Source organism: Nonomuraea sp. JJY05, from assembly GCF_043496855.1.
Taxonomy (GTDB): domain Bacteria; phylum Actinomycetota; class Actinomycetes; order Streptosporangiales; family Streptosporangiaceae; genus Nonomuraea.
The window spans coordinates 55690-100431 of record NZ_JBIEIS010000033.1 but is presented as its reverse complement, the minus strand read 5'-3'; the positions used below and the strand labels follow the sequence as shown (position 1 = coordinate 100431).

Genomic DNA, 44742 nt, shown 5'->3' with positions numbered 1-44742 from the left:
CGCCGAGCGCGTGAAACTCGTCGGGCTCAGCCTCGGCGGCTACTACGTCGCGGAAAGCGCCGCCCGCGAACCTCGCGTCGCGGCGGCCGCCACCGTCAGCGGCCCCTTCCGGCTGCGATGGGACGGCCTCCCGCCCCCCGTACGGGATCTGCTCGTCCAGCGCGCCGGCGGCGAGGAAGCGGCCCGCCGCTTCGCCGGCCTGGTGGACCTGTCGGCCCTCGCCCCGCGGATCGCCTGCCCGCTGCTGGTGGTGGACGGCGGCCAGGACGTCATCCCCGGCGTGACCGACGGCGAGCCGCTGACCCGCCTGGCACGGCAGGGGCAGTACCTGCGTATCCCACACGGCGATCACCTGCTCGGCAACGCCCGCCCCGACTGGCTGGCGGCGGTCGCCGACTGGATCTCCGCCACGTGATCAGCGGCAGGGCCGCCGAGCAGCGCTATGACGCTCCCGGGGATGGCGTGTGGGGCTCGGGCCGGGGGTGTGCCCGCTGCTGCGGCGCCGTCCAGCTGGTGAGGAGCTGGAGGGCCTGGGCGGTCGGGGAGCCCGGTTCGACGTTGTAGACGCACAGGGTCTGGTCGGCGTCGCCGGGCGCCTGGAAGGACTCGTAGGCGAAGTGGAGCTCGCCGACGAGGGGGTGGTGGTAGGTCTTGGCGCCGTGGGTGCGGCGCAGCACGCGGTGGTCGTTCCACCAGGTGGAGAACTCGGGTGACTTCAAGGTCAGCTCGCCGACGAGCTCGGCGAGCTGGCGGTCGTCGGGGTGGCGGCCGGCCTCCAGACGGAGGACGGCGACGGTCTCGGCGGCGATCCGCTCCCAGTCTCCGACGCGTTCGCGGGCCTGCGGGTCCAGCAGGTAGTAGCGGGCCAGGTTGCGGCGGGGCGCGGGCAGGGCGTCGAAGTCGGTCAGCACCTCGCGGGCCAGGCGGTTGGAGGCCAGGACGTCGGCGCGGCGGCCGAGGACGAAGGCGGGCACGTGGTCGAGGGTGTGCAGCATCAGGTGCAGACCGGGCCTGACCCGCTGCGGGCTGACCGGGGCCCGGCGCGCGACGGCGGGGCGGATCAGCAGGTTGGTGAGGTGCTCGCGTTCGGAGGGGTTGAGCTGCAGGGCCCGGGCGAGGGCCTCGACGACCTCGGGCGACGGGGAGCCGCCGCGCCCCTGCTCGAGCCGCGTGTAGTACTCGGTGCTGACCCCGGCCAGACGGGCCACCTCGTCGCGGCGCAGCCCGGGCACCCGGCGGGTGCGCCCGTCGGCGGGCAGCCCGGCCCCCTCAGGGGTGATCCCGGCGCGCCGCGAGCGCAGGAAGTCGGCGATGTCGCTGCTTCGGTCCATGTCTCCAGTGTGGCCAAGCCTGGCACGACCGGCCGTCGCCAGGGTGGCCCTGACAGTACCAGTTACGCGGAGACCAGCCTGGTGAGGGTCCGTTTTGGCGGCCTACGAGGCCCTGGCGGGTGATGTCCTGATGGAGGAGCTCGCGGCGATGCGCGCCGCGGCCACCTGTCATCTCACCCACCTTTGGAAGGTACGCACCATGACCACGCAGATTTCTGCCCGTCCCCTCACCGGCCGCGTCGCGGTCGTCACCGGCGCCTCCAGCGGCATCGGCGAGGCGGCGGCCGAGCACCTGTCCGAGCTGGGCGCCCGCGTCGTCGTCCTGGCGCGGCGCGCTGAGCGGTTGGACGACCTGGTCGCCCGGATCGAGAAGAACGGAGGCCACGCGCTGGCCCTGGCCGTCGACGTCACCGACGCGGCGGCGGTGCAGGCGGCCGCCGACCGGGTGGCGGCCGAGCTGGGCGGCGCCGACCTGCTGTTCAACAACGCGGGCGTGATGCTCCCCGCCCCGATCGAGGAGCTGGCCACCGCGCAGTGGCAGCGCCAGATCGACCTCAACATCACCGGTCTGATGAACGCCATCGCCGCGTTCACTCCCCAGCTGGTGAAGGCCGCCGCCGAGCGCGGAGTGGCCGATCTGATCAACACCTCGTCGATCGCGGCCCAGAACATCTTCCCGAACTTCGCCGTCTACTCCGGGACCAAGGCATACGTCACCCATCTCTCCCGCCACCTGCGGGTCGAGCTGGGCGCGAAGAAAGTACGGGTCTCGGCGATCGAGCCGGGCATCGTCGAGACCGAGCTGCAGAGCCACGTCACCGACGAGGGGGCCCGGGCGTGGCTGGAGGGCGCCAAGGGGACGATGGAGTGGCTCACGCCGCAGGACGTCGCCCAGACCGTCGGGTTCCTCGCGAGCCTCCCGCCGCGGGTGAACCTTCAGCAGGTCACCATCATGCCCACCGGCCAGCCCAGCTGACCGGCCGCTCCTCAGCGGTCGTGAGCCGCGTTCGACCGCTGAACGGGCCGGCGGTCGAGCGGGGACCTCTCGGTGATCTGCTCGCGGGGCAGCTGGTAGAGGGTCTGCAGGGCGCGGAGGAAGCCGTGACGGTCGGCCGCGGGCAGGCGGGCCAGCACGCGCTCCTCGTTGGCCTGGATCTCGGCCCGCACCGACCTGCGCACCTCGCGGCCCTCGGCGGTGATCGTGAGGATCCTCGCGCGGCGGTCGTGCGGGTCGGGGTCGCGGGTGATCAGCCCGGCCGCCTGCAGCTTGTCGAGGGTGCCGATGATGCGGGTCTTGTCGGCGCCGATCGCCTCGGCCAGAGCGGCCTGGGTACGTACGGAGCCGTCGTCCAGGGCGCCGAGCACGGTGTAGCCCCACATGGAGACCCCGTGCGCCGCCAGCACCGGCAGCTCCGCCGCGATGAGCGACTGCAGGAGAGGATGCAGCATCTCGGCGAGATCGCGGCGGGCCGTCACAGGTCCACGATATTCGGTTGACAGATAATAAGCACATGCACATCATATGCGAATGCATATGAAAGAGCATATTGTGGCACTCGACGCGCAGGCCGTTCGCGCCAGCGTCGAGCTGGCGGATCGGGTGCGGTCCGCGGACCTGTCCCGCCCGACGCCCTGTCTCGGATGGACCGTGTACGGCCTGCTCGCGCACATGGCCACGCAGCACTACGGCTTCGCCGCGGCGTCCAGGGGGGACGGCGATCTCGCCCGGTGGAAGCCGCGTTCCCTCGGCGACGATCCCGTGGCGAGCTACCGCGCCTCCGCCGAGCACGTCATGGCGGCCTTCGCCGCCGACGGCGTGCTGGAGCGCATGTTCCCGCTGCCCGAGTTCGCGAGCGGGAGTCCCTTCCCCGGGGCGCAGGCGATCAGCTTCCACTTCATCGACTACGTGGTGCATTCCTGGGATCTCGCCAAGGCGCTGGATGCCGAAATCGACTTCCCGCCGGACCTGCTGGACGTCGCCCTCGCCGTTGCGCGAGCCGTACCCGGCGGGGAGGCACGTCTCGCGCCCGGGGCGGCCTTCGCGCCGGCGCTCCCGTGGTCAGGCGGGTCGCCTCTGGATGAGATCGTGGCAATCCTGGGCCGCTCGCCGAGCTGGCCCAGCTGAAATCTTCGGAATGGAGTACGGAATGAGCAGCAGCGTCAGATTGATCCGCAACCACCAGCTCGCGCAGCAGGTGGACTACGCCTATGCCGCGGTCACCGACGCGCCGGTGCGCTCCATCTGGGTGGCCGGCGCGTGTCCCCTTGATCTCAACGGTGAGATCGTCGCGGTCGGCGACTACGCCGGCCAGGCGCACCAGGTGATGCGCAACCTCGTGACCGCGCTGGAAGGGGCGGGCGCGTCGCTGACCGATGTCGTCAAGACCACCGTCTACGTGGCCTCCTCCCAGCAGAGCGATCTGGGCGCGACGTGGGAGGTGTACCGGGAGTACATGGGCGAGCACGACGTGCCCAGCACCTTGCTCGGCGTGACCGTGCTCGGCTACACGGACCAGCTCGTCGAGGTCGAAGCCGTCGCCGTGCTCCCGTCAGCGAACGACTGAGCCGGCCGGAGCTCCCGCGCTGATCGTGACGTCGCCTCCTTGCAGGAAGATCGGCCGGGTGCTCCTGAGCCGAGCTTGTGGGCTCGGGGAGCGGGCGCACTTCCGATCAGCCCTGCGCCTGCAAGGCCACGGCTCGTCCTCTCGCGAAGCAGCGGGGAGGTTGCTCAATTTCCGGTTTCGCACCGTCTATACCCTTGCCGACGTGGGATTCCAGAGAGGGTTGGCCTTACTGGTCGCCGGCACGTTCTTCATGGAGATACTCGACGGCACGGTGATCACCCCCGCCGCGCCGCATATCGCCGCGGAGCTCGGGATCGCGCCGATCGACGTCAACATCGCGATCACCGCGTACGTGCTCACCATCGGGGTGCTGATCCCGATCAGCGGCTGGCTGGCCGACCGGTTCGGCCCGCGCCGGGTGTTCACGACGGCGATCGTGCTGTTCGTGGTGGCCTCGCTCGGCTGCGCGCTGGCCCCGACGCTGCCCGCGCTCACCGTCGCGCGGGTGGTGCAGGGTGCGGGCGGGGCGCTGATGGTGCCGGTCGGGCGGCTGGTGGTGCTGCGGACGACGGCGAAGGCCGATCTGGTCCGGGCGATCGCGTACCTGACCTGGCCGGGCCTGCTCGCGCCGGTGCTGGCCCCGGTCGTCGGCGGGTTGCTGGCCGACTACGCGTCCTGGCGGTGGATCTTCGTGATCAACGTGCCGCTCGGGCTCGCGGCGCTCGTCGTGGCGCTGCGGATCCTGCCCGACCTGCGCGCCGACGCCCCCGACCCGCTGGACCGCCCGGGGTTCGTCTTCATGGCGGTGGGCGTCGCCGGGCTGATCGTGGCGCTGGAGGGGCTCGGCTCGGGCTTCGGCCCTGCGACGGCGGTGGCGCTGCTGGTCGCCGGCGCAGGTCTGGGGCTGGCGGTACGGCACCTGCTGCGCACCCCGCGCCCGATCGTCGACCTGCGGATCCTGCGCGTAACGACGTACCGGATCACGGCGGCGAGCGGGTCGGTCTATCGCGGCGTGATCATCGCGATCCCCTTCGTGCTGCCGCTGCTGTTCCAGGTGGGTTTCGGCTGGCCGGCCGCGCAGGCGGGGCTGGTGGTGATCGCACTGTTCGTGGGGAACGTCGGGATCAAGCCCGCCACCACGCCGCTGATGCGCCGGCTCGGGATCCGCACCGTCCTGCTCTGGTCGATCGTGATCGGCGCCGCGTGCCTGGCCGGGATGGCGTTCCTCGAGCCCACGACACCGCTGCCCGCGGTCCTCGCGCTGCTGCTGGTGAGCGGGATCGTGCGATCGACGGGGTTCACCGCGTACAACAGCGTGGCCTTCGCCGACGTGGACCAGGGCCGCATGAACCACGCCAACACGCTGCTGTCGACGCTGCAGGAGCTGGGCGCGGGCCTCGGCGTGGCGATCGGCGCGCTGCTCGTACGGCTGGGCGAGGCGATCCCCGGGGTGACAGGCGCCGCCGGGCCGTACCGCGTGGCCTTCGTCCTCCTCTCGATCATCTTGGCGCTCCTGGCGATCCCCACGCTCCTTCTCCCCCGAACCGCCGGCGACGAGGTGACCGGCCGCGCCTAGGGATGTCGACCATCCAGACCCAAGCCTCGATTCCGCAGCCGGCACGAATGGCAACAGCGAGTCGTCTGCGGTCGATGTGCGGGTGCGGCTCGGCCAGCGGCGCCAGGGCGTCCTCGATCCATGTGATGGCCCTGCCTTGTCGCAGGACTGGGCGGGCGTCGCGCGGAGTCTGTGGTTCTTGATCCAGGGACAGCCGCAGCGCGGCTCGCAACTGCGGCTCCCATCTACGCAAGATCTCCGTCTGCTCGGCCATGACCAGGTCGAGGCGGGCGTGGACGTCATCGGGTGCGTCCTGGTCGAGCAGATCGGGCCGGTCGATGGCCGGTATCGCGGCCAGGAGCAGCTCTTTTTGGTTGGGGAAGTAGCGGTATGCCGTGGTGCGCAGCGACCAGCGGGCGAAAGGCCGGCCAAGCTTCACCGGGCGGGTGGTAGCCGTCGTGACGAGGCGATACCCGCACCCGGTCCCCGCCGGCCGAGGCCAACAGCATCATCGCGCGCCGATAGCGCACCGAGTTGGTGCCGGCGCGCACGGCCAGATGAGCGGACCGTGGCCGGCCTTCCTGCTCGGTGTGGGCGCCGAGGCGAGCGTGCGCGGCATTCTGGCGGGAGTCGAGGTGTCCGTGCGCAAGCCGGAGGAACCGCAACCCGGTATCTCGGGCACGGTGACAGGGCATGCGGCCGCGCCGGTCGAGGCGACCGGAGGTGATGAGCGTGCCGACGCCTCCTGACGGCCTGCTCGGCCGCCTGGCGCGGGCAGCCCGGCCGCGCCGCCCCTGGCTGCGGGTGACCGTCTCGCCCTGGTGGGCCCGGGTCCTCCTCGCCGCCGGCGCGCGCCCGGGCGCCCGTCTACACGCTGACCGCCGGTTTCCCTCCCTTGCGCAGGACTGGGCTTTGGAACTGCCGCAGGGGTCATCGCATTGCCGTGGCGATGCCATGCACTACGGCGTTCCCGTGGGCGAGGCTGGTTCAGTGATGCCCGCGTGCGGGCGGGCTGGAAAACTTCGATCTCGATGGCCAACACGCCGAGCGATTCCTTCCCTGGGCCGTTGATGCGGCGGATGTTGGCCAGTTGCTGCTCGCGGGGGCTGTCAGGTTGAGGTTGGCGGCGCCTTCGGCGTCGAGCATCTGCTCGACGCCGGTGTGGCGGGCCACCCGATTGACGCAGGTAAGGGCGCCATCATCCTGACAGCCCGATCACGCTCGCTGGGGCAGATCACCGACGCCCCTGTTCGAGGCAGGAGGTCAATACCGCCGCAACGTCTAGCAGTAGCTGGCGCCGTTGAACTTGCGCGGCGCCTTGGGCACGGTGCTGGAGATGGTCTGGCCGGGGTCGACGGTGAAGCAGCGGCTGTCGGCCCCGTACGACCAGTCGATGCGGTAACGCATCCGGACGCCGCAGTCGTTGCGGGCGTAGCCGGTCTTCTTGGCCCAGCCGCTCTTCTGCCAGATGACGACGCAGGCGGGGGTGTTGCCCTGCGCCTTGGCGGTGTCGGCGACGGCGCCGGTCGAGGTGGCCGTCAGCATCGCGATGGAGGCCGCACCGCCGATGGCCAGGGCGGTGAGCGACTTACGAAGCTTGATGCTCATCGTCGTCTTCCTCTCGTGTGTTGTGGCTGATGAGAGGAAGGTAGGTGCGGCCGTGTTGACTCCATGTTGAGGATTCGTCAATGCCTCTGGGAGGCCCTCGCGCCAGTGCTGCGAGCGGGCCCTCCGCTCCCGACCGAGGGCCCGCTCGCGGTGCCGTGGCCAGGAGTCGAGCCCGCCGGGGTTTCGGCGCTCTCCTGGTGCGGCCCCGCCACGCGCATGCGGAGACCGGTCCGGAAAGTCCCGAAACCCTTCCCCTTCCAGGGGAGCCCGGCAGGAAGAGAGCCCCCGGTTATCGGCGGTAGCCCAGTGACGCGGTCCTCAACGGATCTCCACCAGCACCAGGGCGCCTGCCAGCTGTGGCCCACCCAGCGATCGTGAATCCCTTGATCACGCATGAGTTCTGGCGCCACCTCGGGTTCAGCCGAGATAACAGGAATTCCGGCCATGAGCGAATCTTGAACTCGCTGAGCTGGGCAAATATCGGGATGCCGAGCTCTGCCGCAGGAACTCGCGCCGGCTGTAGTTCTGAGTCACCCGTGCCCGCCGGCGGCCGCGAGTGACCGGAGCTTTCCGCCGTTGGCGTCGAGCCAGCGGGTCGAGTCCTCCAGCTTGCGAATTCGGTCGACGACCTCGTCGAGCTGCGCCTTCCCGTCCAGCCAGAGACCCGCCCGCCACAGGACGCTGCCGACCGCCCGGGCCAGGAGCAACCTGGGCAGCGCGTCGGCCTCGGCGGCGTCCAACGGGCGGATCGAGGCGTACCCCCGCAGAAAGGCCGCCGTGCCGGGCTGCCAGTCGGGCATCTCCAGGGCCCCGCTGTAGAACAACGCCGCCATCACCTCCTGGACAAGAAAGCCGACCCCGGCGAACTCGAAGTCAAGCAGCCCGCTCACCTCCCCGCTGTCCTCGTCGACCAGCACGTTCCAGGCCGCCAGGTCGCCATGGATGACCTGGGTCGGCAGCACGCCACCGCCCGCGAGCCACTCCTGCCCGACACGGCGAGCCACGGCGTCGAGGCGGGCGGCCCGCTCCGCGCTGATCCCGGCGGCGCGTAGCTGACGGCAAAGGCCGCCGACGTGCGGTATGGCGGGGTGCGCCAGGAGAGGGTCTCCGCGCCAGTCCCCCAGCCCGTCTTCTGGCGGTACGCCCAGCATCGCCTTGCCGAGCAGCCCGGCCGCCCGGCCGAAGCGCTCGAGTGCCGACTGGCCCGTGAGGTCGGGCCGCACGCCGGGGATCCACCGGCAGACAGTGGCGGGTCCGGCCGCGGTCTCGATCACCGTGTCTCCGCTGCGCGCCGCGACTGGCTCAGGCACCTGGAAGGGAAGTCCGGCTTGCCGTAGCCGCTGCAGGATCCGGTGCTCGGCGCCGACCTGCGCGGCGGACAGGGTCTGGCTGACCCGGAGCACGAATCTGAGGCCCCCCTGGCGGAGCACAAACGTCTGGTTGTTGGTCCCCTGCTCGGCGCGGTTGATCGTCGTGCCCGGGGGGAAACCCCACGCTGCCAGCAGCCCGGCCATGAACTCCAAGTCGGCGGGCGCGGTCATGCGCCCATTCTGGCGGCATGCCCAGGCCGGCGGGCAACCGGTTATAGGCCCCTGTCAGAACAAGAGGCACCAAAGGGCTCCAGTTCTGGCCACCAGCCGGGGCCGCGCTTCCCAGGGGTCGGGAAGCCGCGGCACCGCTTCATCCACGGAGGCCACCGTCGAACTCCTCATCGCCGGCGTGGCTCGACAACGATAAGTTCTCGAAAGCTGCGTGGTAGACGATCAACGGTGACATGGCAGTCATCGACTGGGGGTAGGCCCGCCTTTGGTTCGACGCCGGCATGTCCCCCGTCCGATGCGGCAGGAAGTCCGCCAACGCCTGCGACAGCGGCTCAAGCATGCCGCCGATCGGCGCCCGGAGCACGGACGCGGCGGCCGCCAGCGCGGTGGGCGGGTCGGGCAGGTGCATGAGCCTGATGCTAGGTGATGCCCGGCAGGCGGGACGCTGCCCGTTCGGGCAGCAGATGCCGCCCGAACGGGCGGTGAACGGGAGGACGGGTGGCGAGCAGGCTTTCACCCGTCCGGTCTTCCACCTTTGCAGGAGTCACTGATCATGAAGGCCCTTGTCGCCTCCGCCTACGGCCCCGTGCAGCAGTTGCGCATCCGCGACGTGCCCGACCCGTCGCCCGGCCCCGGCCAGGTGCTGGTCCGTGTGGAGGCCGCCGCGCTCAATCCCATCGACGTGAAGCTGGTCACGGGTGAGCTGCGCACGATGTACCCGGTGACGCATCCGTTCGTGCCCGGTGTGGACGCCACCGGCGTGGTGGCGGCCGTGGGAGAGGGTGTGACGCGGTTCGCCGCCGGCGACGAGGTGATCGCCTACGCCGGCGCCGCTTCGGGGACGATCGCCGAGTACGTGCTGGTCGGCGCGGGACCCGGCCTCGTCCACCGGCCGCGCGCTCTGCCCACGGCGCAGGCCGCCGCGCTGCCCATGGCGGCGATGACCGCGCACTGCGTGCTGGCCGCCGCCGCGCTCCAGCCCGGCGACGACGTTCTGGTCATCGGCGCGACCGGCGGCGTGGGCGCGTTCGTGGTCCAGCAGGCCGCCGAGCTGGGCGTGCGCGTGCTGGCTACCGCCGCACCCGCCGACACCGCCTACATCCGCGCGCTCGGCGCGCACGAGACCATCGACCACACCGCCGTCGACACCCTGGCCACGGCCCGGCGGAGCCAACCCGGCGGGCTGGACGTGGTCATCGACCTGATCAACGCGGGTCCCGCGCTCGTGGCCACGGCAGGGTTGGTGCGGCCCGGCGGCCGGCTGATCTCCACCCTGTACGGGCCTGAGGAGGCGGGCGGACTCGTGCCCGTCTACGTCCGGATGGAGGCGTCGATCGGTGACCTGCCGCGGCAGGCCGAGCAGGCCGCGGCGGGCCGGATGAGCATCGAGGTGGCCGCGACCTACCCGTTCGACAAGTCCGCGCAGGCCATGTGCGATCTGGCCGAGAGCCGGCACACACGCGGCAAGATCATTATCACTTTCTGAGGAGTTCGTCATGCTGTCACAGGCACTTCCCGCTCGCGCCGGTGTCCGTCCGCGTACCGGCCCGTCCGTTCCGCACGTCCAGCTCAGCCAGAACAGTCCCGACGAGATCCGCGAGCAGCTCAAGCAGTGGATGAGCACCGAGCTTCCCGGCACCCGGATCAAGCCCAGCGAGATCTCCGAGCCGGGCTCGCTCGCCTTTTTCCTGGAGGAGGACGCGGCGCCGCCTCAGGGCGCGGTGCTCCTGCCGCCCCGCCTGGTCGCCGAGTTCGCCCACGTTCACGTCGACGGCAGCCTGCATCTGGCCCTGTCACAGCAGGACCAGCGGGAGCTCATCGACAAGGGCTGGGGCGAGCGCCACCCCCTGTACTCGCCCACCGTCAACGTGGTGATGCTCTACGGTCCCCGCACCGACGAGGAACTGCGGATCGCCAAGGCTGTGATCAATGCGTCGTACCGCTACGCCACCGGTCACGACATCCCCGGCTACACCCGCTGACACTGACCCCCGAAGAACTTACGGGGAGGACCTTTAGGGAGAAGGCGGATTTGCGCGGCCGTGAGCGGACGACGACGCGGACGGGCTCCCCATCCGGCCCGACGGCTTCGATGTCCTGCTGGGTCGTGTCGAGGTGCTTACTGCCCCAGGAGAAAGCCCCAGCACGACGGGCAGGAGTTCGTCGCCGGCTTCGGTCAGCTCGTATTCGTGCCGCAACCGCGAGCCTTGTCCTCATCGGCGACCGTCAGCTCGCGAAAGCCGGGGAACCGGGAGAGCTACTTCGGGGCTGGTTGCGCCGACCCGAGTGAGGGCCTGCGAAAGCCCAGAGTTCACGCGAACTGAAGGTTCTTCGGGGGGAACTCGCGTGGGTTCGGCATCTCAAGGCCTGTTCGCCTCGTGGGTTTCAGCGCACTGAACGTCGCGAAGGGTGTCAGCGGAGAGCGGCTTCGAGCGCGTCCGGCAGGGCAGTGTCGGTGATGACCAGTTCGTCGCCCAGGTTGAGGATGCGCACCTCGCCGTGATCGAGTTCGAGCCGGAGGCCGATCTCCGTCTCGATCCGGTGGTCGATGATGCGGTGAACGGCTCGGATCGACTGGCCGATGAATCGGCTCATCAGACAATCGTCTGGGGCGGGACCGACGGTGACCTGGCCGTACTCGTCCATGTCATAGGAGTCGTGTGGTCGGTCGAGCGTGAGCTCGAGCGAGGCGTCGGGAGCGGTGTGGAAGCGGACAGGGCCTAGATCACTCATGTGCAACCACATGTGCACCAGTGAACTGTGGTCGGCGCTGGGGTGGGTGTGCCACGACACCGTCACCTGGAGCAGCCTTCGGCTGACAAGCTCATCAGCGAAGATCACGACGCCTATGGTGTCACGGAGGTTCGGACGTTTCCGCAGCGGCCTGCAGGAGGTGGCGGGCGGCGTCGGCGTAGCGGATGGCGGTCTTGTCGTCGATGCCGAACACGGCAGCCAGATGCAGTGGGTCGGGGCCTCTTCGAGTTGGCGGTCGATGCGAAGGCGCTCCAGGGTGGCGGTCAGGCCCGGACGTCGTTGGTGACCCGGAGCTTGCCGACCGGGGAGTTGTCCATCGCGGTGTGCTGGGTGAGCAGCAGGTGGGGGTTGGCGGTCCTCGGCCGTGTGCTGGCCGAGGCCTCGCTTGACCGGCACGGTGAGGCCGTCGGGCACCAACCCTTGTGTTCCGGCGGTTCCTGAGGGTGCTACATCGTGTGGTGGGTGGCGATCGTGCGGGGCACCTGGTTCTCGGTGCCGGGTTTCACGATCACGAACTGTCCCATCATGCCGGAGTCCTCGTGCCGGAGGATGTGGCAGTGGTACATGTACGGCGTGGCAGGATCGGTGAAGCGGCCGAACTGGACGGCGAGCCGTACCGTGCTCTTGGGGGGCACGTACACGGTGTCCTTGTGGCCCTGCGCGTAGGCGGGTGGCTTGTTCCCGTCCACGTCGAGCACCTGGAACGCCACCTCGTGGATGTGGAAGTTGTGGCCGTAGACGGTGTTCTCGATCTCCCAGATCTCGGTGGCTCCGGCGGGGACCACCTCGTCGATGCGTGACAGGTCCATTTCCTTACCGTTGATGGCGTCGTGGCCGTTGAGCCGGAATCGGCGGACCTTGGCGTCCGGGGGCACGTTGATCGGGGCGATGTCCGCCAGACGCGCCGGCAGAGGCCGGGAGGTGGCCAGTCGCGGTGCTGCGACGATCTTCAGGAGGTCGAAGTCGCCCTCGTCGATGTCGTCGGATCCGGAGACCGTGCGCAGGACGACCTGCTCGCCGGCGGCGAAGGCGACGACGACCTCCATGCGCTCGCCCGGTGTCAGGGAGATCCGGTCGACCGGTACGGGTGCGGCGAGCAGCCCCTGGTCATTGCCGACGACGTGGAAGGTGCGGCGGTCGGAGAAGGAGAGGTGGTACATGCGGGCGTTGGAGCCGTTGAGGAGCCGGAAGCGCACCCTTTCGGTGGTGACGTTGAGGAACGGGTCGTAGGTGCCGTTGACGAGCATGTGGTCGCCCAAGATGCCGAAGGTGCCCTTGAGCGGGTCGCCTGCTTGAGAGCCGTCCGGAGCGAACTTCTTGTCCTGCAGGATGAGCGGGACATCGTCGACGCCGTACGTCGCCGGCAATCCCGTCGTGGCGTCGTCGTCGACGATGAACATGCCCGCGAGCCCGCGATAGACATGCATGGCCGTCGTGCCGTGCGGGTGCGGGTGGTACCAGGAGGTGGTGGCGGGCTGGTCAAGAGTCCAGTGCGGCGTCCACGTGGTGCCCGGCTCGATCGGCTGGTGCGGTCCGCCGTCCATCTTCGCCGGCAGCCGCATGCCGTGCCAGTGTACGGTGCTGGTCTCCTCGAGCCGGTTGGTGATCGCGACCTGGATCTTGTCGCCTCGGGACGCCCGGAGGGTAGGCCCGAGGTAGGAACCGTTGAACCCCCAGGTTTCGGCCGGCGCGCCGGGCAGGATCGCGGTCCGGCCGTGCTGCATGGTCAGGTCGAACCGTCGCACTCCGTCCTTGCCCACCTTCGGCTTCAGCAGCGGTGGGACGAGCAGGGCGTTGCGGAAGGCCGGCTTGCCGGCCGGCCGGACGGCGCCGGGTTGCGAGTCCGCGCCGCAGGCCACGGTGACACCCCAGAGGGCGGCCAGCGTAAGGAATTGTCGGCGCTTCATCCCGTCCACGTGCATCAGTCCGATTCAGTCGATCTTTGTCGTCGCTGAGCAGTGTGGACGCCGGGCGGGCTGAACGGACAGTCGCCGGATTCACCTTACGGAATGAGGATTTCATGATCGGCCGGCACTTCCGCGCGGAGCTCGAATCGGCCCGGCGTGCGCGTGGTGACGAGCGCCCCGGCAGCGGCGTCAAGGCGGACGCGCAGATTGTGCAGGCCGCTGCCGCCTCCCTGCGGGCCGTCCCCTCGGGGGCCGGCCGCCTGTGGGTCGTCGGGCACTCCGTCGTTGACGACGCGCAGCCGTACCCTCCCGCCCTCGGCAGCCACCTCGATGAGGCATTCGGCGGGCGTGCTGTGCCTGAGCACGTTGGTGATCGCCTCGCGCAGCACCACCGCCAGCAGCGCGTCCACCTCGGCGGGGACGGGATCGGCCGCGACGCGGACGCGCGCACCCGCCGACTCCAGCGCCTCTCTCGCCGAGGCCAGCTCGCCCGCCAGCGACAGGTGTGCCTGCGGACCGCTCAACCGGGTCACTTCGGCGCCCGAGGCGCGTGCGGCCTCGGCCAGCAGGGCGAGCTGCTCGGTCGCCCGGGGCGGGTCGGTGCCGAGCAGCCGCAGCACCAGCTCCCCGTGCAGCGTGATCGCGGTCAGGCCGCGCCCGAGCAGGTCATGGACGTCCCTGCCGACCTTGAGCCGTTCCTGGAGCGCGGCCATCTCGACGAGCTGCGCGCGCGTCCGCCCGAGTTCGGCGACGAGCGCGGTGAGCCGGGTCAGCCCGTAGACCGCCAGAGCCATCGAGAGCGTGCTGCAACCGAAGTACACAGCGGTGACCGGGTCCCAGCCCAGCACACCGCTCACGACGCTGCCCCCGGTGATGGCCGCGCACAGTGCCCAGGAGACCGGTGCCGCCACGTAGAGCAGCACCAGCCCGCCGAGGAAGCCCGACACGATGAGGCCGGACTCGCCGCCGAGCGCCACGGGCAGGTAGGTCGCCACGGCCTGCAGCGCCAGCGTCCATGCCCAGCCTCGCGTGCGACCGCCGGAGCGTACCGCAACCAGATGCCACAGTTGCAGGCCGAAGGTCACGGGCAACAGGAAGAGGCCGGCCCTGTTGCCACCGAGCCCATCGACGGTGCCGGCGGTGGCGTTGAGCACCGCCTGCCCCATGAAGATGAGATGCACCACGACGAGCATCGGCGTGGCCAGCCGCACGATCGGCCAGTCGTGGGCGGGGAGCGGGGCGGGGGCCGGGGCATGGGTGGCGGGCAGGGAGCGCACCTGGTCGAGCGTCTGTCGTGCGATGGCGAGCGCCTGCGCAACCAGTCCCCTGGCAGCCTGCCCGTCGTCCGGTCCGTTGTGGCGCCGGGCCCGTTCGGCCAGCGTCTCGATCGCCGAAAGGGCGGTCAGCAGCAGGTCGCGGGTGTGGCGCCACAGCCGGAGTCGTTCGACCTCTTCGACCCGGGCGGCGAGCTCGCCGCGCTCCTGGCGCACCCTGCCGAGCAGGTCCGCGAGGTTGCTGAGCCCGTACAGCATCAGGCCCAGGGTGATCGGCGCGACGGTCATGTGGTAGATGTCGACGGGCTCGCGCCCCAGCAGGACTCCGACGACGCCCTCCAGGGCCGCGATCAGCGTGAAGAGGGGCCAGGCGAGAGGGCCCCTGACGACCAGGAGCACCGAGCCCGCGACGAAGGCGGAGGCGCCTGTCCACCAGGCTTGCGGCGTGATCAGCAACGGCAGGTAGTTGCACACCGCTTGAGTGGCCAGGAGCGCCCATCGGGGAAGCCGCCGTCTGCCCGGCAGGGAGATCGGGAGCTGGAGGAGGGCGACCAGCGTGACGCAGGCGATGACCAGAGTGGCGTCCGTGCCCCGGTCGAGGTGCGACGTCACCCGGATCGCCCAGGAGACGCACACGAACCAGACGAGCACGCCGGCAGGGTTCAGAGCCACCCGGCGTCCGTGGCGATCCGTACGGCGTGCAGCCGGTTGCGGGCGTTCAGCTTGGTGACGATCGTGGTCAGGTAGTTGCGTACGGTCCCCAGGGACAGATGCAGCTGCTGGGCGATCTCCGCCAGCTCGGTCCCTTCGGCGAAGCGGCGCAGCACGTCGAGCTCGCGTTCGGTGAGCGGGCTCTCCATCACCTCCAGCGCGGCCACGGCGAGCTGGGGATCGATCACCCGCTCCCCCGCCGCGACCCTCCTGATGGCGTCGGCCAGCCGGTCCGGCGGGGCGTCCTTGACCACGAACCCGGACGCCTGGGCGGCGAAGGCCCTGCGGACGTTTCCCGGGCGGCCGTAACTCGTCACGACCAGCACCCGGCATCGCGGCACCCGCCTGCGCAGCTCGGCCGTGGCGGTGAGCCCGTCGACGCCGGGCAGCTCGACGTCGATCACCGCCACGTCCGGCGCGTGCTCCAGCGCCCTGGGCACGATCTCGTCCCCTGTCGCCGCCTCCGCGACCACCGTGATGTCGGGTTCGAGGTCCAGCAGTGCGACCAGTGCCCCTCGGACCATGTGCATGTCCTCGGCGAGCAGAACCCGGATCATCCATCGCCCCCAAGCATCAGGACCCCCACTTTCGCCCCATTTCTACCATCTCGGGAGATCTTCACTTTCGATCATGAAGATTTCACCCGTGGCGATGGGGGCCGGGGCTCACCGTCCGATTCTCGTCACCCTTACGCCGGCCGCCGTCCGGGCAGCCGGCGGATGCTCTCCTGGAGCTCCGTACGGGCCAAGGCAGCACCCTGGCAGCAGTGCGGACCGTGGCCGGAGGCCAGATGAGGACGGGCGGTCGCGTTGACTTGGCGCCGCATGGTCCCGACGCCGGTGGGGGTGGCCGCTTGTCGGTGCTGACCCAGGCCAGTCCGATGAGCGCCATGTCCTCGGACGAGAGTGCGCAATCTTCCTCCGATCTCGGTGGCAGGGGGCGCTCGTCAATTGCCGAAGATCGCGGTCGGGTCGCCGGTGTACCAGGCGTTGTCGATGCGCACGCGGCGGATGACCCAGCGCTCGCCGTCGCGGACCAGGTCGACGTCATAGGGGTTCTTCAGCAGGGCGAAGACGGCGTGGTCGGCGGTGAGCAGATGCTGGGCCTCCACCAGCGCCGTCAGCCGCGCGGTGTCCCCGTCCACGGCGATGCGGGGATTGGTGACCTGGTGGGTGGTGTCCACCCGCCCGGTGAACATGGTCAGGACGGTGTCGACGATCGTGTCCCGCCCGGACATCACCGGTGGCCGGCCGCCCCACCTGGCGGCGGCGGGGCGGAAGTCGAGGTCCGCCTCGGCGGCGAAGGCGGAGGCGAACAGCGACCTGTCCTTGAGGTCCTGACCCAGGCCGAAACGGTACAGCGCGTCCAGGATCTCGGCGCGGTCCCGCAGTTCCCGTGCCAGTGCGTCCGGGTCGTCCGCCGGGGTGGAGACGGCGTGGTCGGCGGTGACGTACATGATGTGCTCCTGTGCAGGTCAGAGAGTGTCTGGCGGGCTCTACTCTCGTCCCGGGGCGAAGGTCTGATCAACGCGGCTCTATGGAAGGATCGTGAAGCGACAGTTAATGATCCGGAGGTGACATGCTCGAACGGCATGAGCTGGAGGCGTTCCTGACCCTGGCCGAGGAGCTGCACTTCGGCCGTACCGCCGAGCGGCTGCGCGTGTCCACCGCCCGGATCAGCCAGACGATCGCCAAGCTTGAGCGCCGGACCGGGGTGCCGTTGTTCACCCGTACCAGCCGCCGGGTCGAGCTGACCTCGGTGGGGCGGCGACTGTATGAGGAGGTCCGGCCCGCCTGGGACCAGATCGCCGCCGCGTTCACGCGCGCGATCGACACCGGTCGCGGCCTGACCGGCACCTTGCGGGTGGCCTTCGTCGGCGCGGCGGGCGGGCAGTTGCTCGCCGGGGCCGCCGAGCTGTTCCGCCGGCGTCTGCCGGACTGCGAGGTTCAGCTTCGCGAAGCGCAGATGGTCGATCTCATGCCCTGGCTGCGCGACGGGCGGGTTGATCTCGCGCTGGGCACGTTCCCCATCGACGAGCCGGACATCGTCACCGGCCCGGTGCTGGTGTCCGAGGCACGCATGCTCGCCGTGGCGTCCGGGCACGCGTTCGCCGGTCGTACGTCGGTCTCGCTCGAGGACCTGGCCAGGGTCAAGCTCCTCCAGCTTCCGGACACCCTGCCCGTCTCGCTGCGAGAGGACCGCACTCCCCGTGCCACGCCCTCCGGACGGCCGATCGAGCCGGGCCCCGCGGCCTCGACGTTCAACGAGATGCTCACCCTCATCGGCGCCGGCCACGGCGCCTTCCCCGTCGGAGCCCAGGCCAGGCGCTACTACGCACGCCCCGACGTCGCCTACGTCCATATCGTTGACGCCCCGCCCCTGCGATGGGGGCTGCTGTGGCGGGCCGACGGCGCCACCGCCCGGGTCCGCGCCTTCGCCGAGGCCGCTCACGACCTGGTCACCGTCGGCGAGCCGATGCGGCGCGGCGCTCCCCGCGATCAGCTTCCCGATGGCTAGGCGAACACCTATCATGATCATCCGCCCGGCGAGAGGCTGCTGATGCTCCGTGCCCTGGCCATCCTGGCCGCCACCGCGCCGCTGTTGTCCTCCATCCTGCGGCTCGAATCCTGCGGCTGGTTCTCCTACAAGGTGATGGAGCCGGGTCCGCTGGAGATCGCCGTCTGGTGGAGCGCCGGCTACGCCTCGACGCTGCTGCCCCTTGTGCTGGCGTTCCTCGCGCTCTGGGCGCCTCGGCAGTTCCCGAAGGTCGGTGCGATCTTCGCGGCGGCGACGCTGGCGCTCCACGCGCTGACCCTCGTCGTCCCCTCCACCACCCCCTGCGGCCAGAAGAGTGGCGAGTGGTACGTGATGGCCTGCTACGCGGTCGCCGCCATCGCCCTCCTGCGGACCCGCCCGGGACACCGGCTGCCGATTCCGCGGGCGGCCGCCTGGAGCGCCGTCGTGCTCCTCGTGCTCGGCCGCGCCTTGGACCGGAACTACTCCTCCGACGGCATCGTCGGCTGCTGGGCGCAGCTGCGGGGTACGTGGGCGCAGACCCAGATCCACCTCGACACTGCCGAGGCCCTCTACATCTGGGTCTGCCTGGCCGCCATCGGGGCCGTGCTGGCCGCGCATGCCAGCGCGTCGCTCGTCGGTCTGGTGCTGCTGGTACCCGGGCTGTTCCAGCCGGTCGCCTGGTTCCTGTCGTCCGCGGCGCACGAGTGCTCCAACACTCTCGACCTGTTCGCCTGGCCCCACCTGGTCGCGGGGGCGCTGGCCCTGCTCGCCGCTCGCCTGCCCGGCCGGGGCGGTCCCGGAACGACCCCGGAGCGGGAGCCTGCCCAGCCACACGCTTCTTAGATGACCCATTGTCAGCTTCGGCGCCAGCGTTGCGCATGGGTCGAGCTCTCGTTCCCGTCCGGCGCCCTCCCGGCAGCGACGATGAGCCGCGGCGGGTCAGGCGCGCTCGAAGGGCAGCACTTCCGTCAGGTGAAGGATCAAGGCCCCAGGGTTCCTGGTCTGCGTCATGATCCTGCCCGGCCCGGTGAACTCGAAGACCAGACCTTCGCCCGACTTGAGCGACTGGACCGTCTTGCCTTCGACCGCCCGGCGCAGATTGCTCTTGACCGTCTCGTCGTAGGCGACCAGGTGTCCGGAGTCCACCACGACCTGCTGCCCGACTGCCAGCTCCATCACGTCCATCGCGCCGTAGCAGCCGAGTACGACGACGCCATCCCCCTGCGCCTTGATGAGGAAGCCGCCCTCGCTGCCGATGAGGTTGGACATGCCACCCCACTTGGTGACGATCTCCACGCCGTCACTGGACGCGATCCACGATCCGCTGGTCATCAGCAGCGCGTTGTCGCCTCGTACCTCGACGGCCTGGACATCGCCCGGCAGGTGATGAGCCACATCCACCCAACCGCCACCTTCCGGAGCGGTGTAACGAGTGGTGAACAGCGACTCCCCGCCCAGCGCCGAACGCGCCAGCCCGCGCAGCAGGCCGCCCTCCATCTTGGCCCGGAGCTGGACCCCCGCACTCGTCGCGTACATCGCGCCCGACTCGACCCGCAGGGTCTCCCCGCCGTCCAGGTGACAGCGCGCGACCGCGAACGAACCAGGGTGACGGATCTCGGTCTTCATGTGCCCCTCCATCCCGATCATCTTGTCCGGAGCGACTCTGCTGGACGGCCGCACATGATTCGTTGACAACGCGTAGACGCTCCGGCCTCGCCGAACCCTGAGGCCTTGGGGCCTGGGCGCGGCCCAAGGGGGGCCCGGCTCGGATATACCTATCGGGGGTATATTGGGCGCGGAGGTCGCGCTTTCGTGACCGCTTGATCCGTGCGGGCGTGGGCAGCCGTGTCGATACCCCCTGGGGTGTTCGATGAGGAAAGGAGACATGGACATGACGATCCAGGTCGAGGTGATCGAGACCTCTTCCCTGGGGGATCGCAGTTACCTGGCCCACGACGGGCACGTGGCGGTGGTGATCGATCCTCAGCGCGACATCGACCGCGTCCTCACCCTGGCGGGTCGCCTGGGCGTGCGCGTCACCCATGTGGTGGAGACCCACCTGCACAACGACTACGTCTCCGGCGGTCTGGCGCTGGCCCGGGTGAGCGGGGCGGCGTACCTGGTGGGCGGGGACGAGGAGGTCGGCTTCGAGCGCGTGCCGGTCGCCGACGGGGATCGGATCGCCGTCTCCGAGCTGATGTGGCTGGACGCGGTGGGCACGCCGGGACACACCTTCCACCACCTCTCCTACGTACTGGCCGGTCCGGGCGGGCCGGAAGGGGTGTTCACCGGAGGGTCGCTGCTGTTCGGCGGGACGGGGCGTACCGACCTGCTGGGCGCCGAACACGCCCGCGCTCTGGCCCGCCATCAGCACGCCTCCGCGCGGCGGCTTTCCGGCCTGCTGCCCGACGGCGCGCGGCTCTGGCCCACGCACGGGTTCGGCAGCTTCTGTGCGGCAACGCAGTCCGGCGCTTCCGCCTCGACCATCGGCCGGGAGAAGGACGTCAACCCGGTGCTGCGGATGGAGGCCGACGACTTCGTCGCCCACCTCCTGGAGGGCCTGGACGCCTTCCCCGCCTATTACGCCCACATGGGCGCGCGCAACGCCGCCGGCGCGGAGCCGATCGACCTGACCCCGGTACGGCCGGCCGACAGCGCCCAGCTGCTGGCTCGCCTGCGGGCGGGCGAATGGGTGGTGGACCTGCGCTCGCGCAAGGCGTTCGCGGACCGGCACCTGGCCGGCACGCTCAGCTTCGGCCTGGACGGGCCGATGGCGACCTGGCTGGGCTGGCTGGCCCCTTGGGGCACACCCCTCACGCTGCTCGGCGAGTCGGCCGAACAGGTCGCCGCCGCCCAGCGCGAGCTGGCCCGCATCGGCATCGACCGCCCGGCCGCCGCCGTGACCGGCACCGTCGAGCAGTGGGCCGGGCACGACCAGGACCTGATCGCCGAACTGGCCACCGCGAGCTTCGCCGACCTGGCCGCCGCTCGCGCGGGCGAACCGGCCGGTGGCCCACCCGTTCTCGACGTGCGGATGGGCAACGAATGGCGGGCCGGGCACGTGGCCGGAGCCGTTCACATCCCGCTGCCCGAGTTGCCGGGGCGCCTGGCCGAGGTGCCGGAGGGAACGGTGTGGGTGCACTGCGGCAGCGGCTACCGGGCCGCGGCGGCCGCGAGCCTGCTGGCCCGCAGCGGCCGCCACGTGGTCCACATCGACGACGCCTACTCCCAGGCCGCCGACGCCGGCCTGCCCATCACCACCCCTGACGAGGAGCCCTCCTGACCACCTTCGGCGCGCGCCTCGCCGGGATCCGGCGACCCGCCGAGTGGGCCGGTCGGCGCGCACCCTGGGAACGGCGGTGCTGGTCGGCCGGGGGCGTTGCAGAGCGCAGCTGGAGTCACGATTTCCCGTAAAACGGTGTTCAGTCACAATGGCACCGCAGGAATAGCCTGCCTCGTCTGTGCCGCGGCCCTTGGGCGTGGAAGCGACGGCCCCGATTTTTTGCCCTCTTCCAGAATCCCGTGCAGGCACGGCATTTCGGCGCCGCCAAGGCGCCGACACCCGCAAATCCGATTTGCACTACTTGCACTATCTATGGGTACATGTCTATCTTTTGCCTAGTCGCGGCACAGATGTGGCCCTTTCGTCGCATCGTTGCCGCTTCGTTGACCGGACCGTGCGCTGACCGGAGAAACTCTTCGGGGACAGCGTTCGGCCGCCGAATCCGCGCCTCGCGGAACCGGGGACCCATCTTCTTGGGGTGAATCGGACGCCAGCCCACGCTGGGCCCGTAGGGCACTTCCAGGCCCGAACCCGTCAGCTAACCCGGTAGGCGGTATGGAAGCAAGGAGTCAATGCCGTCATGCCCAAGCCTCGGCTTGCCACAATCGCCTGCACCCTCAAGAATCACCGCGATCTCCTCACCAGGTACTTCAGCTTCGGCGTCGCCGGCGCGATCCTCGCCGGAACCACCGCCATCGCCAGTCTGGCTCTCGCATCGCCCGAGCAGGGGCCGGTGGAAGCGCCTCGCCATGGAACCGGATCCCTCATCTACGGCCTGGACATCTCCAATTACGAGCCCCTGTACGACTGGAATGCCAGCCCGGCCAAGTTCGGCATCATCAAGGCCACCGAGGGCACGACCTTCCGCGATGCCTCGTTCGCCAGGCACTGGCGCGAGCTGGGCAAGAAGGGGATCGTACGCGGGGCGTACCACTACGGCCACCCCCGCAACAATCCCATCGCGGAGGCCGAGCACTTCCTGTCCGTGGTGAACTCGCAGCCCGCCGAGACCGGCGACCTGCTGGTCCTCGACCTCGAGACCGCGGACGGCAAATCCGTCGCCGAGGTCAACGCCTGGGCCAAGACGTGGCTGTCGTACGTGAAGGCCAAGACGGGAATCACCCCGATGTTCTACAGCGGCTGGAACTTCGCCAACAAGTACGGCAAGGGCCTGGCCCAGTACCCGTTGTGGGTCGCCCACTACAGCAAGGCCAAGGGGGCGATCACCCCGCCCGCCGACTGGAAGTCCTGGACCATCCACCAGTACTCCGAGTCCCCCGTCGACCAGAACGTCTCCGCGCTGACCGCCGACCAGTTGCGCGACCTGGGCCGCCGCACTGCCTGAGCGGGGTCACAGCGATCCGTTCCTGACGTGCTCCTCCTGGTCCGGAGGAGCACGCGGCAGCCGCCTCGATGACGCCGGCGAACCCGCCGCCGGCCGCCTCGGGCAGCGGCTTGGCGGCCGGCCCGCCGGCGTGAGCAGCAGACCGGCAGTCTTGCCTAATGCAAATCTTGCACACTGCCATGAACGCTCCCCCACCCTTCCCGCGTATCCCTCAGTGACCGGCGCCACTCACGAAGGCCGCAGGCAAGGACCGGAAGGGGATGACGGCGTATGCGACTCCTCGACAGCCGTCGCGCTCTCATCAGTTGCGGCATTGCCGCCCTCTGCACTCTGACCGCCTGCGCCGGCTACACGCCGGCGCCCGTCTCCGACACCGCCGCCCTCAACACCGGGCCGACCGCCCTCGACACCGAACCGGCCGACGCGCCCACCGACGCGCCCACCGTCCAGGCAGTGGAGGACGAGCCGGAGACCGGCACCCGGCAGACCAAATGGGGACCGATGTCGGAGGCCGACCAGGAGCTCATCAAGAAGGTCCGGCTCGCCAGCCTGTGGGAGATGCCCATGGCGCAGGACGCGATACAGCGGGCCAACAGCGCCCGCGTCCGCCAGGTCAGCAAGGAGATCGCGGCTCAGCACCACGTGCTCGACCGGCAAGTTCGCGACCTGGCCGCCAAGCTGAAGGTCAAACTGCCCGTGCAGCCCACAGATCAGCAACAGGACTGGATGGCGGATATTTCCGGCAGGTCCGGATCCGCCTATGACACCACGTACGTCAAATGGCTTCGCCTGGCGCACGGACAGATCTTCACCCTGATCGGCACGGTACGCGGCACCACGCAGAACACCCTGGTCCGCCGTTTCTCCGAACAGGCCAACGCCGCGGTGCTCAACCACCAGCGCCTCCTGGAGAGCACCGGTCTGACCACGCCCGAGAGCTTCCCCACACCGTCCACCTGACGGCCGAGGGCCCCAAACGGCTGATCACACGCCGATGCGGGAGGGATCGCCATGGCGGTCGCGGTTCAGACAGCGGACCAGCCCAGCGGGTGCGGCACGTTCACGGGCGGCTCGCCGCCCGCCTCGTTGAAGGCGTTCATCGCCGAGATCAGCGCCCGGCGCTGCCTGGCCGACATCCGCGCCACGATCGCGCCGATCTCCTCCCTGCGGCGCGCGGTCACCTCGTCCACGATGCGGCTGCCCTCATCCGTCAGCCGCATCAGGCTCTCGCGCCGGTTGTGCGGATTGACCTCCCGTACGATCAGCCCGGCGGCCACCAGCCGATCGGCCATGCGCATCGCCGTGGAGGAGTTGACGCCCAGCAGCTCCGCCATCGTGACCAGCTTGGTCTCACCGTGGCCGGCCAGCACCACCAGCATCCTGAACTGCGGCAACGTGACCCTGTCCCCGACCGCCCCCAATGACCTCACGGCGACCGCCACCAACAGCCGCGACCCGGTCAACACCGCCGTGACGACAGCCGAAAGATCCTCTCCCTGCGCCTGGAGGTCATCATCTTCCTTCATAGGCACTGTTGTACATGCGCGGGGCGGGTCACGGGCACGCGTCGGGGATCTGCCGGGAGATGCCCGGCACCGGTCACGTACGAAACCCCGGTGGCGGTGCCGCAGGGCGCCGCGAGGAGCTCGCCCGCCCCGCACCGGCGCGACGGCCGTCGCCGCGCGTGGGGCGTCCGGTCCTTCAGCCCTGAGGGTCAGTTCTCGACGCCCGTGGCCGTGTGGGGCGTCCCGACCGGTTTGGACTCGGGCGAGCCTCGCTGCCGTAGATAGATCGCCAGCACCACCATGGACAGCACGGCCAGGAGTTCCGACTGCCAGTTCTGCAGGCTCCGGTTCCAGAACTCCGGCGAGGTGACGTACGCTCCCCATCCCACGGGATCACGCAGGTCGGCCAGCCGCTCGCTGTTGTACGCGGCCAGCCCCGCCACCGACTGCGCCAGCCACGACAACACGAAGATCGTCCCCATCACCAGCGCCAGCGAGTTGCCGAACAACCACAGCCGCAACCCTCCGGTCCTGGCCCATGCCGGGGAGCGGTCATGGGCATACGGCCCGACCTGCTGCTCCTCGTCCGATTCCAGCCCCGCCTCGTCCGCCTGCTTCGACTCGGGCGACCCCTTCTGCACCAGCCAGACGGTGAGCACGATGAACAGGAAGAACTGCAGGTATTCCGACTGCCAGTTCTCCGCCACGTCGACCGCGAACGTCGAGGAGGTCACGTACTGCAGGATCGAGACGGGCTCGCCGCCCTGGGCCAGCTCCTGGTCGTTGTAGTCGAGCATCCCCGCCACGGCCTGTCCGGCGATCGCGAGCACGAAGAGGATCAGGAACGCCAGCGCCAGCGAGTTCTCCTTGAGCCACCTCACAGCAAAATCCTCATGAGGCCCTCGCTACCCGAAGGTCAACTCGGCATGCGGGCGGTTTGAACCCCGATTTTGAATAGCTGTGAACGGGCGGGGTAGCGAAACGCGGTCCCATGATGCGCAGCCCGGGAAGGCAGTCCGATGAAACGCCACGACGCAGCGCCCGGCGGGCCGGACAACGCGGCGCCGGAGAGTCCGGCCGAACTGAGCAAGCGCTCGTGGTGGGGAGTCCTCAAGCGCACGGCCAAGGAGTTCCGGGACGACAAGCTCACCGACTGGGCTGCCGCCCTCACCTACTACGCGGTCCTGTCCATCTTCCCCGCGCTGCTCGCGGCGGTCTCCCTGCTGGGCGTGTTCGGCCGGTCGGCGACCCGGCCGCTCGCCGACAACCTGGGAGCCATGGCGCCCGGCCCCGCACGGGAAATCATCGACCGCGTACTCGAGGCCCTGCAGGGCAGCCCGCGTGCCGCGAGCATCGCCACCGTCCTCGGTGTCGCCGTCGCCTTGTGGTCGGCGTCCGGTTATGTGGGGGCGTTCATGCGTGCCGCCAATGTGATGTACGAAATGCCGGAAGGCCGGCCGATCTGGAAGATTCTCCCTCTGCGCCTCGCCATCACCACCATCCTAGTGATCTTGATGGCCGTCGGCGCGGTCGTGGTGACGTTCACCGGAGAGCTCGCCGGACAGGCGGGCCGGCTGCTCGGGATCGGCCAGAGCGCGCTGACCGTGTGGAGCATCGCCAAGTGGCCGGCCCTGGTGATCATCGTGATGCTGGTGCTGGCGCTGCTGTACTGGGCCGCCCCCAACGTCGTCCAGCCCGGATTCCGCTGGATCACTCCGGGCAGCATCCTGGCGGTCACGGTGTGGATCGTCGCCTCCGTCGCCTTCGGCTTCTACGTGTCCAACTTCGGCTCTTACAGCAAGACCTACGCGGCGCTGGCCGGCGTCGTCGTCTTCCTGATCTGGCTGTGGATCACCAACGTGGCCGTCCTGCTCGGTGTGGAGTTCGACGCCGAGCTGGCCCGCGGCCGCGCCATCGAGGCCGGCCAGCCACCCGAACGGGAACCCTACGCGGAGCCGCGCGACGCCGCCGGTTCCGACCCGGAGGAGCATAGGTGACGTGCGGCCGCGTGGCGGGATGCACCCGGCCCCGGCCCAGCGGCCGGCCGCCGGGGCGCGCAGTAGCCGCCACGCCTATGGCGCGGCGGACGGTTGCCGGGGCGCAGTAGCCGCCACGTCTATGGTGCGACGGACGGCTGCCGGGGGCGCAGCAGCCGTCGCCCCTATGGTGCGGCGGTCGGCCGGCCGAGCGGTCGCAGCAGCCGGTCGACGGCCGCACGGCCGGCTTCGAGCGCGGCTTTGAGGGGTTTGCCGTTGCGGGTGAGGCGACCGACCTGCGGGGCGTCGGTTGCGGCTCGCACGGACAGCACCGCCGCCTCGGGCCGGCCCTGGCCGTCGGCGGGCGCGCCGGCCGTCGGGGGCGCGGGCCGGTCGTACTGGGCGAGCAGCGCGTCGTCGTGCATCAAGCGGTGGTCGCGCGCGTAGAAACTGCGGTGCAGTGCCTCCGGGCAGTCCCGCAGCACGGTCGCGGCGATCAGGCGCGCCCCGTACGACGGTCGCGCGGCCGGTGTCCCGGTCGCGGTCGCCGTTCCCGCGGCCGGCATCCCGGTTGACGGTGCGGGACGGGAGCGCAGTACGAGGACGTGGCTGGCCCCCTGCGCCAGGGCGGTGCGGTACGGGATGGACTCGGCGAGTCCCGCGTCGTAGAAGAGCCGCCCGGCCAGTTCGACCGGCGGACCGGCGAGGAACGGCAGTGCGGCGCTGGCCCGCAGGGCCAGCCTCAGCTCGGCGGGGCCGGTCAGATGCGGGCGCAGATCGGTGGACCGCCCGGTCTGTACGTCGGTGGCCAGCGGGTGGTACTCGATGGGGTTGGCCAGGACGGCGTCGAAGTCCATCCTGGTCACTTCGCAGTACAGGTACTCGACCAGGTTCCGCACATCGACCATCGGACGACCGCGCAGGAGGTTGGACGGGCGGATCATCGCTCGCGCGTAGACGGGTTCGGCCCAGCCGGTCAGCTGCTCGGGAGTCCCGCTGAGCAGCCAGGCCCCGGTGATGGCCCCGGCCGATGCGCCGTAGACCGCGTCGAAGGCGTGCGCCACTCCGGCCTCGTGCAGGGCCAAGGCCATGCCGGCGGAGACCGTGCCACGCATGCCGCCGCCCTCGATGGCAAGGGCCACCCGGTGGCCGTCCTGGCGAGCGCCGGGACGGCTGCCGCTGCGGACCCGGTCGGCTATGACGCGCAGCACTTCATGCTCGCCGCTCTCGCGTGGCATATGTCCTTCCTTCGTGTGGTGTGGCCGGTCACGGTCCGCCGGCCAGGTACGAGTGCGCCTGGGCCCAGATGCCGGGGTCGGGTTGGGTGGTCGTCCACGTGGTGGACCTGAGCCGTCCCCGCCCGCGGTAGCGCCGCACGATGGCGACGTGGTCCGGCCAGGCGACGAACTTGCGCAGGGCCTGTTCATCCTGCCAGATCGACACCGAGCCGCACCTGCCCCGCAGCGGCTCCGTCCACAGCCACATGCCGACCGCGCCGGGCAGGTCGGGCCACGCGCGGCGCAGCGTGAGCCCGGCCTGGTAGACGCCGGGCAGGTCGCGCAGCCGGCCGATCCGGAAGTCGGTGACGCTGACCAGCACCGAGCCGGTGATGCCGGCCGCCGGTCCGGGAGTCCAGCGGGATCTCAGCATGACGCCGGTCCAGGGTTCAGGAGGTCCATGGCAGGAGACAACCTTTCTTTGTACGAACGTTCGTGCCGAGAATAGAGAGGCACCGAAGCCAACGTCAAGCCGCTATCCTGGCCCGAACGTTCGTGCGTGAAAGGGGTGGAGATGGCGGGACGGCCGCGGGACGAGCGGGCACGCGAGGTGATCCTGCGCCGGGCGGCGGACATCGCCTCGCAGGACGGGCTCGAAGGGCTGTCGATCGGCCGGCTGGCCACGGATCTCGGCGTGAGCAAGAGCGGCCTGTTCGGCTACTTCGGCTCCAAGGAAGAGCTCCAGCTCGCCACGATCCGCACCGCGATGAAGGTGTACGTCGACGAGGTCATCCAGCCCGCACTGGCCGTGCCACCGGGCCTGGGGAGGTTGCGGCGGCTGTGCGAGAGCTGGTTGAGCTACTCCCAGCGGCGGGTCTTCCCCGGCGGCTGCTTCTTCTTCGCCGTCACCGCGGAGTTCGACGCCCGTCCGGGCCGGGTACGCGATGCCGTCGCCGCCGCCGGTCTCGACTGGGCCCGCTTCGTGGCGCGTACCATCGACGACGCCCGCCAGCTCGGCGAGCTCGCCGACGACACGGACGCCGACCAGCTCGCCTTCGAGCTGATCGCTTTCATGGAGAACGCCAACGCCGTCTCCTTGCTGCACGACGACCCGAACGCCTACGAGCGCGCCGGCACCGCCATCCGCAACCACCTGGCGGGCAGGTGAACAGCCGCCACCATTCGGCGAAGGAGCCGTCCGGGTGCCGCCAGACCGGGTTGCGCCACCGGTGACCGCGCGCTCCACGCCGCCGCGTCGACCTCGATGCCGAGGCCCGGTACGGCGGTGCGCTCGGCGAAACCGTTGACGAACCGGAAGGGGCGGGCGGTGAGCGGCGGCGTCGTCATCCGCCTCCGGGAGACACGGACCTCGCTCACGCTCATCCGCCCTACTTCTTGTACGCGGCCTCCTTGATCGTCTGGGCGGCGGGTTCCTTGCCCTGGAGGCGTTGGGCACGACGGTCGCGATGAGCTTGCCGTTCTTCGGCGCCGCGACGTTCGGGGCGCCGTAGGGGTCGGGCGGCGCGATCAGGAAGCCGCGCGTGTCGAGCAGCATGCTCGGCGGCGGCCAGGGTCAGAAATCAGTACTACTATTGAGAAACCTGATCATGCTGGGCGCAGGACGACGCGGCCCACCCGTACCACCTCCGCGCAGGCGACGGAGATGCCGTCGGGAACGTTCCGCACAGCCGGGTCGACCCACACACCGGTGTCGCAACGCCACGGCAGCAGTTCGAGCCGCACCCCGTGCGCGGCGACCTCGTCACGCCACGGCGTGAGGTCGACGTCCCAGGAGCGCCCGTACCAGAAGTGGTCGCTGACGAGCCGGTCGCCCACGAACGCGCGGCCGACGTCGCCGGTCCAGGTCACCCGCAACAGCACGCGGTCGACGCCGTCGAGCGCGTCACGCGGCACGTCCAGGTGCACGCGCGCCGCGCCGGAGTAGTCGGTCGGCGCGCTGAGCCGGTCCATCGGCCCGCCGCGAGTCGGGGCGGGGGGCGCGGGGGCGTGCGGGTGCAGGCCGGCGGCGACCGTCCGGACCCCTGCGCCGGCGACGCCCACCGACCAGGTCTGCCACAGCTGCTCCCCACGGGGGCCGTCGAGCTCGCCGCCCTCGGCCGTCAGCCCGGCGAGCGCGGGCAGCAACGCCACGGTGGACCGCTCCGCCTCCGGATGGAGGACCAGGGCGCCGTCGAGGGCGTACACCGGCGCGTCGGACAGCACGAGCCGCTCGCGACCCGCGACCTCCAGCCGGTACAGGCGGTTCGCGCTCGCCTCGTCAAGGACGAGGACCCGAACGCCGGGCAGGACGACGACGCGCTCCGGCCCGGGCTCGGCGACGTCCACCACCGTCGTGTCGCCGACGGACCGGCCCCCGCCGACCGCCACGTCACCGTCGAGGACGAGCTCCACCGGGACGCCGTCGGTCGCGCACAGGACGACCAGGTCGCCGTGCTCATCGGTGATCCTGGTGACGAGTTGCGCGGTGGCGCTGCGCAGGACGATCCCCGGGGCGAGCGGACAGCGAAGCGGCCACACCAGCGACACCCCGGAGGGAAGGTCGACGGGCCTGCTCGGAACGGTGACGTCGGCGTCCTCGAACGACACCGTGACCTGGACATCCTTCTGCGCGTCGAGCGGCCGCTTGGGCGGCTGGTACGTGGTCAGGAAGAGGTAGCCGCTCTCCCCGTCCGAACGGACGGCCCATCGCAGCTCGCCCGGGTCGTCGCTGCCGCCGCCGACGGTCACGCTCATCGGCGCGAGCCGGGCGCCTTCCCCGGCCAGCCACAGGTGCAGGCGGCGCAGCAGGTGGTGGTGCGGGCGGATCTGGCCGTGCTCCCCGATCGGGGCGTAGAAGTCGTAGCTCAGGCTCGGCACGTCGTTGGGGTAGCCGGTGGCGTGCGACTCCTGTTCGGTGCCGTGCGCCCCGGTCCGCTGGGTGCCGCCGGCGTACATGTAGTAGCCCTGCCAGATCGACCCGCTCCCGATCTTGGCCAGGGCGAGCGCGGCGATGTCCTGAGCCGTGACCAGCGGGCGCCGATGGTAGGCGACGTGCATGCCGCCCCCGATCTCGCAGGTGGCGAAGGGGGTCGCGGCGTCGTCCTTGAGCGGGACCGCCGTGGGGTCGAGCACGATGCCGTCGAGCGCCTCGCGCAGGTCCGCGCCCACCGTCAGGTCGTCACGGACCTCGCTGTAACGGAAGTGATGGGCCGCGAACGGGGGCCACTCCGTCTGCGAGTCCTCCCAGAATCCGTCGGAGTAGGCGCTGTAGAGCGGGAGCAGCGTCTCGGGCACCAGCGCGCCGCCCCAGCCCGTCGCGGTCCACAGGGGCACCCGCAGTCCCAGATCCTCGGCGACGCGTCTGAGCATGGCGAGATGCTGCGGCTGGTCGTACAGCTCGTTGTCCATCTGGGCGCCCACCACGGGCCCGCCCTCGGCGTGGGTGAGGCCGGCCAGTTGACTGATCGTCTGGGCGTAGAGCGCGCGGGCCGGCTCGAGGTAGGCGGGATCGTTGGTGCGGGTCTTGAGCCCGCGCTCGACGAGCCAGTCCGGGAACCCGCCGCGGCGCGCCTCACCGTGTGCCCACGGGCCCATCCGGACGATGACGTCCAGGCCGTGCCGCGCGGCGAGCTCGATGAACGCGCGCAGGTCGAGGTTGCCGTCCCATCGGAAGCGGCCGGGCTCGGGCTCGTGCGCCTGCCAGAGCACGTACGTCGCCACCGTGTCCAGTCCGCCGGCGCGCGCGTGTCCGAGAACCTCGTTCCAGCGCTCGCGCGGGATGCGCGAGTAGTGGATCTCCCCGGTCACCGGGAACCAGGGCTTGCCACCGCGTTCGAGCCACCGGCTCGTGACGTCGATCCGGTCCGTCGTCCTCGTCTCGTCTCCCAGCGGGAGGTGTCCCCGGCGGGGCGGGGACGGCGGGGAGACACGCAACATGCGGGCCTTGTCGTTCATCGTTCTCCTTCGAGAGGGGCGGGCCGTGGTGATCGTATGGCCGGTTGACCCGGCGGGCCGATAGGCGTTTCACTGCCTCATATGGACGAAACGACGGACAGGGCGACGAACCGCTCGCTGCCCGAGGAGTTCGCCGGCGGGCGGATGCTGGTCGTCCCCCGGCCCACGGTGCGCAGGGCGCTCAGCCGGCCCGTGACCAACCGGCTCCTGGTCACCGATACCGGGATCTTCCTCCACGCCGCACGGCATGGAGCTGCCCGGCCCGGCGGCGCCGGGCAGCACATCCTCCTGGTCTGCACCGACGGTTCAGGCTGGGTCGAGACCGGCGATGGACGTTTCGCCGTCCAGCGGGGGGACGCGGTCCTCCTGCCCGCCGGAATGGCCCACGAGTACGGGGCTTCGGACACCGACCCCTGGACCCTGTGGTGGTTCCACGCCGTGGGCTCCGACGCCGCCGACCTCGTCAGCGCCGCGCGGGCGGCGGCCGGTGGAATCGTGACGCATCTTCGGGATCCCGCGCCCGTCGCCAGTCTCGTCTCACAGGTGATCGACGGCCTCGACGCCGGGACCACGGGAGGCCTCGTACGGGCCTCCGGCGCGGCCTGGAACGCGCTCGCCCAGGTCGTCGCCACCGGCCGCCGTCCCCTCGGGGCCTCGCTCAGCCCGGTCGAGCGTGCCGTCGAACACCTGCGTGCGACCACGCCCCAGCGCACCTCCGTCGGCTCGCTGGCGGCGATGGTCGGCCTGAGCACGTCCCAGCTCGGCGCTCTCTTCCGGGAGCAGCTCGGGGTCTCTCCGCTGAAGTATCAGACGCAGCTGCGCATGGCGCGCGCCCGGGAGCTGCTCGACCACTCCGGCCTCACGGTCAGCACCATCGCCCGCGAGGCCGGATACGACGACGCGCTGTACTTCTCCCGCAAGTTCGCGAGCGTCCACGGGCTCGCGCCCAGCGCGTACCGTGACCGCGCGCGATGAGGCCACGGGCCCGGCGGCGACCGCGGAGCCGATGCCGCCGGCGGCCCCGGTCACCAGGACGATCTCACCTGTCAGCCGTCGCGTCGTGCCTGCCTACCGGTCGGTGAGTGAGCCGTCGGGCCGGATCAGGTCGAGCGCCGGTTCGGGCATGTACGGGTGCCGCCACGCCTGCGCCTGCGCCTCGTCGATGTCGATGCCCGGCTGCTCGGGCAGCTCGACGTGGCCGTTCGTGATGGGCAAGGTGCCGCGGGCCACGTCGGCGCGCATCTGAAAGCCGATCACCCCGGGGGTGGCGGCCGAACTCCTCCCCCATCCGGCGCAGGATCCGCCCGGCGTGGAACCGGAAGGCGACCCCGCCCACCAGGCCGGCCGAGTTACCGGGCTGGCGCACGGCGGGCATCCGCGGCGCGGCGACGGTCGCCGGGAACCCGGTCACCGATGAAGGTCTTGAAGGCCAGCTCCACGACAACGGCCCCGTGCCCTACGGGGAGACGCCCGCCGGGCAGCGCGACTTCCTCGACGAGCTGTTCGCCGCGCTCAAGAGCGTGCCCGACGGAGCCGTGATCGGCGACTACCGAGACCCGGTCATGATCCCGGCGCCCGGCGTCAGCCGGAGACCGGCAGGGCCAGCCCGGCGGCGCCGGCGGCGGAGCAGACGGCCTTCGAACCGGCCCGCGCCAGCAGGTCCAGACCCAGCCTGGCCCGGCGGACCCGCTCGATCGACAGCGCCACCGAGGTGGCCTCCAGGTGGCTGCCGGACGGGTAGATGTCCGGGGCGTTGCGCAGGCCGAACTTCGCGTACACCGGCGCCGCCAGCTCCACCAGCCGCGGCAGCTCGTAGTGGCGGACGAAACCGCCCAGGTTGTCCGGCGACTCGACGTAGATGTCCAGCGGCTGCGTGACCGCGCCGCGGATGGCCCCGATCTGCGCGAGGGTCAGGTCGGTCGGCAGGTTGAGCGTGTCCGCGCCGAGCCCGGCGATCACCTTGGCCGTGGCCGGGTTCGCGATCGGGAGCATCACCGACACCTTGGCCTGCATCTCCGCAGGCAGCTCCCCGCTGTCGCGCAGCTGGCCGAACACCGAGAGCACGCCCACGTCGGCGATCAGCACGCTGCGTACGCCCAGCTCGGCCGCCCGGCGGATCTCGTCCACCACGGCGACCAGCTGGTCCTGCCCGCGCACCGCCGGGGCGAGGCCGCCCCCGGCGGGCGCGCGGCTCATCGCGGAGGTGTCCCAGCCGGCGCACGGACGGGCGAACAAGGACAGCTCCACCCCGGCGTCGGCGGCCATGCCGACCATTTCCGTGATCTCGCCGTCCGTGAGCAGGCCCACGCCGGTGCCCTGCGAGACCCGGGTGACCGGGACGTCCAGCCGTCGCGCCTCGCGCAGGACGGCGGCGAGGCTGGCCGGCCCCTCCACGCTGGGAATCTCGACCCGGTATTGGGCCCCGTCGGGGAACCGGCAGGGAGACGGCGGCGGCGTGGACCCGTCGTCAGCAGGCAGCCCGAGCCCGACGAGCAGCTCATTGGTGGTGGACATCGCGCTCCCAGTCCCCTATTGTTCGAAATCTCGAACAGGGTTCGGTATATCGACATGCGGAGGCTAACGATTCAGGCTCGCGGTCGTCAATGCCGGCCGACGGATATGCCGCGGCCACCCGCCCCCACCGGCAGGAGACAGCGATGGCCCGAACGGTTCCGGCGCTCAACCGAGCGCTCGACATCCTCGAGCTGTTCCTCACCGAGGGCGCGCTGGCCGCCTCCGACATCACCGCCCGGCTCGGCCTGCCCCGGACCACCGTGCACGAGCTGGTCAACACCCTGGTCGAGCGTGGCTACCTGGTAGCCGAGCCGAGCGCCCCGATCCGCTACCAGCTGGGCATGAGGCTCTTCGAGCTGGGCGGGCTGTTCGCCGACCGCCTCGACCTGACCAGGCAGGCTCAGCACGCGGCCACCGAGGTGGCCGCCGCCTGCGACGAGAGCGTGCACGTGGCGATCCTGGACGGGGCCGAGGTGGTGTACATCGCCAAGGTGGACAGCACTCATCCGGTACGGATGGTCTCCGCGGTCGGCCGCCGGCTCCCGGCGCACTGCACCGCGGTCGGGAAGATGCTGCTGTCCGGCCTGACCACGGAGGCACTCGATGCGCGCTACCCGCACGACCGGCCCCTCGAGTCGATGACCCCGAACAGCATCACCACGCACGCCGGACTACGCGCGCAACTGGCCGAGATCCGCCGGACAGGCGTGGCCTACGACAACTGCGAGTCCAACGAGGCTGTCGCCTGTGTCGCCGTCGGCGTACTCGATCACACCGAACGCATGGCGGCCGCGATGAGCGTCTCGGTGCCCACCGTCCGCTGGACCGACCAGCGCCGACAGCAGTGGACCGACCTCGTCCGCACCGGCGCCGCCACCCTCTCGCAACGCCTCGGCCACCACGGCGGCCAAGCACAGCACCGCCTCGTTCCCCGGCCGCCCGATCGGTGACCACCGACCGGGCGGCCCCCGCGCACGTGCTCACCGGCAAGTCGCGGGGGTCAGGGCCGGTGATGCGGCTTCAGTGACCGTGTCCCCCCGGCTCGCCGGCGTGTTCGGCCTTCGCCGGCAGGAGCAGGGCGGTGATGACCACGGCCACGGACAGCACCGCGCCGATGATGAAGGCCAGTCGCATGCCGTCGAGGTTGGCGAGCGCCTCGGGGACGTCCACGGCCTTCAGGGCGTCGGCTCGCGCGCTCATCACGGTGATCACGAGCGCGGTGCCGAAGGCCGCCGAGACCTGCTGCAGCGTGCTCAGGATCGAGCTGCCGTGGGAGTAGAGCGGCGGGGGAACCGCGCCGAGCCCGAGGGTGAACACCGGGGTGAAGGTCGCGGCCAGGCCCACCATCAGCAGCGCGTGCAGGCCGAGGATCTGCCAGTACGGCATGGTCATCGTGACCTGGGTGAAGCCGGCGAGCGCGACCATGATCCCGATCGCGCCGGGGATGACCAGGACCCGGCCGCCGAACTTGTCGAACAGGCGGCCGACGGTCGGACCGAGCAGCCCCATCGCCAGGCCGCCCGGCATGACGAGGAGCCCGGTCTCCAGGGCGCTGAGGCCGCGGATGCTCTGCAGGTACAGCGGCAGCAGGATCATCGAGCCGAGCATCGCCATGAAGGCCACCGACATCAGGATCAGCGCGACGGTGTAGGTGCGGTGGCGCAGGGTGCGCAGGTCCATCAGCGGTATGTCGCGCTTCTGCAACGACAGCTGGCGGAAGACGAAGACGGCGATGGTGGCCAGCCCGGCCGCCACGATCCCGGCGGCGACGCGGACGTCACCGCCCTCGAACCGGCTGAGCCCGTAGACCAGGCCGCCGAAGCCCGCCGCCGCGGTCGCCACGCTGAACCAGTCGATGGTGCTGAACTGGGGCTCGCCGACGTTCTTGAGCCGCTTCAGGCCGCTCCAGGCGATCACGGCGGCAATGGGGAACACCACGGCGAACAGCAGGCGCCAGGACCCGAAATGCAGGATCACCCCCGAGATCGCCGGGCCCATCGCGGGCGCGACCGAGATGGCCAGGGTGACATTGCCCATGACCCGGCCCCGATCCTCCTCGGGCACCACCTGCATCAGCGTGGTCATCAGCAGCGGCATCATCACGGCCGTCCCGGACGCCTGGACGATGCGGGCGCCCAGCAGCACCTCGAACGTCGGCGCGACGGTGGCCAGTGCCGTGCCGGCCAGGAACAGGCCCATCGCGACCGTGTAGGCGTTGCGGGTGGACACCCGCTGCAGGAACCAGCCGGTGATCGGAATGACCGCGGCCATGGTCAACATGAAGGCGGTCGAGAGCCACTGCGCGGTCTGCTCGGTGATGCGCAGCGCGTCCATCAGGCGCGGGATCGCGTTGATCATGATCGTCTCATTGAGGATGACCACGAACGTGGCGAGCACAAGCAGCCGGATCACGGCCGGGGTGCGACCTGAGCGCGTGGTCGCGGACTTGGCGGGTGAGTCGAGCTGTGGGCTGGGCACGGTACCTCTATCAGAGTTGTCGGACATAGTGTGCTCACGGCCGGTCTTCCGGCCTTGGGTCTCACGAGTAGTCGTGGTCATACACAGACTGACCGACGGCACCGACAAAACTCATCGCCCCCGCCCAACATTCCTGTACGTGATGCGAAATGTCACCCGCTTTTCTCGCGTACCAGGCGCCGCGAGATCGGGCGAACGGAGGTGCTCACCGTGCCGACGGCGCTCGCCCCTGAGCGCGCATGTCGCCGCGTAGCGCCTCCAGCAGCCGCGCCAGGGCGGCCTGGGTGGCCGGCAGGTCCGCGGGGTCGTCCGACCCGGCCAGCCACAGCGCCGCCTCGTTCATCGCGCCCGACAGCAGGTGGGTCAGCGGCGCGACCGGCTGGGGCGCGATCGTGCCCTCCTCGATCAGGTCGGCGAGCGCATCGGCCAGGTGGCGGGCCGAGGCGGCCTCGTCCATCGCGCGCCATTCGGTCCAGCCGAGCACGGCGGGGCCGTCGACGAGCATGATCCGCTGAACGCCCGGGGCCGTGCTGGCGGTCAGGAACGCCTGGCAGCCGACGGTCAGGCGGGTCCAGAGGTCGTCGTGGACGTCGGCGGTCCGCGCCACCGTCTCGGCCACCTCCTGCTGCACCTGCTCCAGGACGGCCCTGAACAACTCGGCCTTGCTCTCGAAGAGGTGGTAGAGCGCGCCCTTGGTCACCCCCGCCTCGGCGACGATCTCCGACAGGCTCACCGCGCCGTATCCCCGGTCCGCGAACAGGCGCCTGCTCTCCCGCAGCAGGGCCTGCCTGGTCTGCTCCCGCTGCTGCGCCCTGACGCCGTGCGACTTCATGCATCCTCCCTTGACATACCGATGGTACGTCAAATACACATTCACGTACCGATGGTATGTGAAAGGAATTCGTATGGAACTGACCAGCTTCTATCCCGTGATCTGCACCGCCCGGCTTCAGGAGTCGCGCGACTTCTACACCGGGCTTCTCGGGTTCGAGACGACGTTCGAGGCCGACTGGTACGTCAGCCTGCGGCGCCCCGGGACCCCGTCCTACGAGCTCGCGCTGCTCGACCACACCCACCCGACGCTGCCCGCGGCGTATCGCACCCCTGTCCGCGGGCTGCTGCTGAACTTCGAGGTCGAGGACGTGGACGCCGAATGGGAACGGCTCGTCGTCGGCGCGGGACTGACCCCCGAGCTCGCCCTGCGCAGCGAGGACTTCGGGCAGCGGCACTTCATCGTGGCCGACCCCGACGGGGTCCTCATCGACGTCATCACCCCGATCGCGCCCTCGGCCGAGTACGCCGAGCAGTACGTCGGCTCATGACGCCCGGTCGGCGAAGCGGCGCAGGGCGTCCAGTCCCGACAGGCCGTAGACGTCCTCCACGGCGTCGGCCAGCAGGTGGCAGGTCCTGAACCGGTCGAGCGGGGTGAGCCCGAGCCGGATCAGGTGCAGGTAGGTGTAGTTGAGCAGCACCCGGTAACGCAGGAAGGCCGGGTCGGTGAAGATCGCCTCGTGGTAGGCGGGGTTCTCGAAGCCCGGGCGCTGCAGTTCGTCCGGCTCGCGGTGCGGCGCGGGCGGGTCGCCGGGCCGCGCCCGGAACGCCTCGCCCGGCTCGGTCATCGGCTTAACCAACCGGCCCTCGTCCAGCAGCGCCCCGGCCCGCCGCCGGTACTCCTCCAGCAGCGCCGCCCACTCCCGTACGAACGGCACGGGCGGGGCGGCGCGGTCGTCCAGGGCGGCGACGACGCCCGCACGCGCCCCGTCAGCGCCGCGCGCCGTTCCCGGAAGCTCTGCTCGAACGACGCGCGGACGCCCGCCGGGTCGGCCGCCCAGGTGATGAATCCCTCCGCGTGCATCCGGTACGACAGGTAGCTGCGGTCGATGCGCCGCGACGTGTGCGCGACGGTCAGCATGAGGCTCAGCGCCGGCCCGGTCTTGCCGTCCCGGCCCGCGCTCCTGCTCCCGCACCGCGAGCAGGCGGTGCCTGGCCAGGCTCTCGGCCGGGTCGAGCGCGGCCGTCGAGGGGTGGCCTGGCTCTCGCCTGCCGGGATGCCGGTCGCCTCGCAGAACTCGCGCAGGGCGTCCTCGGCGCCGGAGTAGTGCACGCCGCCGCCCGCCACGACGAACGGCCGCCGGGCCGCGGCGATCAGCGCCGCGGCGTCGGCGAGGTCGGCGGCCTCCGGCAGCGGCCTGCCCACCCGCCAGACCCGCCGCTCGAACAGCTCGACCGGCCAGTCGTACGCCTCGGCCTGCACGTCCTGGGGCAGCGCGATCGTCACCGCGCCGGTCTCGGCCGGGTCGGTCAGCACCCGCATGCCGTTCAGCAGCGCCGCGGGCAGCTGCTCGGGCCGGTTGACCCGGTCGAAGAAGCGCGACAGCGGGCGGAAGGCGTCGTTGACGGTGACGTCCGCGGCGTACGGCGCCTCCAGCTCCTGCAGCACCGGCCCGGCCACCCGAGTCGCGAAGGTGCCCGACGGCAGCAGCAGCACCGGGATCCGGTTGACCGTGGCCAGCGCCGCCCCGGTGAGCATGTTGGTCGAGCCGGGGCCCACGGACGCCGTGCAGGCCCAGGTCTGCAGGCGGTCCTTGTGGCGCGCGTAGGCCACGGCCGTGTGCACCATCGCCTGCTCGTTGCGGGCCGGCACGTACCGCAGCCGCTCCGGCCCGCCGGCGAGCTCGTCCTGCAGAAGCGCCTGCCCGAGCCCGGCGACGTTGCCGTGGCCGAAGATCCCGAGACACCCGGCGAACAGCCGCATGCGGTGCCCGTCGCGCTCGGTCCATTGGGCGGCCAGGAAGCGCACGACGGCCTGGCCGACCGTCAACCTCAGGGTGCTCATCGGGATCCTCCCATCGGCGGCCGGGGATCGGCGTCCTGTCCGGCCCTGGTCTCGCGCACCCGGCCGTGCGGCCGGGCCCGGCGCGCGTTGTCGTTCATGCTCCTTCTCCGTGTACGAGCGCCGCCGCGACGTCCACCGCGCCCGCCACGTCGCCGTCCGGCGGGAACAGCAGCGCCCGCCCCACGACCAGCCCTCGCACGGCGGGCAGCTCCAGCGCCCGCCGCCAGCCGGCGTAGGTCTCGTCCGGACGGCCGGTGGGGTCGCCGCCCAGCAGCAGGGTCGGCAGGGTCGTGGCGTCCATGACGCGTTCCAGCTCCTCGACCACGGGCAGCTTCAGCCAGGTGTGCCGGCTGCCGGCGCCCAGCCCGGCGGCGATGTGGACGGAGGTGACGACCGAGTCGGGGTCGAGGAGGTTCCGCACCCGCCCGTCCGCCCCCCGTACCGACAGGAACGGCTCCACCATCGCCATGACGCCGTGCTCCACCAGCTCGGTGACCGCCCGGCCGCCGGCCTCCAGCGTGGCGGCCGTGCCCGGGTCGTCCAGGCAGATGCGGGTGAGCATCTTGCCGCCGTCCAGGCCGCGGGCGGCGATCTCGCCCGCGGTGTAGGCGGTGAAGCGGTCGTCCAGCTCGAAGACGGCGCCCTGCAGGCCGCCCCGGTTCATCGAGCCGATCGCGACCTTGCCCTCCAGAGCGCCGAGCAGCAGCAGGTCGTCCAGGATGTCGGGAGTGCCGAGCACGCCGTCCACGCCGGGGCGCGACAGCGCGAGGACCAGGCGTTCCAGCAGGTTGCCGCGCGAGGCCATGGCCCGGCGGTCGGAGCGGACGCCGAGCGCGCCGCGGGCCGGGTGGTCGGCGGCCACGATCAGCAGCCTGCCGTCGGCGCCCACCAGGGCGCGCCGCTTGCGGGCGGCCCACGCTTCGGTGATCCGCCACGGCTCGCGTACCCGGATCTCGGTCAGATCGGCGATGCCGGGGCGGCGCGGCGCCTGGGCGGTCATCGTCCTTCCTCCTCGCCCTTCAGCCCCGCCTCGACCTCGGCCTCGGCCGGCATCGCGGCGGCGCATTCGAGCCGGCCGGCGACGATGGCGCCGGCCACGTTCGCGAAGCGCACGACGCGGGTCAGGTCCCAGCCGCTGAGCAGGCCGTGGACCAGGGCGCCGCCGAAGGCGTCGCCCGCGCCGAGCCCGTTGACCACCGCGACGGGGAAGGGCGGCACCTCGACGCGCTCGTCCGGGGTCGCCGCGAGCACCCCCTTCGGGCCCTGCTTCACGATCGCGAGCTCCACACCCCGCTCCAGCAGGGCGTCGGCCGCCCGCTTCGGGTCGCTCTCGCCGACCGCGACCTCGCACTCCTCCCGGTTCCCGACCGCGACCGTGATCTGCTCCAGCGCCCTGCCGATCTGCGCGCTCGCCTCACCGGGGTCCGGCCAGAACATCGGCCGGTAGTCGAGATCGAGGACGGTGTGCGCGCGGCGGCCGCGGGCCTGCCACGCGGCGAAGTGCGCCGAGCGCGACGGCTCCTGCGACAGCCCCGTGACGGTGGCCCAGAAGACCCCCGCCTCGCGCACCGCCTCCAGCGGGACCTCCTCCGGCTGGATCAGCAGGTCGGGGGCGGTCGGATAGCGGTAGAAGTACAGCGGGAAATGGTCCGGCGGGAAGATCTCGCAGAAGGTCACCGGCGTCGGCGGGCCGTCCACCTCACCGGCGAAGGCGTCGTCCACGCCGAAGCGGCGCAGCTCCCGGCGGACGTAGCGGCCGAACGGGTCGCGCCCGGTCCGCGTGATGATCGCGGCCCGGCGGCCGTGCCGGGCAGCGGCCACCGTCACGTTGGTCGCGCTGCCGCCCAGGAACTTGCCGAACCGCTCCACGTCCTCCAGGCCGACGCCGTGGTCGAGCGGGTAGATGTCCACCCCGCACCGGCCCATGGCCACCAGGTCGTATGACCGCGCCATCACTCACGCCCCGCCGCGCCCGGCCCGGTCGGGGAAATCATCGCGCCGCGCCACGGGCGATCCGGCGGCGGGGTGAACGGGGTGGTCATGGCTTCCTCGATCCCTTCCATCTCGGGAGACGCCCTGGGCAGAGCGCGCGGCGACGATGTGCAGCCTGCCTCGGCACAACGGCTCACGTCAAGACTTTGTCCTGACATATTGGCATACAGTCATATGGAGAAGATGCTCCGGCACCTCGCGCCGGACCGCACCATCGAGACCCCGGTCGACCAGCGCCGATCGATGATCCACCCGGCCGGAAGATCGATGGTGTGCGGTCTGTGGCTGCATCACCCAAACGCCGGTTCCTGGGCTTCCTCCTGCTGGCCGGCCGTGGCTGGCGGCCCTCACCCTCCTCGAACTGTTCCTCCTGGTGGAGCCGACCGCGGTGGCCCTGGTGACCGGCGAGCTGGTGGGCCGCCTGGCGCAGGGCGTCGCCACGGGCACGGTCGGGCAGGGCGGACATCGCGCAGGCCGCCGAGAAGGGCGGCGCCGCCCGGGTCCTCGCCCGCCTGCCGGAGGGCGAGGAGACCCGGCTCGGCAAGGCGCTCGGCGACGGCGTCGAGCTCTCCGGCGGTCAGTGGCAGAAGGTGGCCCTGTCACGGGCGTTCATGCGCTCGACGCCGCTGCTCGCCGTGCTCGACGAGCCGACGGCCGCGCTGGACGCGGCCAGCGAGTACGAGGTCTACCAGCGCTACGCGGAGGTGGCCCAGGAGTGGCAGCACGCCACCGGCGGGATCACCCTGCTGGTCTCCCACCGGTTCGCCACATCAGGATGGCCGACCTGATCGTCGTGCTCGACGGCGGCCGCATCGCCGAGTGCGGCACGCACGCCGAGCTCATCGAGCTGTCAGGCCGGTACGCCCACCTGTACGGCCTCCAGGCCTCCGCCTACCGATGATCGCTCACGGGTGGCGGGACAGGTAGCCGCCCATCGTCCTGAACACCTCGCCGGCCGGCAGGTCGGTGCCGTCCTCGGTGCGCACCCGTTCGATCACCAGGCCGTGACTGCGGCCCCGGCGGGCCTCCGCGCCGGCGACGATGACGATGCCGTCGCCCTCGCGGATGAACACCCGGCCCGGGGTGCCGCCGTAGACACCCTTGGAGACCGAGGCCTTCAGGATGCGGAGGCGCTCGCCCTTGTAGTGGGTGAAAGCGTTGGGGTAGGGGTCGGACTGGGCGCGTACCAGCCGTTCGATGTCCTCGGCCGGCCAGTTCCAGTCGATGTTGCTGTCCTCGATCGAACGCTTGTGGAAGAAGCTGGCCTTGGTGCGGTCCTGGGGCGTCCAGTCGGTACGGCCGGAGGCGATGAGGTCCAGGGCCTCGGCGACGATCGGGCCGATGAGGTCGACCGTGCGGTGGAACAGGTCGGTGGCGGTGTCGGCCGGGCCGACCGGGACGGCGCGCTGCACGACGATGTCCCCGGCGTCCAGTTCGGCGTTCATCATGTGGGCGGTGACGCCGACCTCCTTCTCGCCGTTGATGAGCGCCCAGACGAGCGGGGAGAAGCCGGCGTAGGCCGGAAGCAGCGAGTCGTGCACGTTGAGGATGCCGTGCCGGGGCAGGGTGAGGATCTCCGGCGGTATCCAGGTGCGCCAGTTGTTGGCGACGATGAGGTCGGGCTCGACTTCCTTGAGGGCGAGCAGGAGCTCGTCGTCGGGCCGGTTGCGAAGCACGACCGGCACGCCGTGGGCCTCGGCCAGCTCGGCCACCGAGTCGCTCCAGATCTTCTCGTAGGCGTGGTCGCTCTGTGGGTGAGTGACCGCCAGCACCACGTCATGCCCGGAGTCCAGCAGGGCTTGTAGGGTGCGATGCCCCCAGGTCTGGTAACCGAACATCACGACCCGCATCGGCGCTCTCCTTGTGAGGTGAGGGGAAGAAAGGTTAGGCTCGCCTAATTAGGCGAGCCTAACCTAAGTTGGTTGCTGATTCCACCCATGGCTCCCCCTCTGGACCGCTCTCTCGAAAGGCCTTTCATGCCCACTGCCGAGCAGCCCGTCCACGACCTCGTCGGCATCGGTTTCGGACCTTCCAACCTCGCCCTGGCCATCGCGCTGCGCGAGCGGCAGGCCCGCACCGGCGAGCGAATCGACGCGGTGTTCCTGGAGAAGCAACTCTCGTTCGGATGGCACCGCGGCATGCTCCTCGAAGGCACCACGATGCAGGTCTCCTTCCTCAAGGACCTGGTCACCATGCGCAACCCCACCAGCGAGTTCGGCTTCCTGTCCTACCTGCAGGCACGCGGCCGGATGCTGGACTTCATCAACCACAAGACGATGTTCCCCTCGCGCATGGAGTTCCACGACTACCTGGAGTGGGCCGCGGCGCCCTTCGCCGACCAGGTGGAGTACGGTTCGGAGGTCGTCGCGGTCACTCCCGTCACCGTCGACGGCGCGGTGGAGTACCTCGACGTGGTGGTCCGCCAGGGCGACGGGGAGCTCAGCACCCGCCGCGCCCGCAACCTGGTCGTCGCCGTCGGCCTGGTCCCGGTGCTGCCCGACGGGATGGTCGGCGACGAACGCGTCTGGCACAGCGAGGAGCTCCTGGACAGGCTCCCCTCGCTGACCGACCCGCGCCGGCTGGTGGTGGTCGGCGCCGGCCAGAGCGCCGCCGAGGTGACCGACCACCTGCACGGCCGTTTCCCGGACGCCGAGGTGTGCGCGGTGTTCTCCAAGTACGGCTACACCCCCGCCGACGACAGCTCCTTCGCCAACCGCATCTTCGACTCCGTCGCGGTCGACCACTACTTCGCCGCGCCCGAGGCGGTCAAGGACAAACTGCGCGCCTACCACGCCTCCACCAACTACTCGGTCGTCGACCTCGACCTGATCGACGAGCTGTACCGCAGGCACTACCAGGAGAAGGTGCAGGGCAGGCAGCGGCTGCGCATCCTGAACGCCTCCCGGCTCGTCGAGGTCGCCCGGGACGCCGACGGCGTGCGCGCCACCGTCGAGTTCCTGCCCACCGGGGAACGGGCCGTCCTGGACGCCGACGCGCTCGTCTACGCCACCGGCTACCGGCCCGGCGACCCGCTGACCCTGCTGGGCGCCGTCGGCGAGCACTGCGAGCGGCTGCCCTCGGGCGACCTGCGCATCGAGCGCGACTACCGGATCGCCACCTCCCCGCACCTGCGCTGCGGCATCTACGTGCAGGGAGCCACCGAGCACACCCACGGCCTGACCTCGACGCTGCTGTCGAACACCGCCGTGCGGGCCGGGGAGATCGTCGACGCGGTGGCCGGGCGGCTGCGCACCACCTACGCGTTCTCGAGCTGACGTCTGCCGGGGTGGCGGCCGGCCGGGCCGGCCGTCATCGCAGCACCCAGGCGACATCCCTGAGCAGGGCGTGCCGCCAGCCCGCCCGATCGTGGCCCGAGGCCGAGCGCGAGACCCGCACGGTCGCGCCGGCCTGTTCGGCCAGGGTCTCGACCAGCTCGCAGTGCGGCAGCATCCGCGTCTCGTGCTCCCCCACGTCGAACGCGACCCGCAGACCGGACAGGTTGGGGCGCTCCCGCAGGCGCGCGGCGATGGCGCCGCCGACCGGTCCGCCCATGGGGTCGGCCAGGTCGGCGGCGCCGGGCGTCCACCAGAACGACCCCGACTGGCAGGCGACGCCGGACACCAGCTCCGGGAACTCCAGGGCCGCGTACATCGCGCTCAGCCCGCCGAGACTCTGCCCGGCGGCCACCAGCCGGTCCGGGTCGGCGGGTACGCCGCTCCCGGCGACCAGCGGCAGTAGTTCGTCCCGGACCGCCTCCCACAGCTCCGGCCTGCACGCGAACTCGACCTCCCTGACCCGCGCGGGCAGGAAGACGAGCGTGACCGCGGGCATCTCGCCCTGGGCGACGGCCGAGTCGAACGCGGTCATGGCCGGGTGCAGG

General features: G+C 70.9%; 48 protein-coding genes and 1 riboswitch (1 of these 49 only partly in view). Of the genes, 21 read left to right on the top strand and 27 right to left on the bottom strand.

Annotation, left to right across the window (positions count from 1 at the left end):
• The coding region (locus ACFKCF_RS40895; protein WP_394500715.1) for an alpha/beta hydrolase family protein at positions 1–415 on the top strand (415 nt) is incomplete at its 5' end.
• Positions 416–440: 25 nt separating this feature from the next.
• Here ACFKCF_RS40895 and ACFKCF_RS40890 read toward each other — a convergent pair.
• Complete coding sequence (locus ACFKCF_RS40890; RefSeq protein WP_394500714.1) at positions 441–1331, bottom strand: helix-turn-helix transcriptional regulator; 891 nt, start codon at positions 1329–1331, stop codon at positions 441–443.
• Positions 1332–1425: 94 nt separating this feature from the next.
• Here ACFKCF_RS40890 and ACFKCF_RS40885 point away from each other — a divergent pair, with 94 nt between their 5' ends.
• The gene (locus ACFKCF_RS40885; protein WP_394500713.1) at positions 1426–2307 is read left to right on the top strand and encodes an SDR family oxidoreductase; all 882 of its coding nucleotides are present in this window, start codon (positions 1426–1428) and stop codon (positions 2305–2307) included.
• An 11-nt stretch (positions 2308–2318) separates the two neighbouring features.
• Here ACFKCF_RS40885 and ACFKCF_RS40880 read toward each other — a convergent pair whose 3' ends face one another.
• Entirely contained in the window at positions 2319–2807 is a 489-nt protein-coding gene (locus ACFKCF_RS40880) for a MarR family winged helix-turn-helix transcriptional regulator (RefSeq protein ID WP_394500712.1), read from the bottom strand.
• 58 nt (positions 2808–2865) lie between these two features.
• Here ACFKCF_RS40880 and ACFKCF_RS40875 point away from each other — a divergent pair, with 58 nt between their 5' ends.
• From ACFKCF_RS40875 to ACFKCF_RS40860, 4 genes are all read left to right on the top strand, one after another.
• The gene (locus ACFKCF_RS40875; RefSeq protein WP_394500711.1) at positions 2866–3456 is read left to right on the top strand and encodes a TIGR03086 family metal-binding protein; all 591 of its coding nucleotides are present in this window, start codon (positions 2866–2868) and stop codon (positions 3454–3456) included.
• Positions 3457–3478: 22 nt separating this feature from the next.
• Positions 3479–3895 (top strand): RidA family protein, encoded by a 417-nt coding sequence (locus tag ACFKCF_RS40870; RefSeq protein WP_394500710.1) that lies wholly within the window; start codon positions 3479–3481, stop codon positions 3893–3895.
• A gap of 202 nt (positions 3896–4097) precedes the next feature.
• Positions 4098–5471: an MFS transporter gene (locus ACFKCF_RS40865; protein ID WP_394500709.1), complete on the top strand. Its 1374-nt coding sequence runs from the start codon at positions 4098–4100 to the stop codon at positions 5469–5471.
• Between the two features lie 536 nt (positions 5472–6007).
• Positions 6008–6199, top strand: a complete 192-nt coding sequence (locus tag ACFKCF_RS40860; RefSeq protein ID WP_394500708.1) for a hypothetical protein — start codon at positions 6008–6010, stop codon at positions 6197–6199.
• 532 nt (positions 6200–6731) lie between these two features.
• Here the strand turns inward: ACFKCF_RS40860 and ACFKCF_RS40855 are convergent.
• From ACFKCF_RS40855 to ACFKCF_RS40845, 3 genes are all read right to left on the bottom strand, one after another.
• On the bottom strand, positions 6732–7058 hold the full coding sequence (locus ACFKCF_RS40855; RefSeq protein ID WP_394500707.1) for a hypothetical protein: 327 nt from the start codon (positions 7056–7058) through the stop codon (positions 6732–6734).
• Between the two features lie 530 nt (positions 7059–7588).
• On the bottom strand, positions 7589–8599 hold the full coding sequence (locus ACFKCF_RS40850; RefSeq protein ID WP_394500706.1) for a phosphotransferase enzyme family protein: 1011 nt from the start codon (positions 8597–8599) through the stop codon (positions 7589–7591).
• Positions 8600–8738: 139 nt separating this feature from the next.
• Positions 8739–9008, bottom strand: a complete 270-nt coding sequence (locus tag ACFKCF_RS40845) for a hypothetical protein (protein WP_394500705.1) — start codon at positions 9006–9008, stop codon at positions 8739–8741.
• A gap of 144 nt (positions 9009–9152) precedes the next feature.
• On the opposite strand from ACFKCF_RS40845, the gene ACFKCF_RS40840 reads away from it, so the two are divergent.
• Both ACFKCF_RS40840 and ACFKCF_RS40835 read left to right on the top strand, forming a co-directional pair.
• Positions 9153–10085: an NADP-dependent oxidoreductase gene (locus ACFKCF_RS40840; protein ID WP_394500704.1), complete on the top strand. Its 933-nt coding sequence runs from the start codon at positions 9153–9155 to the stop codon at positions 10083–10085.
• 10 nt (positions 10086–10095) lie between these two features.
• On the top strand, positions 10096–10581 hold the full coding sequence (locus ACFKCF_RS40835) for a luciferase family protein (RefSeq protein WP_394500703.1): 486 nt from the start codon (positions 10096–10098) through the stop codon (positions 10579–10581).
• Positions 10582–11011: 430 nt separating this feature from the next.
• Here the strand turns inward: ACFKCF_RS40835 and ACFKCF_RS40830 are convergent, their stop codons facing one another.
• The 5 genes from ACFKCF_RS40830 to ACFKCF_RS40810 all read right to left on the bottom strand — a co-directional run bounded on the left by ACFKCF_RS40830 (position 11012) and on the right by ACFKCF_RS40810 (position 16701).
• Positions 11012–11440, bottom strand: a complete 429-nt coding sequence (locus tag ACFKCF_RS40830) for a hypothetical protein (RefSeq protein ID WP_394500702.1) — start codon at positions 11438–11440, stop codon at positions 11012–11014.
• Positions 11441–11799: 359 nt separating this feature from the next.
• Positions 11800–13260 (bottom strand): multicopper oxidase family protein, encoded by a 1461-nt coding sequence (locus ACFKCF_RS40825; protein ID WP_394500701.1) that lies wholly within the window; start codon positions 13258–13260, stop codon positions 11800–11802.
• A gap of 95 nt (positions 13261–13355) precedes the next feature.
• A complete protein-coding gene (locus ACFKCF_RS40820) occupies positions 13356–15206 on the bottom strand; it encodes a histidine kinase (RefSeq protein WP_394500700.1) in 1851 nt (616 codons plus the stop codon).
• A complete protein-coding gene (locus ACFKCF_RS40815) occupies positions 15197–15802 on the bottom strand; it encodes a DNA-binding response regulator (protein ID WP_394500699.1) in 606 nt (201 codons plus the stop codon). The genes ACFKCF_RS40820 and ACFKCF_RS40815 overlap by 10 nt, the downstream gene beginning before the upstream one ends.
• A gap of 389 nt (positions 15803–16191) precedes the next feature.
• Complete coding sequence (locus tag ACFKCF_RS40810; protein ID WP_364746666.1) at positions 16192–16701, bottom strand: nuclear transport factor 2 family protein; 510 nt, start codon at positions 16699–16701, stop codon at positions 16192–16194.
• 122 nt (positions 16702–16823) lie between these two features.
• On the opposite strand from ACFKCF_RS40810, the gene ACFKCF_RS40805 reads away from it, so the two are divergent.
• Complete coding sequence (locus ACFKCF_RS40805) at positions 16824–17762, top strand: LysR family transcriptional regulator (protein WP_394500698.1); 939 nt, start codon at positions 16824–16826, stop codon at positions 17760–17762.
• Positions 17763–17804: 42 nt separating this feature from the next.
• On the top strand, positions 17805–18605 hold the full coding sequence (locus ACFKCF_RS40800) for a hypothetical protein (RefSeq protein ID WP_394500697.1): 801 nt from the start codon (positions 17805–17807) through the stop codon (positions 18603–18605).
• A gap of 96 nt (positions 18606–18701) precedes the next feature.
• On the opposite strand, the gene ACFKCF_RS40795 is transcribed toward ACFKCF_RS40800, so the two are convergent.
• Positions 18702–19388, bottom strand: a complete 687-nt coding sequence (locus tag ACFKCF_RS40795) for a TIGR00266 family protein (protein WP_394500696.1) — start codon at positions 19386–19388, stop codon at positions 18702–18704.
• A gap of 259 nt (positions 19389–19647) precedes the next feature.
• Between ACFKCF_RS40795 and ACFKCF_RS40790 the strand changes: the two genes are divergently transcribed.
• The 3 genes from ACFKCF_RS40790 to ACFKCF_RS40780 all read left to right on the top strand — a co-directional run bounded on the left by ACFKCF_RS40790 (position 19648) and on the right by ACFKCF_RS40780 (position 23350).
• On the top strand, positions 19648–21045 hold the full coding sequence (locus tag ACFKCF_RS40790) for a rhodanese-like domain-containing protein (protein WP_394500695.1): 1398 nt from the start codon (positions 19648–19650) through the stop codon (positions 21043–21045).
• Between the two features lie 424 nt (positions 21046–21469).
• Positions 21470–21613, top strand: a riboswitch (cyclic di-AMP (ydaO/yuaA leader).
• A gap of 12 nt (positions 21614–21625) precedes the next feature.
• Complete coding sequence (locus tag ACFKCF_RS40785; protein ID WP_394500694.1) at positions 21626–22390, top strand: glycoside hydrolase family 25 protein; 765 nt, start codon at positions 21626–21628, stop codon at positions 22388–22390.
• Between the two features lie 270 nt (positions 22391–22660).
• A complete protein-coding gene (locus ACFKCF_RS40780; protein ID WP_394500693.1) occupies positions 22661–23350 on the top strand; it encodes a DUF4142 domain-containing protein in 690 nt (229 codons plus the stop codon).
• A 65-nt stretch (positions 23351–23415) separates the two neighbouring features.
• Here ACFKCF_RS40780 and ACFKCF_RS40775 read toward each other — a convergent pair whose 3' ends face one another.
• Complete coding sequence (locus ACFKCF_RS40775) at positions 23416–23916, bottom strand: MarR family winged helix-turn-helix transcriptional regulator (protein WP_394500692.1); 501 nt, start codon at positions 23914–23916, stop codon at positions 23416–23418.
• 188 nt (positions 23917–24104) lie between these two features.
• On the bottom strand, positions 24105–24776 hold the full coding sequence (locus tag ACFKCF_RS40770) for a DUF6766 family protein (RefSeq protein WP_394500691.1): 672 nt from the start codon (positions 24774–24776) through the stop codon (positions 24105–24107).
• Positions 24777–24914: 138 nt separating this feature from the next.
• On the opposite strand from ACFKCF_RS40770, the gene ACFKCF_RS40765 reads away from it, so the two are divergent.
• Positions 24915–25892, top strand: coding sequence for a YihY/virulence factor BrkB family protein (locus tag ACFKCF_RS40765; protein ID WP_394500690.1), 978 nt, complete (start codon positions 24915–24917; stop codon positions 25890–25892).
• A gap of 164 nt (positions 25893–26056) precedes the next feature.
• Here the strand turns inward: ACFKCF_RS40765 and ACFKCF_RS40760 are convergent, their stop codons facing one another.
• Both ACFKCF_RS40760 and ACFKCF_RS40755 read right to left on the bottom strand, forming a co-directional pair.
• Entirely contained in the window at positions 26057–27109 is a 1053-nt protein-coding gene (locus tag ACFKCF_RS40760) for a patatin family protein (protein ID WP_394500689.1), read from the bottom strand.
• A gap of 28 nt (positions 27110–27137) precedes the next feature.
• A complete protein-coding gene (locus ACFKCF_RS40755) occupies positions 27138–27521 on the bottom strand; it encodes a hypothetical protein (protein ID WP_394500688.1) in 384 nt (127 codons plus the stop codon).
• A 126-nt stretch (positions 27522–27647) separates the two neighbouring features.
• Between ACFKCF_RS40755 and ACFKCF_RS40750 the strand changes: the two genes are divergently transcribed.
• Entirely contained in the window at positions 27648–28256 is a 609-nt protein-coding gene (locus ACFKCF_RS40750; protein ID WP_394500687.1) for a TetR/AcrR family transcriptional regulator, read from the top strand.
• Here the strand turns inward: ACFKCF_RS40750 and ACFKCF_RS40745 are convergent.
• Both ACFKCF_RS40745 and ACFKCF_RS40740 read right to left on the bottom strand, forming a co-directional pair.
• Complete coding sequence (locus tag ACFKCF_RS40745; protein ID WP_394500686.1) at positions 28208–28471, bottom strand: hypothetical protein; 264 nt, start codon at positions 28469–28471, stop codon at positions 28208–28210. The two genes, ACFKCF_RS40750 and ACFKCF_RS40745, sit on opposite strands and share 49 nt — an antisense overlap.
• 222 nt (positions 28472–28693) lie before the next feature.
• Positions 28694–31042, bottom strand: a complete 2349-nt coding sequence (locus tag ACFKCF_RS40740) for a beta-galactosidase (protein WP_394500685.1) — start codon at positions 31040–31042, stop codon at positions 28694–28696.
• A gap of 81 nt (positions 31043–31123) precedes the next feature.
• On the opposite strand from ACFKCF_RS40740, the gene ACFKCF_RS40735 reads away from it, so the two are divergent.
• Positions 31124–32017, top strand: coding sequence for a helix-turn-helix domain-containing protein (locus ACFKCF_RS40735; RefSeq protein ID WP_394500684.1), 894 nt, complete (start codon positions 31124–31126; stop codon positions 32015–32017).
• Between the two features lie 93 nt (positions 32018–32110).
• On the opposite strand, the gene ACFKCF_RS40730 is transcribed toward ACFKCF_RS40735, so the two are convergent.
• Positions 32111–32284: a hypothetical protein gene (locus tag ACFKCF_RS40730; RefSeq protein WP_394500683.1), complete on the bottom strand. Its 174-nt coding sequence runs from the start codon at positions 32282–32284 to the stop codon at positions 32111–32113.
• Positions 32285–32623: 339 nt separating this feature from the next.
• On the bottom strand, positions 32624–33556 hold the full coding sequence (locus tag ACFKCF_RS40725; protein WP_394500682.1) for a U32 family peptidase: 933 nt from the start codon (positions 33554–33556) through the stop codon (positions 32624–32626).
• A 143-nt stretch (positions 33557–33699) separates the two neighbouring features.
• On the opposite strand from ACFKCF_RS40725, the gene ACFKCF_RS40720 reads away from it, so the two are divergent.
• On the top strand, positions 33700–34506 hold the full coding sequence (locus ACFKCF_RS40720; RefSeq protein ID WP_394500681.1) for an IclR family transcriptional regulator: 807 nt from the start codon (positions 33700–33702) through the stop codon (positions 34504–34506).
• Between the two features lie 70 nt (positions 34507–34576).
• Here the strand turns inward: ACFKCF_RS40720 and ACFKCF_RS40715 are convergent, their stop codons facing one another.
• Positions 34577–36034, bottom strand: a complete 1458-nt coding sequence (locus tag ACFKCF_RS40715) for an MDR family MFS transporter (RefSeq protein ID WP_394500680.1) — start codon at positions 36032–36034, stop codon at positions 34577–34579.
• A 205-nt stretch (positions 36035–36239) separates the two neighbouring features.
• On the bottom strand, positions 36240–36866 hold the full coding sequence (locus ACFKCF_RS40710) for a TetR/AcrR family transcriptional regulator (RefSeq protein ID WP_394500679.1): 627 nt from the start codon (positions 36864–36866) through the stop codon (positions 36240–36242).
• Positions 36867–36939: 73 nt separating this feature from the next.
• On the opposite strand from ACFKCF_RS40710, the gene ACFKCF_RS40705 reads away from it, so the two are divergent.
• Positions 36940–37356: a VOC family protein gene (locus tag ACFKCF_RS40705; protein WP_394500678.1), complete on the top strand. Its 417-nt coding sequence runs from the start codon at positions 36940–36942 to the stop codon at positions 37354–37356.
• Here ACFKCF_RS40705 and ACFKCF_RS40700 read toward each other — a convergent pair.
• From ACFKCF_RS40700 to iolC, 4 genes are all read right to left on the bottom strand, one after another.
• On the bottom strand, positions 37351–37653 hold the full coding sequence (locus ACFKCF_RS40700; RefSeq protein ID WP_394500677.1) for a hypothetical protein: 303 nt from the start codon (positions 37651–37653) through the stop codon (positions 37351–37353). The genes ACFKCF_RS40705 and ACFKCF_RS40700 overlap by 6 nt on opposite strands.
• On the bottom strand, positions 37650–38870 hold the full coding sequence (locus tag ACFKCF_RS40695; RefSeq protein ID WP_394500676.1) for a thiamine pyrophosphate-binding protein: 1221 nt from the start codon (positions 38868–38870) through the stop codon (positions 37650–37652). The genes ACFKCF_RS40700 and ACFKCF_RS40695 overlap by 4 nt, the downstream gene beginning before the upstream one ends.
• Positions 38871–38964: 94 nt before the next feature.
• On the bottom strand, positions 38965–39870 hold the full coding sequence (locus ACFKCF_RS40690) for a deoxyribose-phosphate aldolase (protein ID WP_394500675.1): 906 nt from the start codon (positions 39868–39870) through the stop codon (positions 38965–38967).
• Complete coding sequence (gene iolC, locus ACFKCF_RS40685) at positions 39867–40823, bottom strand: 5-dehydro-2-deoxygluconokinase (RefSeq protein ID WP_394500674.1); 957 nt, start codon at positions 40821–40823, stop codon at positions 39867–39869. The genes ACFKCF_RS40690 and iolC overlap by 4 nt, the downstream gene beginning before the upstream one ends.
• Before the next feature lie 503 nt (positions 40824–41326).
• Here iolC and ACFKCF_RS40680 point away from each other — a divergent pair.
• The gene (locus ACFKCF_RS40680; protein ID WP_394500759.1) at positions 41327–41650 is read left to right on the top strand and encodes an ATP-binding cassette domain-containing protein; all 324 of its coding nucleotides are present in this window, start codon (positions 41327–41329) and stop codon (positions 41648–41650) included.
• Complete coding sequence (locus tag ACFKCF_RS40675; protein WP_394500673.1) at positions 41638–41763, top strand: hypothetical protein; 126 nt, start codon at positions 41638–41640, stop codon at positions 41761–41763. The genes ACFKCF_RS40680 and ACFKCF_RS40675 overlap by 13 nt, the downstream gene beginning before the upstream one ends.
• Before the next feature lie 4 nt (positions 41764–41767).
• Here ACFKCF_RS40675 and ACFKCF_RS40670 read toward each other — a convergent pair whose 3' ends face one another.
• Positions 41768–42712, bottom strand: a complete 945-nt coding sequence (locus ACFKCF_RS40670; RefSeq protein ID WP_394500672.1) for a methionyl-tRNA formyltransferase — start codon at positions 42710–42712, stop codon at positions 41768–41770.
• A gap of 126 nt (positions 42713–42838) precedes the next feature.
• On the opposite strand from ACFKCF_RS40670, the gene ACFKCF_RS40665 reads away from it, so the two are divergent.
• Positions 42839–44137 (top strand): lysine N(6)-hydroxylase/L-ornithine N(5)-oxygenase family protein, encoded by a 1299-nt coding sequence (locus ACFKCF_RS40665; RefSeq protein ID WP_394500671.1) that lies wholly within the window; start codon positions 42839–42841, stop codon positions 44135–44137.
• A gap of 34 nt (positions 44138–44171) precedes the next feature.
• Here the strand turns inward: ACFKCF_RS40665 and ACFKCF_RS40660 are convergent, their stop codons facing one another.
• Positions 44172–44742, bottom strand: the 3' portion of a protein-coding gene (locus tag ACFKCF_RS40660; protein WP_394500670.1) for an alpha/beta hydrolase-fold protein. 506 nt of this gene lie beyond the right edge of the window; the window shows 571 of its 1077 coding nt (coding positions 507–1077); the start codon falls outside the window, past its right edge; the stop codon is at positions 44172–44174.

Coding starts and splice junctions, on each gene's coding strand:
- ACFKCF_RS40665 (WP_394500671.1), top strand. CDS start 42,839: ATGCCCACTGCCGAGCAGCCCGTCCACGACCTCGTCGGCATCGGTTTC.
- ACFKCF_RS40690 (WP_394500675.1), bottom strand. CDS start 39,870: ATGACCGCCCAGGCGCCGCGCCGCCCCGGCATCGCCGATCTGACCGAG.
- ACFKCF_RS40705 (WP_394500678.1), top strand. CDS start 36,940: ATGGAACTGACCAGCTTCTATCCCGTGATCTGCACCGCCCGGCTTCAG.
- ACFKCF_RS40815 (WP_394500699.1), bottom strand. CDS start 15,802: ATGATCCGGGTTCTGCTCGCCGAGGACATGCACATGGTCCGAGGGGCA.
- ACFKCF_RS40725 (WP_394500682.1), bottom strand. CDS start 33,556: ATGTCCACCACCAATGAGCTGCTCGTCGGGCTCGGGCTGCCTGCTGAC.
- ACFKCF_RS40890 (WP_394500714.1), bottom strand. CDS start 1,331: ATGGACCGAAGCAGCGACATCGCCGACTTCCTGCGCTCGCGGCGCGCC.
- ACFKCF_RS40760 (WP_394500689.1), bottom strand. CDS start 27,109: ATGCCACGCGAGAGCGGCGAGCATGAAGTGCTGCGCGTCATAGCCGAC.
- ACFKCF_RS40845 (WP_394500705.1), bottom strand. CDS start 9,008: ATGCACCTGCCCGACCCGCCCACCGCGCTGGCGGCCGCCGCGTCCGTG.
- ACFKCF_RS40875 (WP_394500711.1), top strand. CDS start 2,866: ATGAAAGAGCATATTGTGGCACTCGACGCGCAGGCCGTTCGCGCCAGC.
- ACFKCF_RS40670 (WP_394500672.1), bottom strand. CDS start 42,712: ATGCGGGTCGTGATGTTCGGTTACCAGACCTGGGGGCATCGCACCCTA.
- ACFKCF_RS40855 (WP_394500707.1), bottom strand. CDS start 7,058: ATGAGCATCAAGCTTCGTAAGTCGCTCACCGCCCTGGCCATCGGCGGT.
- ACFKCF_RS40675 (WP_394500673.1), top strand. CDS start 41,638: ATGGCCGACCTGATCGTCGTGCTCGACGGCGGCCGCATCGCCGAGTGC.
- ACFKCF_RS40735 (WP_394500684.1), top strand. CDS start 31,124: ATGGACGAAACGACGGACAGGGCGACGAACCGCTCGCTGCCCGAGGAG.
- ACFKCF_RS40790 (WP_394500695.1), top strand. CDS start 19,648: ATGGACATGACGATCCAGGTCGAGGTGATCGAGACCTCTTCCCTGGGG.
- ACFKCF_RS40860 (WP_394500708.1), top strand. CDS start 6,008: ATGAGCGGACCGTGGCCGGCCTTCCTGCTCGGTGTGGGCGCCGAGGCG.
- ACFKCF_RS40805 (WP_394500698.1), top strand. CDS start 16,824: ATGCTCGAACGGCATGAGCTGGAGGCGTTCCTGACCCTGGCCGAGGAG.
- ACFKCF_RS40785 (WP_394500694.1), top strand. CDS start 21,626: ATGCCCAAGCCTCGGCTTGCCACAATCGCCTGCACCCTCAAGAATCAC.
- ACFKCF_RS40780 (WP_394500693.1), top strand. CDS start 22,661: ATGCGACTCCTCGACAGCCGTCGCGCTCTCATCAGTTGCGGCATTGCC.
- ACFKCF_RS40840 (WP_394500704.1), top strand. CDS start 9,153: ATGAAGGCCCTTGTCGCCTCCGCCTACGGCCCCGTGCAGCAGTTGCGC.
- ACFKCF_RS40765 (WP_394500690.1), top strand. CDS start 24,915: ATGAAACGCCACGACGCAGCGCCCGGCGGGCCGGACAACGCGGCGCCG.
- ACFKCF_RS40700 (WP_394500677.1), bottom strand. CDS start 37,653: ATGACCGAGCCGGGCGAGGCGTTCCGGGCGCGGCCCGGCGACCCGCCC.
- ACFKCF_RS40710 (WP_394500679.1), bottom strand. CDS start 36,866: ATGAAGTCGCACGGCGTCAGGGCGCAGCAGCGGGAGCAGACCAGGCAG.
- iolC (WP_394500674.1), bottom strand. CDS start 40,823: ATGGCGCGGTCATACGACCTGGTGGCCATGGGCCGGTGCGGGGTGGAC.
- ACFKCF_RS40745 (WP_394500686.1), bottom strand. CDS start 28,471: ATGAGCGTGAGCGAGGTCCGTGTCTCCCGGAGGCGGATGACGACGCCG.
- ACFKCF_RS40800 (WP_394500697.1), top strand. CDS start 17,805: ATGCTCCGTGCCCTGGCCATCCTGGCCGCCACCGCGCCGCTGTTGTCC.
- ACFKCF_RS40775 (WP_394500692.1), bottom strand. CDS start 23,916: ATGAAGGAAGATGATGACCTCCAGGCGCAGGGAGAGGATCTTTCGGCT.
- ACFKCF_RS40810 (WP_364746666.1), bottom strand. CDS start 16,701: ATGTACGTCACCGCCGACCACGCCGTCTCCACCCCGGCGGACGACCCG.
- ACFKCF_RS40730 (WP_394500683.1), bottom strand. CDS start 32,284: ATGCGCGCCGACGTGGCCCGCGGCACCTTGCCCATCACGAACGGCCAC.
- ACFKCF_RS40825 (WP_394500701.1), bottom strand. CDS start 13,260: ATGAAGCGCCGACAATTCCTTACGCTGGCCGCCCTCTGGGGTGTCACC.
- ACFKCF_RS40695 (WP_394500676.1), bottom strand. CDS start 38,870: ATGAGCACCCTGAGGTTGACGGTCGGCCAGGCCGTCGTGCGCTTCCTG.
- ACFKCF_RS40795 (WP_394500696.1), bottom strand. CDS start 19,388: ATGAAGACCGAGATCCGTCACCCTGGTTCGTTCGCGGTCGCGCGCTGT.
- ACFKCF_RS40850 (WP_394500706.1), bottom strand. CDS start 8,599: ATGACCGCGCCCGCCGACTTGGAGTTCATGGCCGGGCTGCTGGCAGCG.
- ACFKCF_RS40835 (WP_394500703.1), top strand. CDS start 10,096: ATGCTGTCACAGGCACTTCCCGCTCGCGCCGGTGTCCGTCCGCGTACC.
- ACFKCF_RS40755 (WP_394500688.1), bottom strand. CDS start 27,521: ATGCTGAGATCCCGCTGGACTCCCGGACCGGCGGCCGGCATCACCGGC.
- ACFKCF_RS40870 (WP_394500710.1), top strand. CDS start 3,479: ATGAGCAGCAGCGTCAGATTGATCCGCAACCACCAGCTCGCGCAGCAG.
- ACFKCF_RS40740 (WP_394500685.1), bottom strand. CDS start 31,042: ATGAACGACAAGGCCCGCATGTTGCGTGTCTCCCCGCCGTCCCCGCCC.
- ACFKCF_RS40720 (WP_394500681.1), top strand. CDS start 33,700: ATGGCCCGAACGGTTCCGGCGCTCAACCGAGCGCTCGACATCCTCGAG.